Origin of the sequence: Streptomyces sp. OZ13, from assembly GCF_052068155.1 — a bacterium.
Lineage (GTDB): Bacteria > Actinomycetota > Actinomycetes > Streptomycetales > Streptomycetaceae > Streptomyces.
This window is the reverse complement of record NZ_JBQHCZ010000010.1, coordinates 227382-283968: the sequence shown is the minus strand read 5'-3', so window position 1 is coordinate 283968 and position 56587 is coordinate 227382. Positions and strand designations below refer to the sequence as shown.

55 protein-coding genes and 1 pseudogene (2 of these 56 only partly in view) are annotated in these 56587 nt (G+C 71.5%); 38 read left to right on the top strand and 18 right to left on the bottom strand.

The features are described 5' to 3' along the window. Together ACTMTU_RS23235 and ACTMTU_RS23230 are read right to left on the bottom strand one after the other, a co-directional pair. On the bottom strand, positions 1–217 hold the 5' portion of the coding sequence (locus ACTMTU_RS23235) for a response regulator (RefSeq protein ID WP_177151020.1). The gene continues 455 nt to the left of window position 1, outside the view; the window shows 217 of its 672 coding nt (coding positions 1–217); it begins with the start codon at positions 215–217; the stop codon falls past the left edge of the window. Positions 218–230: 13 nt separating this feature from the next. Next, positions 231–1064 (bottom strand): RecB family exonuclease, encoded by an 834-nt coding sequence (locus tag ACTMTU_RS23230; protein WP_441265425.1) that lies wholly within the window; start codon positions 1062–1064, stop codon positions 231–233. 447 nt (positions 1065–1511) lie between these two features. Here ACTMTU_RS23230 and ACTMTU_RS23225 point away from each other — a divergent pair, with 447 nt between their 5' ends. The 3 genes from ACTMTU_RS23225 to ACTMTU_RS23215 all read left to right on the top strand — a co-directional run bounded on the left by ACTMTU_RS23225 (position 1512) and on the right by ACTMTU_RS23215 (position 4440). Continuing rightward, positions 1512–2750, top strand: coding sequence for a site-2 protease family protein (locus tag ACTMTU_RS23225; RefSeq protein ID WP_441265408.1), 1239 nt, complete (start codon positions 1512–1514; stop codon positions 2748–2750). An 18-nt stretch (positions 2751–2768) separates the two neighbouring features. After that, on the top strand, positions 2769–3656 hold the full coding sequence (locus ACTMTU_RS23220) for a tRNA (adenine-N1)-methyltransferase (protein ID WP_005319518.1): 888 nt from the start codon (positions 2769–2771) through the stop codon (positions 3654–3656). Positions 3657–3858: 202 nt separating this feature from the next. Further along, positions 3859–4440: a hypothetical protein gene (locus ACTMTU_RS23215; protein WP_441265407.1), complete on the top strand. Its 582-nt coding sequence runs from the start codon at positions 3859–3861 to the stop codon at positions 4438–4440. 15 nt (positions 4441–4455) lie between these two features. On the opposite strand, the gene ACTMTU_RS23210 is transcribed toward ACTMTU_RS23215, so the two are convergent. After that, positions 4456–4767 (bottom strand): ferredoxin, encoded by a 312-nt coding sequence (locus ACTMTU_RS23210; RefSeq protein ID WP_441265406.1) that lies wholly within the window; start codon positions 4765–4767, stop codon positions 4456–4458. A gap of 264 nt (positions 4768–5031) precedes the next feature. On the opposite strand from ACTMTU_RS23210, the gene arc reads away from it, so the two are divergent. From arc to prcA, 5 genes are all read left to right on the top strand, one after another. Then, positions 5032–6798: a proteasome ATPase gene (gene arc / locus ACTMTU_RS23205; RefSeq protein WP_441265405.1), complete on the top strand. Its 1767-nt coding sequence runs from the start codon at positions 5032–5034 to the stop codon at positions 6796–6798. A 259-nt stretch (positions 6799–7057) separates the two neighbouring features. Continuing rightward, on the top strand, positions 7058–8569 hold the full coding sequence (dop, locus tag ACTMTU_RS23200) for a depupylase/deamidase Dop (protein WP_441265404.1): 1512 nt from the start codon (positions 7058–7060) through the stop codon (positions 8567–8569). 120 nt (positions 8570–8689) lie between these two features. After that, positions 8690–8908, top strand: a complete 219-nt coding sequence (locus tag ACTMTU_RS23195) for a ubiquitin-like protein Pup (protein ID WP_037777052.1) — start codon at positions 8690–8692, stop codon at positions 8906–8908. 146 nt (positions 8909–9054) lie between these two features. After that, positions 9055–9900, top strand: a complete 846-nt coding sequence (gene prcB / locus ACTMTU_RS23190) for a proteasome subunit beta (RefSeq protein ID WP_441265403.1) — start codon at positions 9055–9057, stop codon at positions 9898–9900. Positions 9901–9944: 44 nt separating this feature from the next. Beyond that, the gene (gene prcA, locus ACTMTU_RS23185; RefSeq protein WP_441265402.1) at positions 9945–10763 is read left to right on the top strand and encodes a proteasome subunit alpha; all 819 of its coding nucleotides are present in this window, start codon (positions 9945–9947) and stop codon (positions 10761–10763) included. 161 nt (positions 10764–10924) lie between these two features. Here prcA and ACTMTU_RS23180 read toward each other — a convergent pair whose 3' ends face one another. After that, entirely contained in the window at positions 10925–11971 is a 1047-nt protein-coding gene (locus tag ACTMTU_RS23180; RefSeq protein WP_441265401.1) for a LacI family DNA-binding transcriptional regulator, read from the bottom strand. A gap of 144 nt (positions 11972–12115) precedes the next feature. Here ACTMTU_RS23180 and ACTMTU_RS23175 point away from each other — a divergent pair, with 144 nt between their 5' ends. The 11 genes from ACTMTU_RS23175 (at position 12116) to ACTMTU_RS23125 (ending at position 23447) form a co-directional block, all read left to right on the top strand. Continuing rightward, a complete protein-coding gene (locus ACTMTU_RS23175; RefSeq protein WP_441265400.1) occupies positions 12116–13387 on the top strand; it encodes an MFS transporter in 1272 nt (423 codons plus the stop codon). A 9-nt stretch (positions 13388–13396) separates the two neighbouring features. Then, positions 13397–14758, top strand: a complete 1362-nt coding sequence (gene pafA / locus ACTMTU_RS23170) for a Pup--protein ligase (protein ID WP_005319528.1) — start codon at positions 13397–13399, stop codon at positions 14756–14758. A gap of 119 nt (positions 14759–14877) precedes the next feature. After that, the gene (locus ACTMTU_RS23165; protein WP_441265399.1) at positions 14878–15819 is read left to right on the top strand and encodes an FKBP-type peptidyl-prolyl cis-trans isomerase; all 942 of its coding nucleotides are present in this window, start codon (positions 14878–14880) and stop codon (positions 15817–15819) included. A gap of 65 nt (positions 15820–15884) precedes the next feature. After that, positions 15885–16259, top strand: coding sequence for an FKBP-type peptidyl-prolyl cis-trans isomerase (locus ACTMTU_RS23160; protein ID WP_100106326.1), 375 nt, complete (start codon positions 15885–15887; stop codon positions 16257–16259). 125 nt (positions 16260–16384) lie between these two features. Next, positions 16385–17344, top strand: coding sequence for a helix-turn-helix transcriptional regulator (locus tag ACTMTU_RS23155; RefSeq protein ID WP_307705508.1), 960 nt, complete (start codon positions 16385–16387; stop codon positions 17342–17344). A gap of 13 nt (positions 17345–17357) precedes the next feature. Further along, on the top strand, positions 17358–18398 hold the full coding sequence (locus tag ACTMTU_RS23150) for a helix-turn-helix transcriptional regulator (protein ID WP_441265398.1): 1041 nt from the start codon (positions 17358–17360) through the stop codon (positions 18396–18398). Next, positions 18398–18670, top strand: a complete 273-nt coding sequence (locus ACTMTU_RS23145; protein ID WP_364600450.1) for a hypothetical protein — start codon at positions 18398–18400, stop codon at positions 18668–18670. The genes ACTMTU_RS23150 and ACTMTU_RS23145 overlap by 1 nt, the downstream gene beginning before the upstream one ends. 44 nt (positions 18671–18714) lie before the next feature. Continuing rightward, positions 18715–18912: a hypothetical protein gene (locus ACTMTU_RS23140; RefSeq protein ID WP_441265397.1), complete on the top strand. Its 198-nt coding sequence runs from the start codon at positions 18715–18717 to the stop codon at positions 18910–18912. Positions 18913–19158: 246 nt separating this feature from the next. Continuing rightward, positions 19159–19452 carry a Sec-independent protein translocase subunit TatA gene (tatA, locus tag ACTMTU_RS23135; RefSeq protein ID WP_441265396.1) on the top strand — a complete coding sequence of 98 codons (294 nt, stop codon included), beginning with the start codon at positions 19159–19161 and terminating at the stop codon, positions 19450–19452. A 47-nt stretch (positions 19453–19499) separates the two neighbouring features. Further along, positions 19500–20456 (top strand): twin-arginine translocase subunit TatC, encoded by a 957-nt coding sequence (gene tatC, locus ACTMTU_RS23130; protein WP_441265395.1) that lies wholly within the window; start codon positions 19500–19502, stop codon positions 20454–20456. 162 nt (positions 20457–20618) lie between these two features. Next, entirely contained in the window at positions 20619–23447 is a 2829-nt protein-coding gene (locus tag ACTMTU_RS23125; RefSeq protein ID WP_441265424.1) for a DEAD/DEAH box helicase, read from the top strand. Between the two features lie 170 nt (positions 23448–23617). On the opposite strand, the gene ACTMTU_RS23120 is transcribed toward ACTMTU_RS23125, so the two are convergent. Next, positions 23618–24013: a nuclear transport factor 2 family protein gene (locus ACTMTU_RS23120; RefSeq protein ID WP_441265394.1), complete on the bottom strand. Its 396-nt coding sequence runs from the start codon at positions 24011–24013 to the stop codon at positions 23618–23620. A gap of 106 nt (positions 24014–24119) precedes the next feature. Next, positions 24120–24485 (bottom strand): annotated as a pseudogene (locus tag ACTMTU_RS23115) (ADP-ribosylglycohydrolase family protein); the annotation flags it as partial. 432 nt (positions 24486–24917) lie between these two features. Between ACTMTU_RS23115 and ACTMTU_RS23110 the strand changes: the two are divergent. Further along, positions 24918–26054 (top strand): class I SAM-dependent methyltransferase, encoded by a 1137-nt coding sequence (locus tag ACTMTU_RS23110; RefSeq protein WP_441265393.1) that lies wholly within the window; start codon positions 24918–24920, stop codon positions 26052–26054. Positions 26055–26263: 209 nt separating this feature from the next. Here the strand turns inward: ACTMTU_RS23110 and ACTMTU_RS23105 are convergent, their stop codons facing one another. The 4 genes from ACTMTU_RS23105 to ACTMTU_RS23090 form a co-directional block, all read right to left on the bottom strand. Beyond that, positions 26264–27013, bottom strand: a complete 750-nt coding sequence (locus tag ACTMTU_RS23105) for an anti-sigma factor (protein WP_441265392.1) — start codon at positions 27011–27013, stop codon at positions 26264–26266. Beyond that, complete coding sequence (locus ACTMTU_RS23100) at positions 27010–27594, bottom strand: sigma-70 family RNA polymerase sigma factor (protein WP_441265391.1); 585 nt, start codon at positions 27592–27594, stop codon at positions 27010–27012. The genes ACTMTU_RS23105 and ACTMTU_RS23100 overlap by 4 nt, the downstream gene beginning before the upstream one ends. A gap of 96 nt (positions 27595–27690) precedes the next feature. Next, the gene (locus ACTMTU_RS23095; protein WP_441265390.1) at positions 27691–28146 is read right to left on the bottom strand and encodes an ABA4-like family protein; all 456 of its coding nucleotides are present in this window, start codon (positions 28144–28146) and stop codon (positions 27691–27693) included. Beyond that, the gene (locus tag ACTMTU_RS23090) at positions 28143–29162 is read right to left on the bottom strand and encodes a hypothetical protein (RefSeq protein ID WP_441265389.1); all 1020 of its coding nucleotides are present in this window, start codon (positions 29160–29162) and stop codon (positions 28143–28145) included. Before ACTMTU_RS23090 ends, ACTMTU_RS23095 begins: the two co-directional genes overlap by 4 nt. A 107-nt stretch (positions 29163–29269) precedes the next feature. Between ACTMTU_RS23090 and ACTMTU_RS23085 the strand changes: the two genes are divergently transcribed. Next, complete coding sequence (locus ACTMTU_RS23085; protein WP_441265388.1) at positions 29270–29893, top strand: MerR family transcriptional regulator; 624 nt, start codon at positions 29270–29272, stop codon at positions 29891–29893. 478 nt (positions 29894–30371) lie between these two features. Here ACTMTU_RS23085 and ACTMTU_RS23080 read toward each other — a convergent pair whose 3' ends face one another. Continuing rightward, positions 30372–31223: a siderophore-interacting protein gene (locus ACTMTU_RS23080; RefSeq protein WP_441265387.1), complete on the bottom strand. Its 852-nt coding sequence runs from the start codon at positions 31221–31223 to the stop codon at positions 30372–30374. A 62-nt stretch (positions 31224–31285) separates the two neighbouring features. Then, positions 31286–32191, bottom strand: coding sequence for a 5'-3' exonuclease (locus ACTMTU_RS23075; protein WP_441265423.1), 906 nt, complete (start codon positions 32189–32191; stop codon positions 31286–31288). Positions 32192–32451: 260 nt separating this feature from the next. Here ACTMTU_RS23075 and ACTMTU_RS23070 point away from each other — a divergent pair, with 260 nt between their 5' ends. From ACTMTU_RS23070 to ACTMTU_RS23055, 4 genes are all read left to right on the top strand, one after another. Next, positions 32452–33609: a quaternary amine ABC transporter ATP-binding protein gene (locus ACTMTU_RS23070; RefSeq protein ID WP_441265386.1), complete on the top strand. Its 1158-nt coding sequence runs from the start codon at positions 32452–32454 to the stop codon at positions 33607–33609. After that, on the top strand, positions 33602–36226 hold the full coding sequence (locus tag ACTMTU_RS23065; RefSeq protein ID WP_441265385.1) for an ABC transporter permease/substrate binding protein: 2625 nt from the start codon (positions 33602–33604) through the stop codon (positions 36224–36226). Before ACTMTU_RS23070 ends, ACTMTU_RS23065 begins: the two co-directional genes overlap by 8 nt. Before the next feature lie 193 nt (positions 36227–36419). Continuing rightward, positions 36420–37013, top strand: a complete 594-nt coding sequence (locus ACTMTU_RS23060) for a helix-turn-helix domain-containing protein (protein ID WP_441265384.1) — start codon at positions 36420–36422, stop codon at positions 37011–37013. A 9-nt stretch (positions 37014–37022) separates the two neighbouring features. Then, positions 37023–37757 (top strand): helical backbone metal receptor, encoded by a 735-nt coding sequence (locus tag ACTMTU_RS23055; protein WP_441265383.1) that lies wholly within the window; start codon positions 37023–37025, stop codon positions 37755–37757. On the opposite strand, the gene ACTMTU_RS23050 is transcribed toward ACTMTU_RS23055, so the two are convergent. Next, entirely contained in the window at positions 37708–38838 is a 1131-nt protein-coding gene (locus ACTMTU_RS23050; protein ID WP_441265382.1) for a TDT family transporter, read from the bottom strand. The two genes, ACTMTU_RS23055 and ACTMTU_RS23050, sit on opposite strands and share 50 nt — an antisense overlap. A 70-nt stretch (positions 38839–38908) precedes the next feature. Here ACTMTU_RS23050 and ACTMTU_RS23045 point away from each other — a divergent pair, with 70 nt between their 5' ends. Next, a complete protein-coding gene (locus ACTMTU_RS23045; RefSeq protein WP_441265381.1) occupies positions 38909–39829 on the top strand; it encodes a LysR family transcriptional regulator in 921 nt (306 codons plus the stop codon). A gap of 182 nt (positions 39830–40011) precedes the next feature. Here ACTMTU_RS23045 and ACTMTU_RS23040 read toward each other — a convergent pair whose 3' ends face one another. From ACTMTU_RS23040 to ACTMTU_RS23030, 3 genes are all read right to left on the bottom strand, one after another. Further along, a complete protein-coding gene (locus ACTMTU_RS23040) occupies positions 40012–40704 on the bottom strand; it encodes a gamma-glutamyl-gamma-aminobutyrate hydrolase family protein (RefSeq protein WP_441265380.1) in 693 nt (230 codons plus the stop codon). A 7-nt stretch (positions 40705–40711) separates the two neighbouring features. Next, positions 40712–42178 (bottom strand): ethanolamine permease, encoded by a 1467-nt coding sequence (gene eat / locus ACTMTU_RS23035; RefSeq protein WP_441265379.1) that lies wholly within the window; start codon positions 42176–42178, stop codon positions 40712–40714. Positions 42179–42357: 179 nt separating this feature from the next. Then, entirely contained in the window at positions 42358–43098 is a 741-nt protein-coding gene (locus ACTMTU_RS23030) for a FadR/GntR family transcriptional regulator (protein ID WP_441265378.1), read from the bottom strand. A gap of 77 nt (positions 43099–43175) precedes the next feature. On the opposite strand from ACTMTU_RS23030, the gene ACTMTU_RS23025 reads away from it, so the two are divergent. From ACTMTU_RS23025 to ACTMTU_RS23010, 4 genes are read left to right on the top strand one after another with little or no spacing between them, the layout of a single operon-like run. After that, positions 43176–44540 carry a glutamine synthetase family protein gene (locus ACTMTU_RS23025; protein ID WP_441265377.1) on the top strand — a complete coding sequence of 455 codons (1365 nt, stop codon included), beginning with the start codon at positions 43176–43178 and terminating at the stop codon, positions 44538–44540. Positions 44541–44548: 8 nt separating this feature from the next. After that, a complete protein-coding gene (locus tag ACTMTU_RS23020; protein ID WP_441265376.1) occupies positions 44549–45916 on the top strand; it encodes an aldehyde dehydrogenase family protein in 1368 nt (455 codons plus the stop codon). A 6-nt stretch (positions 45917–45922) separates the two neighbouring features. After that, on the top strand, positions 45923–46705 hold the full coding sequence (locus ACTMTU_RS23015) for a 3-oxoacyl-ACP reductase (protein WP_441265375.1): 783 nt from the start codon (positions 45923–45925) through the stop codon (positions 46703–46705). A gap of 37 nt (positions 46706–46742) precedes the next feature. Then, positions 46743–47708 (top strand): DUF2510 domain-containing protein, encoded by a 966-nt coding sequence (locus tag ACTMTU_RS23010; protein ID WP_441265374.1) that lies wholly within the window; start codon positions 46743–46745, stop codon positions 47706–47708. 34 nt (positions 47709–47742) lie between these two features. Here ACTMTU_RS23010 and ACTMTU_RS23005 read toward each other — a convergent pair whose 3' ends face one another. After that, on the bottom strand, positions 47743–48945 hold the full coding sequence (locus ACTMTU_RS23005) for an amino acid deaminase/aldolase (protein WP_441265373.1): 1203 nt from the start codon (positions 48943–48945) through the stop codon (positions 47743–47745). Between the two features lie 932 nt (positions 48946–49877). Between ACTMTU_RS23005 and ACTMTU_RS23000 the strand changes: the two genes are divergently transcribed. The 3 genes from ACTMTU_RS23000 (at position 49878) to ACTMTU_RS22990 (ending at position 52920) form a co-directional block, all read left to right on the top strand. After that, positions 49878–50732, top strand: a complete 855-nt coding sequence (locus tag ACTMTU_RS23000; RefSeq protein WP_441265372.1) for a hypothetical protein — start codon at positions 49878–49880, stop codon at positions 50730–50732. Further along, entirely contained in the window at positions 50729–51895 is a 1167-nt protein-coding gene (mycP, locus tag ACTMTU_RS22995; protein WP_441265371.1) for a type VII secretion-associated serine protease mycosin, read from the top strand. Before ACTMTU_RS23000 ends, mycP begins: the two co-directional genes overlap by 4 nt. Before the next feature lie 287 nt (positions 51896–52182). After that, positions 52183–52920, top strand: a complete 738-nt coding sequence (locus ACTMTU_RS22990; protein ID WP_441265370.1) for an SseB family protein — start codon at positions 52183–52185, stop codon at positions 52918–52920. Between the two features lie 9 nt (positions 52921–52929). Here ACTMTU_RS22990 and ACTMTU_RS22985 read toward each other — a convergent pair whose 3' ends face one another. After that, positions 52930–53301 carry a DUF1844 domain-containing protein gene (locus ACTMTU_RS22985; RefSeq protein ID WP_189475166.1) on the bottom strand — a complete coding sequence of 124 codons (372 nt, stop codon included), beginning with the start codon at positions 53299–53301 and terminating at the stop codon, positions 52930–52932. 352 nt (positions 53302–53653) lie between these two features. On the opposite strand from ACTMTU_RS22985, the gene infC reads away from it, so the two are divergent. From infC to ACTMTU_RS22960, 5 genes are all read left to right on the top strand, one after another. Next, positions 53654–54304, top strand: a complete 651-nt coding sequence (gene infC / locus ACTMTU_RS22980; protein ID WP_005319591.1) for a translation initiation factor IF-3 — start codon at positions 53654–53656, stop codon at positions 54302–54304. 120 nt (positions 54305–54424) lie between these two features. Continuing rightward, a complete protein-coding gene (rpmI, locus tag ACTMTU_RS22975; RefSeq protein ID WP_005319593.1) occupies positions 54425–54619 on the top strand; it encodes a 50S ribosomal protein L35 in 195 nt (64 codons plus the stop codon). 99 nt (positions 54620–54718) lie between these two features. Then, positions 54719–55102, top strand: a complete 384-nt coding sequence (gene rplT / locus ACTMTU_RS22970; protein WP_018103794.1) for a 50S ribosomal protein L20 — start codon at positions 54719–54721, stop codon at positions 55100–55102. Between the two features lie 165 nt (positions 55103–55267). Then, positions 55268–56119, top strand: a complete 852-nt coding sequence (locus ACTMTU_RS22965; RefSeq protein ID WP_441265369.1) for a TrmH family RNA methyltransferase — start codon at positions 55268–55270, stop codon at positions 56117–56119. Between the two features lie 98 nt (positions 56120–56217). Beyond that, positions 56218–56587, top strand: partial view of an ATP-binding protein gene (locus tag ACTMTU_RS22960; protein WP_441265368.1) — the 5' end (the start) only. It continues 758 nt past the right edge of the window; only the first 370 of its 1128 coding nucleotides appear in the window; its start codon is at positions 56218–56220; the stop codon falls past the right edge of the window.

Sequence of the window (56587 nt, the reverse complement as noted above, 5' to 3'; positions counted from 1 at the left end):
GACCGGTGATCTGACGCGTCGCCTCCACACCGTCCATCCGGGGCATCCGGATGTCCATCAGCACGACGTCGGGCTGGAGCGCCCGCACCTGGTCGAGGGCCTGGAGGCCGTCCCCGGCCTCACCGACCACCGCGATGTCCTGCTCGGCCTCGAGGATCATCCGGAAACCGGTGCGCAACAGCGGTTGGTCGTCGACCAGTAGGACGCGGATAGCCACGGGTACTCCTTCTTTAGACCGGGCCCATTCTGCCCTGGCCATCCTCGGCCGACGCGCGCGGGGAAACGCTCAGCGGATAAACCGGGGGAGTGCCGCCGAATTCCGGACACACCGAACGGTGGTCGCACCAGCCGCACAGCTTCGTCGGCCGCGGCCGCCAGTCACCCGTCTCCGTGGCCAGCCGGATCGCCTCCCAGAGCGCCAGCAGTTTGCGCTCCGTCCGCTCGAGGTCGGCCATGACCGGGTCGTACGTCAACACGTCGCCGCTGCCCAGGTACACCAGCTGGAGCCGACGCGGCACGACCTGCTTCAGCCGCCAGATCACCAGCGCGTAGAACTTCATCTGGAACAGCGCGCCTTCGCTGTACTCGGGACGCGGGGCCTTGCCCGTCTTGTAGTCGACGATCCGCACGTCGCCGGTCGGCGCGATGTCCACCCGGTCGATCACGCCGCGCAGCCGCAGCCCCGACTCCAGCTCCGTCTCCACGAACATCTCCCGCTCGCGGGGCTCGAGCCGCGTCGGGTCCTCCAGCGTGAACCACCGCTCCACCAGCTGCTCCGCCTCACCGAGCCAGCGCGACAGCCGCTCGCCGCCGGGGTCCTCCGCGAACAGCTCGCCCAGCTCCGGACGCGTCTCGAGGAGCCGGCTCCACTGGGCGGGAACCATCGCCTTGGCGCGCGGCGCCGTCCGCTCGGCCGCCGGATCGTCGAAGAGCCGCTCCAGCACCGCGTGCACCAGCGTTCCCCGGGTAGCCGCTTCGCTGGGCTTCTCCGGCAGCCTGTCGATCACCCGGAACCGGTAGAGCAGGGGGCACTGCATGAAGTCGCTCGCACGCGAGGGTGACAGCGACGTGGGCGGCGCGCTCCGCGCCGGCTCCTCGACGGCCGGACCGCCGGTCGGCGAGCTCCGCGCCGGCTCCTCGACGGCCGGACCGCCGGCCGGCGAGCTCCGCGCCGGCTGCCCCGGGCCCTCGTTGTCGCCGGCGGCGGGTGCCGTGGCCGCGGCGGGCTCCCCGGCCGCGCCGGGCGCCGCGGTGGCCGTGCCGTCCACGAGGGCGGCAGGCGCCGGCTCGTCGACGACTTCCGGCCGGGCGGCCACGGCCGGCCGGGGGACCACCGGCGTGGCGGACCCGTCGGTGGCCGGCTCTGCGGGCTGCTGGCTCGTACTCATGACGCAGACCCTACGGCCCGCCACCGACAGCGAGCGGCATACCATCGACCACAGACCCCGAGCACGTCATGATTTCGAGCGACGACCATTCGCAACGACCCCATTTCGCCCCGAAGGGAACCCGTGAACGAGGACGACACGAGCGGTGAGCGCGAGCGGTCCGGGCCGGACAAGACGTCCGGCAAGGGCAGACCGCGGCGCCCCGCCGAGCCGGGCGGTGGCCTCCTCATGGGCCGCCCCTTCGGCGTGCCCGTCTACGTCGCCCCCAGCTGGTTCGTCGTCGCCGCCCTGATCACCTGGGTCTTCGGCGGACAGCTCGACCGCGTGCTGCCGGAGCTCGGCGGCGCACGCTACCTCGTCTCGCTGTTCTTCGCCGTGGCCTTCTACGCCTCGGTCCTCGTCCACGAACTGGCCCACACCGTCGCCGCGCTCCGGTTCAAGCTGCCGGTGCGCCGGATCCAGCTCCAGTTCTTCGGCGGCGTCTCCGAGATCGAGAAGGAGACCGAGACGCCGGGCCGTGAGTTCTGGCTCGCCTTCGTCGGACCGCTGCTCTCCCTCGCCCTGGCCGGGGTCTTCTACCTCGGCATGTACGCGGTGGAGCCCGGCACCGTCCCCGGCGTGCTCCTCGCCGGCCTGATGATCTCCAACCTCATCGTCGCGGCCTTCAACCTGCTGCCGGGTCTGCCCCTGGACGGCGGCCGGATGCTGCGCGCCGTCGTGTGGAAGATCACCGGCAGGCCCATGGCCGGCACCGTCGCCGCCGCGTGGGTCGGCCGGGCGCTCGCCGTCGCCGTCCTCATCGGCCTGCCGCTCCTCACCCACACCGGCGCCCTCGGGAACTCCACCGAGGACATCGGCGGGGCGGAGACCGTCACCGACGCCCTGCTGGCCGCCATCCTGGCCGCCATCATCTGGACCGGCGCCGGCAACAGCCTGCGGATGGCCCGCCTGCGGGAGCACCTGCCGGAACTTGCCGCCCGCGCACTGACCCGCCGCGCCGTCCCCGTCGAGGCGGCCACCCCGCTGTCGGAGGCACTGCGCCGGGCCAACGAGGGGGGCGCCCGCGCCCTGGTCGTCGTCGACGGCCACGGCGACCCGACCGCGCTGGTCCGCGAGGCCGCCATCGTCGGCGTCCCCGAGCACCGCAGGCCCTGGGTCGCCGTCGGCGGCCTGGCACAGGACCTCACCGAAGGCATGAAGATCCCCGCGGAACTCGCCGGAGAGGCCCTCCTCGACACCCTGCGGGCCACACCGGCCACCGAGTACCTCGTGGTCGAGGAGTCCGGCGAGATCTACGGCGTGCTGTCCGCCGCGGACGTCGAGCGGGCCTTCGTCGCCGCCATGGCACGGCCCGGTTCCTGAAACCCATACACTGGTCACATGTCCGAACCGACCGGTGCCGCCCGCCGTCGCGGGCCCTTCAAGGTCGGGGACCAGGTCCAGCTCACCGACCCCAAGGGACGCCACTACACGTTCACGCTCGAGGCCGGGAAGAACTTCCACACCCACAAGGGTTCCTTCCCCCACGACGAGCTGATCGGCGCTCCTGAGGGCAGTGTTGTCCGAACCACGGGAAACGTCGCCTACCTCGCGCTGCGCCCCCTGCTCCCCGACTATGTCCTGTCCATGCCCCGCGGTGCCGCCGTGGTCTACCCCAAGGACGCGGGGCAGATCCTGGCCTTCGCCGACATCTTCCCCGGCGCCCGCGTCGTGGAGGCCGGGGTCGGCTCCGGCTCGCTCAGCAGCTTCCTCCTGCGCGCCATCGGCGACCACGGCATGCTGCACTCCTACGAGCGCCGCGCGGACTTCGCCGAGATCGCCCAGGCGAACGTGGAGCGCTACTTCGGCGGCCCGCACCCGGCCTGGCAGCTCACCGTCGGCGACCTCCAGGACAACCTGACCGACGCCGACGTCGACCGGGTCATCCTCGACATGCTCGCCCCCTGGGAGTGCCTCGAGGCCGTCTCCAAGGCGCTCGTCCCCGGCGGCATCCTCTGCTGCTACGTGGCCACCACCACCCAGCTCGCGCGCACCGTCGAGTCCATCCGCGAGATCGGCTGCTTCGCAGAGCCGCAGCCGTGGGAGTCGATGATCCGCAACTGGCACGTCGAGGGCCTCGCCGTGCGCCCCGACCACCGGATGATCGGCCACACCGGCTTCCTGGTCACCGCCCGCCGTCTCGCCGACGGCGTCGAGCCCCCCATGCGCCGCCGCCGGCCCGCCAAGGGCGCCTACGGCGAGGACTACGAGGGCCCCAACAAGGGCTGATCGGCCGTCGCCGACCGCCTGTAACGCACTGACGCCGCCGTCGAGTTCCCGTGCCCCGCACCGAACTCGACGGCGGCTTCCTCATGTTGGCCGCCGCGCACCTTTACTCCAGTCTTACGGACCCCGCTGTTCCGGTCCTCTGTGACGTATGGCACGATGCTGGCCACCCCCACCGGCTGAGCCCCCTCAGGAGACCACTCGCGTGCAGAACTCCGTCGCCGTCCCGGACCTCGCGCACACCCACGCCCGCCCCGTGCACTGGCTGGCCACGGCGGCGGCGATGGCCGCGGTGGTGGCGGGTGCCGGGCTGCTCCAGCCCGACGCCGCGACGGCCTCCCAGCCCGGCGCCGGCCCCGGCACCACGACGGCCGCGGCCGCCGCTCCCGCACCGGACCCAGCGGCCGTACGGCTGCCCATCGAATGCGGCGGACTCCCGAGCGTGGTCACGAAGAAGGCGACGGGCGACCTCGACGGAGACGGCAGCCCCGAGACCGTGGTGGCCGCCCGCTGCGACGCCGGCTCCGGCACGCCGCCCAGCGGGCTCTATGTACTGGCGGGCGGCCGTGACGGCGGGCCACGGGTGGTCGCCACCCTGGTCGAGCCCGCGCGGAAGCAGAGCGTCGGCGAGCTCGCGGTACGTGACCGGACCATCACGGCGACCCTGCTCGGCTATTCGTCGGCCGCCGTGCCCAGCTGCTGCCCCGACGAGAAGGAACGGGTCAAGTGGCAGTGGCAGGGCGGCAAGTTCGTCCGCGGCACCCAGGCCGAGGCGCTCGGCGCCTGACCCGTATGTGATCCGTCACTCGGCGTCGGGTCCGTAGACTTCGACGTTGTCCGAAACCCGACGCACGTGGATGCAGTCGCCCGGGCACTCCTTCGCGGAGTCCACCACGTCGTTCAGCAGCGGCAGCGGCACCGGTGTTGTGGCTCCCGGGGCCTGGAGCAGCTCGTCGTCGGCCGACTTCACATACGCCAGGCCGTCGATGTCGAGCTCGAAGACCTCAGGGGCGTACTGCGCGCAGATACCGTCCCCGGTGCAGAGGTCCTGGTCGATCCAGACCTCGAGCGCGTCGGCGGCGCCGTCGGTGGGAACCTCGTGCTGCACGGTCATATCTCCTGCCGTTTCCTTCGTCGGGCGTGGCTCTGTGATGCAAGTCGTGCCGCTGTTGACGGGTGTTGAACGCTTCGACGATACAACCGCCCGCTTTCCGATGTTGCTGGGTGGGTATCCCCTGGGTATTCCCCTCGCAGGAGCAAGAGCGCAAGGGTGAAGATCGGACACACCCCTTCCGTCTTTGTGATCTAGGGGTTTCAATCACCACCCACACAGGTAGGGTCAGGAAGCGTCCAGCTCCCCTTGGAGGAGGTGAGGACCGTGGCAGCCCACGACGACGACATCAACCGCGGCATCCGGCCGGGGCGGGGGTCTGAAGACCCAGCCGGCCAGGTTGCCTATCTCGAGCAGGAAATCGCCGTCCTGCGCCGCAAGCTCGCCGACTCTCCGCGACACACGAGGATTCTCGAAGAGCGGATCGTCGAGCTGCAGACCAACCTGGCCGGCGTGTCCGCTCAGAACGAGCGGCTCGCCAACACACTCCGTGAGGCCCGCGACCAGATCGTGGCCCTCAAGGAGGAGGTCGACCGGCTCGCGCAGCCGCCGGCCGGCTTCGGTGTCTTCCTGCAGGCGATCGAGGACGGCACGTGCGACATCTTCACCGGGGGCCGCAAGCTCCGGGTGAACGTCAGCCCCAGCGTCGAGCTCGAGGAGCTCCGGCGCGGCCAGGAAGTCATGCTCAACGAAGCGCTCAATGTGGTCGAGGCCATGGAGTTCGAGCGCGCCGGGGACATCGTCACCCTCAAGGAGATCCTCGAGGACGGCGAGCGCGCCCTGGTGATCGGCCACACCGACGAGGAGCGGGTGGTGCGGCTCGCGGAGCCGCTGCTCGAGATGAACATCCGGCCCGGGGACGCCCTTCTGCTCGAACCCCGCTCGGGTTACGTCTACGAGGTGATCCCCAAGAGCGAGGTCGAGGAGCTCGTCCTCGAGGAAGTCCCCGACGTCGACTACGACAAGATCGGCGGACTCGGCGGCCAGATCGAGATGATCCGCGACGCCGTCGAGCTCCCGTATCTGCACCCCGATCTCTTCAAGGAGCACGAACTGCGGCCGCCGAAGGGCATCCTGCTCTACGGCCCGCCCGGCTGCGGCAAGACGCTGATCGCCAAGGCCGTCGCCAACTCCCTTGCCAAGAAGGTCGCCGAGGTGACCGGTCAGCCCGCGGGGAAGAGCTACTTCCTCAACATCAAGGGCCCCGAGCTCCTCAACAAGTACGTCGGTGAGACCGAGCGCCACATCCGCCTGGTCTTCCAGCGTGCTCGTGAGAAGGCGAGCGAGGGCACTCCCGTCATCGTCTTCTTCGACGAGATGGAGTCCCTCTTCCGCACGCGTGGATCCGGCGTCAGCTCGGACGTGGAGAACACCATCGTCCCGCAGCTCCTGGCCGAGATCGACGGTGTCGAGGGCCTGGAGAACGTGATCGTCATCGGCGCCTCCAACCGCGAGGACATGATCGACCCCGCGATCCTGCGGCCCGGCCGGCTCGACGTCAAGATCAAGATCGAGCGTCCGGACGCGGAGGCCGCCAAGGACATCTTCGCCAAGTACCTGACCCCCTCGCTCCCGCTGCACGCCGACGACCTCGGCGAGCACAACGGATCGAAGGAAGCCGCCGCACACGCCATGATCCAGTCGGTCGTGGAGCAGATGTACGCGGAGTCCGAGGAGAACCGCTTCCTCGAGGTCACGTACGCGAACGGCGACAAGGAAGTCCTTTACTTCAAGGACTTCAATTCCGGCGCGATGATCCAGAACATCGTCGACCGGGCCAAGAAGATGGCCATCAAGGCCTTCCTCGACCACAACCAGAAGGGCCTTCGCGTCTCCCACCTCCTCCAGGCATGCGTGGACGAGTTCAAGGAGAACGAGGACCTGCCCAACACCACCAACCCGGACGACTGGGCCCGCATCTCCGGAAAGAAGGGCGAGCGGATCGTCTTCATCCGCACCCTCGTCACCGGAAAGCAGGGCGCGGACACCGGCCGTTCCATCGATACGGTGGCGAACACCGGTCAGTACCTGTAAAAGGCACACCGGCTGCGGATGCCGGCGGTCCCCCGCCGAAGGCAGGGGGACGGGCATCCGCAGCCGGTTGCTTTCCGGACAGGTCGGACCACACCGGAGCAATGACGAAATTGATCTCCCCACCCACGCCCCGGCGTTCTAGGCTCGTCCGTACCGTCGGGTCACTCAGTGCGGGGACGGGCACCGCGCGCACCCCGGAGCACCCGCGGTACTTGAGCGCCGTTCCCGGAGGGGAACGACGCCGGGCAAGGAGGGCCGCATGACCGTACGGCGAGTAATGGGCATCGAGACGGAGTACGGGATCTCCGTCCCCGGCCACCCGAACGCCAATGCCATGCTCACCTCGTCCCAGATCGTCAACGCGTACGCGGCGGCGATGCACCGGGCGCGACGCGCCCGCTGGGACTTCGAGGAAGAGAATCCGCTGCGGGACGCCCGCGGCTTCGACCTCGCCCGCGAGGCCGCCGACTCCAGCCAGCTCACCGACGAGGACATCGGCCTGGCCAATGTGATCCTCACCAACGGCGCCAGGCTCTACGTGGACCATGCCCACCCCGAGTACAGCTCCCCCGAGATCACCAACCCCCTGGACGCCGTCCTGTGGGACAAGGCCGGGGAGCGGATCATGGCAGAGGCGGCCGCGCGGGCCGCGCAGCTACCGGGCGCCCAGCCGATCCACCTCTACAAGAACAACACCGACAACAAGGGCGCGTCCTACGGCACGCACGAGAACTACCTGATGAAGCGGGAGACCCCGTTCTCGGACATCGTGCGCCACCTGACGCCGTTCTTCGTCTCCCGGCAGGTCGTCACGGGCGCCGGCCGGGTGGGAATCGGCCAGGACGGCCACGAGCACGGGTTCCAGATCAGCCAGCGCGCCGACTATTTCGAGGTCGAGGTCGGGCTCGAGACGACCCTCAAGCGCCCCATCATCAACACCCGGGACGAACCCCACTCCGACGCCGAGAAGTACCGCCGCCTGCATGTGATCATCGGCGACGCGAATCTCTCGGAGATCTCGACGTACCTCAAGCTGGGCACCACGGCCCTGGTGCTGTCCATGATCGAGGACGGCTTCATCGCGGTGGACCTCGCGGTCGAGCAGCCGGTGCGCACGCTCCACCAGGTCTCCCACGACCCCGGCCTCAAGCAGCTCGTCACCCTCCGCAGCGGCCGCACACTCACCGCCGTACAACTTCAGATGGAGTACTTCGAGCTTGCTCGCAAGTACGTCGAAGAGCGCTACGGCGCGGACGCGGACGAGCAGACCAAGGACGTGCTGACCCGCTGGGAGGACACCCTCAACCGGCTCGAGAACGACCCGATGAGCCTGGCGGGCGAGCTCGACTGGATCGCCAAGCGCGAGCTCATGGAGGGCTACCGCAGGCGGGACGACCTGGACTGGGACGCCGCCAGGCTGCACCTCGTGGACCTGCAGTACGCGGACGTGCGGCCCGACAAGGGCCTGTACAACCGCCTGGCGGCCCGCGGCAGGATCAAGCGCCTGTTGGACGAGGGCGCGGTGGAACGGGCCATGACGCAGCCTCCTGAGGACACCAGGGCCTATTTCCGCGGCCGCTGCCTCGAGCAGTACGCGGACGACGTGGCTGCCGCCTCGTGGGACTCGGTCATCTTCGACCTCCCCGGTCGTGACTCCCTGCAACGGGTCCCCACGCTGGAGCCGCTGCGCGGCACCCGCAACCACGTGAAGGAGCTCCTGGACCGCTGCCGCAAGGCGGAGGACCTGCTCCGGGTCCTCGCCGGGGGCTGAAACGGCTTCCGTCCGGGAATCATGAAGGTGGGCCCCGGACGTTGGAGGAAGTGCGGGGCCGATGTCGGACCCCGCGAGTAGGGTCTGATCAAGAACGTCGAACCGAGCGGGGTGAGGTGCATGGCGACCAAGGACACCGGCGGCGGACAGCAGAAGGCGACGCGCTCCACTGAGGAGGTCGAGGAGCAGGCGCAGGAGGCGCAGGCTGCGGAAGACCTCAAGGAGCGCCAGGAGAAGCTCTCGGACGACGTCGACTCGGTTCTTGACGAGATCGACGATGTCCTCGAGGAGAACGCCGAGGACTTCGTTCGGTCATTTGTGCAAAAGGGCGGAGAGTAGCCCTGGTTGCCCGCCCTGGTGCCGCCGGTGAAAGCCGGGGGCACCAGGGCGGATGACTGGCGACAGCGCGGGTAATGTCCGTGCACAGTTCGAAAGATCGGCCCGCGCGGGATGCGGCGGGCCGCCGCCTATCCGGAAGGACACGCGTGGAAGCCAACCCTCGTAGCACCGGGCGTCTGCCGGCAGCCTTCCTGACGCCGGGTTCGTCGTCGTTCATGGACTTCCTGGGCGACCACTCGCCCGACCTGCTGCCCGGCAGGCGCACGCTGCCGCCCGTGCAGGGGGCCATCGAGGCGCCGCACGGGACGACGATCGTCGCCACGACGTTCCCCGGCGGCGTGGTCCTCGCCGGTGACCGGCGGGCCACGATGGGGAACATGATCGCCCAGCGCGACATCGAGAAGGTCTTCCCCGCCGACGAGTACTCGGCGGTGGGTATCGCGGGCACCGCCGGTCTCGCGGTGGAGATGGTCAAGCTGTTCCAGCTCGAGCTGGAACACTTCGAGAAGGTCGAGGGCGCCCAGCTCTCCCTCGAGGGCAAGGCCAACCGCCTCTCCACGATGATCCGCAGCAACCTCGGCATGGCCATGCAGGGTCTCGCCGTCGTCCCGCTGTTCGCCGGTTACGACATCGACCGCGAGAAGGGCCGCATCTTCTCGTACGACGTGACGGGCGGCCGCTCGGAGGAGCACGGTTTCGCGGCCACCGGTTCGGGCTCGATCTTCGCCCGGGGGGCGATGAAGAAGCTCTACCGCGAGGACCTCACCGAGCAGCAGGCCACCACGCTGGTGATCCAGGCGCTGTACGACGCGGCGGACGACGATTCCGCGACCGGCGGCCCGGACGTGGCCCGGCGCATCTACCCGATCGTCACCGTCATCACGGACGAAGGCTTCCGCCGGCTCACCGAGGCCGAGACCTCCGAGATCGCGCGTTCGATCCTCGAGGGCCGTCTCACCCAGCCCGACGGCCCCCGCGCCGCTCTCCTGTGACGGCCGCGATGTACCCGCTTTCGACAGAAAGGGACGGATAGCCGGTGTCGACGCCGTTCTATGTCTCACCTCAGCAGGCCATGGCCGACCGGGCGGAGTACGCCCGCAAGGGCATCGCCCGTGGCCGCAGCCTCGTCGTGCTGCAGTACGCCGACGGCATCGTCTTCGTCGGCGAGAACCCGTCCCGTGCCCTGCACAAGTTCAGCGAGATCTACGACCGCATCGGTTTCGCCGCGGCCGGCAAGTACAACGAGTACGAGAACCTGCGCATCGGCGGCGTCCGCTACGCGGACCTGCGCGGCTACACCTACGACCGCGACGACGTGACGGCCCGCGGCCTCGCGAACGTGTACGCGCAGACCCTGGGCACGATCTTCTCGAGCGCCGGGGAGAAGCCCTACGAGGTGGAGCTGGTGGTCGCCGAGGTGGGCGCCTCGCCCGAGGGCGACCAGATCTACCGGCTGCCGCACGACGGTTCGATCGTGGACGAGCACGGCTCGGTCGCGGTGGGCGGCAACGCGGAGCAGATCAGCACGTTCCTGGACCAGCGGCACCGGGACGGCATGTCGCTGGCGGAGGCGTTGAAGCTGGCCGTGCAGGCTCTTTCCAGCCAGTCGAACGGCAGTGACCGGGAGATCCCCGCGGATCGCCTCGAGGTCGCGGTGCTGGACCGGACGCGCCCGCAGCAGCGGAAGTTCAAGCGGATCGTGGGCAGGCAGCTGGCAAGGCTGCTCGAGGCCGACGGTGCCGCTTCCACCCCGACGGACGCGCCCTCCGACGAGGAGACGGACGAAGGAACCGGGGGCACGACCGGGGGCACCCCCGGGGGATCGACCGGAGGCACGACCGGGGCCGGGGAGTAACCCGCCGACGACGGCTCGCCCCGGACCGCCCGTGCGGTCCGGGGCGCAGTCATGTCCGGGCGACGGGGTACGCGAGCCGTCGCCTCATGCCCGTTTCCGCCCGAGGGCCCCGGCGAAGGCCCGGACACGCCCGTAACGCCCTCATGGGCATCCGGTGAACGTCAGGCCGGTGGGGGAGCGGAGGAGCCCCGTACGACCAGCTCGACGGGAAGGCTGCGCTCCTCGGGGCGCCGGCCGTCGAGGACCGCGAGCAGCGCGTCCATGCCCCGCTCGCCCACCTGCTCCGCCGGCAGGCGGACGGTGGTGAGCTCGGGCTCCACGGCGGTCGCGAGGGCGAGGTCGTCGAAGCCGGTGACGCTGACGTCCTCGGGAACCCTCAGGCCGAGCCGCCGGGCCGCCTTGCAGGCGCCCGCGGCCAGGATGTCGTCGTCGCAGACGACGGCCGTGGGGCTTGGCCCAGGGGCCGTGAGGGCCCGCACGGCGGCTTCTCTGGCGCTGTCGACGTCGAGCGGCGCGGGCACCGTGCGCACCTCCGTGCCGGCGACCCTGGCCGCCTCCTCGTGGAGAGCACGGGCGCGTACGTCGAAGGTCCAGGAGGCGACCGCGGAGGCGAGGTGGACGATCCGCCGGTGGCCGAGAGCGGTCAGGTGGCCGATCACCTGCCGCATGCCGTCGGCGATGTCGAGGTTGACGTGGGCGGCGGCGCCGGTGTCGGCGGGGTCGCTGTCGAGCATGACCAGCGGCAGGTCGGTGCCGCGGATCGCCGTGAGGGCCTGCGCGGCCATCGAGGACGCGATGACGCCGTCGAGGGCCGCGCGGGCGGACGCGAACGGGTCCTTGGCGGGCCCGACGCCCTCGGGGGACGGGTAGAGCACGACACCGAACCCGTGGCGGGCGGCGACGGCGGCGGCGCCCGTGTAGACGCGTGCGAAGAACTCGTTGGTGAGCGCCGGGACGACGAGGAGCGCGGTCCTGGTGCGGCCGAGGCGAAGGTTGCGGGCGGCGAGATTCGGCCGGTAACCGAGTTCCTGGGCGGCCTCCCGGACCACCGCAGCGGTCCGTTCCGAGACGCGGCCGCGCCACTTGTCGCCGAGCACGAGCGAGACGGTGGCCTGTGATACCCCGGCGGCGCGGGCGACGTCCCTGCTGGTGGGGCGGGCGGAGTCCGCGCCGGCCGGGGGACGGTCCTGCTGGGACCGGTGTGCCATCTGTTCGCCGCCCTCGGCCGCCCGTCGGAGATGTCGCGACGTCCGGGGCGGCGGCGCTGTGGACCCGCGGACTGTCGACATGGTACGTATGGACCCTGAAGTTATACGTAAAACCTCGACGGAAGCCGGGGGAGAGGGGACGGCATGGCCGCCGGGTACGCAGACATCCTCAAGGCCCCGCACGCGGCACGCCTGCTGACCGGCACGCTGGTCGGCCGGCTGCCCAACGCGACCGCGCACATCGCCATCGTGCTGTTCACCCGCGCGGAGGGCGGCAGCTACACGCTCGCGGGCGCGCTCGCCGCCGTCTACGGCCTCGCCACCGCCGTCGGCCAGCCGCTGCTGGGCCGGGCCGTCGACCTGTACGGGCAGCCACGGGTACAGCTGCCCGCCGCCGTCGTCTCCGCCCTCGGCATGTTCCTCCTCGCGGCGGCAGGCACCGGTTCGCTGTTCCTCGCCTACGCCGCCGTGAGTGTCGCGGGACTGTTCACCCCGCCGCTCGAGGGCGGGCTGCGGGCCCTGTGGCCGAGCGTGCTGGGCCGTGAGGACCGCGTGCACCGGGCGTACGCCATGGACGCGGTCGCTCAGGAGATCATGTTCACCGTGGGACCGCTGCTCGTGACGCTGCTCGTCTCGCTGTGGTCGCCCGGTGCCGCGCTGTTCGTCATCAACGTCATAGGGGTTGTCGGCGCGCTGTCGGTCGTGATGTCGAAGCCCTCCCGCGCCTGGCGTTCCGCGCCACGGGAGGCCCACTGGCTCGGCGCGCTCCGCTCGCCGGGCCTGCTCGCACTTCTCGGCGCGTTCTTCTTCGTCGGCCTGGCCCTCGGATCGATCACGGTCGCGGGCGTGGCCTACGCCGACGACCACGGGCGCGAGTCGGTGTACGGCTGGCTGATGGCCGCGCTGGGCCTCGGCGCCCTCGTCGGCGGCTCGGTGTACGGGGCGCGGCAGTGGGCAGGCGCCCCTGAGCGGCGGCTGCGGATCATCGTGGCCCTGCTGGCCGCCGGATACCTCCCGCTGATCCTCACGCCGGGTGTGGCCGCCATGACGGCCCTGTCGGCCGTCGCGGGCGTGTTCCTCGCGCCGGCGATCGCCTGCGCCTTCATCGTCGTCGACCGGCACGCGCCGCGCGGCACGGTCACCGAGGCGTTCTCCTGGCTCGTGACCACCTTCGGGGTGGGCGCGGCGGCCGGCACGGCGGTGGCGGGCCCCGCCGTCGAGATCGGCGGCACGGCGTGGAGTTTCGCGGTCGCCGGGGCCGGCGGGATCGCCGCGCTGCTGGTTCTGACGTCCACTCAGCGGGTACTCGCGGTTCCCGGCCGCACCGACGGCATCACGGGCTCCGGCACCCACTCATCGGAAAATGATCGAAACGGTGCCGCCCAACCCGGTTTCAGCTCAGGCCGTGAGGCGTAATGTTCAGACATGGACCGCCGCATTTTCGGGCTGGAGAACGAGTACGGCGTCACGTGCACGTTCAGGGGACAGCGCCGACTGTCACCTGACGAAGTGGCGCGCTACCTCTTCCGCCGTGTCGTGTCATGGGGCCGCAGCAGCAATGTCTTTCTGCGGAACGGAGCCCGCCTGTACCTCGACGTGGGTTCGCATCCGGAATACGCAACACCTGAATGCGACAACGTGACCGAGCTGGTCACGCATGACAAGGCCGGCGAGCGCATTCTCGAAGGCCTTCTCGTCGACGCCGAACGCCGCCTGCACGAGGAGGGAATCGCGGGCGACGTCTATCTCTTCAAGAACAACACCGACTCGGCGGGAAACTCCTACGGCTGCCACGAGAACTATCTCGTCGCGCGCCATGGCGAGTTCTCGCGGCTGGCCGACATCCTGATTCCGTTCCTCGTCACCAGGCAGTTGCTCTGCGGCGCGGGAAAGGTGCTGCAGACGCCCCGGGGAGCGGTCTTCTGCGTCAGCCAGCGGGCGGAGCACATCTGGGAGGGCGTCAGTTCCGCCACCACCCGCTCGCGCCCCATCATCAACACCCGTGACGAACCGCACGCGGACGCCGAGCGCTACCGCCGGCTCCATGTCATCGTCGGCGACTCCAACATGTCGGAGACGACGATGCTGCTGAAGGTCGGCGCGACGGACCTCGTCCTGCGCATGATCGAGGCGGGCACGGTCATGCGCGACCTCACGCTGGAGAACCCGATCCGGGCCATCCGCGAGGTCAGCCACGACATAACGGGCCAGCGCAAGGTGCGCCTGGCCAGCGGCCGGGAGGCCTCCGCGCTCGAGGTCCAGCGCGAGTACTACGAGAAGGCCGTCGACTTCGTCGACCGTCGCGGCATCCGCACCGGCACGGTCGAGCAGGTCCTGGAGCTCTGGGGCCGCACGCTGGACGCGATCGAGGAGGAGGACCTCGACCGGATCGGTACCGAGATCGACTGGGTCATGAAGTACAAGCTGCTGGAGCGGTACCGCGCCAAGCACAACATGTCCATGTCGCACCCGAGGGTCGCCCAGATAGACCTCGCCTACCACGACATCCACCGCAGGCGCGGCCTGTACTACCTCCTCGAGAAGAAGGGCCAGGCCGCCCGGATCTGTAACGACCTGAAGATCTTCGAGGGCAAGTCGGTGCCCCCGCAGACCACCAGGGCGCGGCTGCGCGGCGACTTCATCCGCCGGGCGCAGGAGCAGCGGCGGGACTTCACCGTCGACTGGGTGCACCTCAAGCTCAACGACCAGGCGCAGCGCACCGTGCTGTGCAAGGACCCCTTCCGTTCGGTCGACGACAGGGTGGAGAAGCTCATCGCCGGTATGTGATCCGACCCCGTCGCACGTGTGTCGGAACGTCACCCGGGCCCCGTACGTTTCTCGTGCGGGGCCCTCGGCACGCCCTAGAGTGTCCGCATCTACCGAGCCGTTAGAGATCTGAGGAACACGTGCGCCGACTTGCCGGCCTGCTCGTCGTACCCCTGCTGCTGTTGACGACAGCGGCATGCGGCGACGACAAGGGCTCCGATTCCGCTTCCACCTCGATGACGAACGGGCTGCCCACGATCACCGAGGGTGCGAAGTTCGGCGAGAAGCCGACCCTTGCCAAGGGCGAGGGCGAGCCTCCCAAGGACCTGAAGGTCAACGTCATCAGCGAGGGCAAGGGCCAGACCCTCAAGAAGGGCGACGTCGCCCAGGTCGACTACCTCGGCCAGGTGTGGGACGGCGAGGAGCCGTTCGACAACAGCTTCGACCGCGGCGAGCCGTTCACCGTGACGCTCGGCGGCGGCGGTGTCATCGAGGGCTGGCAGAAGGCGCTCGACGGCCAGAAGGTCGGCAGCCGTCTCGAGGTGGCGATCCCGCCGGAGCTCGGTTACGGCCCGCAGGAGCAGGGCAGCATCCCGGCCAACTCCACGCTGGTCTTCGTCATGGACATCGTCAAGGGCACCACGCTCCCGACCTCCGCCAAGGGCAGCGAGGTCGCCCAGGACAACATCGACCTGCCCAAGGTCGGCACGAACACAGACGGCGAGAAGCCGTCACTGACCGTGCCCAAGAAGGACGCGCCGTCCAAGCTTGTGTCGAACTACGTGATCGAGGGCACCGGTCCCGCGGTCAAGGCCACGGACACCCTGTCCGTGAAGTACCAGGGCGTCCTGTGGAAGGACGGCAAGGAGTTCGACAGCAGCTACGGCAGGGGCAACGCACCGGTGAGCTTCCCGCTCGCCCAGGTCATCCCCGGCTGGCAGAAGGGCCTCGAGGGCAAGAAGGTCGGCAGCCGCGTGCTGCTCGTCGTCCCGCCGGACATGGGCTACGGCGACCAGGAGCAGCAGGGCATCCCGGCCAAGTCCACCCTCGTCTTCACGGTCGACATCCTGGCCGTTCAGTAGGACGACCGGGACGTTCTGCAAGACTGTCCCGGTTGATCACACAGAGAAACGCAAGGAGCAAGACCGTGAGCATCGAGAAGCCCGAGATCGACTTCCCGGGCGGCGAGCCGCCGGCCGACCTGGAGATCAAGGACATCTGGGAGGGCGACGGCCCGGTGGCGAAGGCGGGCGACACCGTCTCCGTCCACTACGTGGGCGTGGCCTTCTCCACCGGTGAGGAGTTCGACGCCTCCTGGAACCGCGGCACCCCGCTGCAGTTCCAGCTGGGCGTCGGCCAGGTGATCTCCGGCTGGGACCAGGGCGTGCAGGGCATGAAGGTCGGCGGGCGCCGCCAGCTGACCATCCCGGCGCACCTCGCCTACGGTGACCGCGGCGCCGGCGGCGGCCGCATCGCCCCGGGCGAGACGCTGATCTTCGTCTGCGACCTCGTCGCCGTCTGAGGCCTCGCGGAGCGACGTCGCGAGGGCCCGTGCCTGCCGGCACGGGCCCTCGCTTTTGTCCGGACACCCCGGGGCGGTACGGTCGACGGGCGTAAGGGATTTCATAAAAGAGGTGAAGGGCGTCGATGGCGATTGCCAAGGCCGAGCGGCTGATGAATCTGGCGCTGTGTCTGCTGGGGACCCGGCGTCCCCTCAGCAAGCGCGAGCTGCGCGGGTCCATCGAGGCCTACCTCGAAGCAGGTTCCGACGACTCGTTCAACCGGATGTTCGAGCGCGACAAGGACGATCTGCGGGAACTCGGCCTGGTGATCGAGACGGTGGAGTCCCTCGACGGGGACATCGGCTATCTCGCGCGCCGGGACAGCAACCGGCTGCCGCCCATCACCCTGGACGCCGAGGAGGCCGCCGCCCTGGGCCTGGCCGCCAAGGTGTGGCAGCAGGCGCGGCTCGCCGGGGCCGCCAGCGGCGCCCTGCAGAAGCTGCGGGCCGCCGGCATGCCGGAGGCCGAGGACGCCTACGAACTCCACCACAGCGCCCTCGAACCGCGTATCCCCGTCCATGAGGCGGCCTTCGAACCGCTGATGCTGGCCTGCCGCGACCGCCGGCCGGTCCTCTTCGACTACCGCAAGGCCAATTCGGCCCGCCCCGAGCAGCGCCATGTGGAACCGTGGACGCTCGAGTGCTGGCGGGGCCACTGGTACCTGGCCGGCTTCGACCGCAGCCGTGGCGCCGAGCGGGTCTTCCGCCTCTCACGCATCACCGGCAAGGTGCGTACGTCACGCTCCGGAGCGTTCACCGCGCCGGTGCCCGACGTCGTCACCGTCCGCGAGACCGTCGAGAGCTGGGCCGGGGAGACGGCGACCCGGTCGGCGCGCATCAGGCTGCGTACCGACTGCGGCTACCCGCTCCGCTCGAGGGCGACCGAGGTGCGGGAACTCGGCGACGGGTGGGACGAGTTGGAGATCCCGTACGGACACGGTCTGGACGCCTGGCTCGTCGAGTTCGGCCCGGACGTCGTCGTGCTGGAGCCCGCGGACCTGCGGGCGGACGTGGTCGACCGGCTGCGCGCCGTGGCCAAGGGCTGAGGGGGCGCACGACATGGCGATCAATGCCATCGACCAGACCCGGCGGATGCTGTCGCTGGTGACGTATCTGCGCGAGCGCCCCGGCGCCCGTATCGCGGACGTCGCCCGCGCCTTCGGCATCACGGAGGACGAGCTGATCTCCGACCTCGACGTGCTGCCCATGTGCGGGACGAGCTTCCGCGGCGGTGACCTGCTCGACATCGACACCGACGGCGAGCGGATCTGGTGGCGCAACCCGGACGCGTCCGGCGAGTCCACCGCCGAGCCGCTGCGGCTCGCCGCCGACGAGGCGACCGCGCTGCTGGTCGCGGCCCGCGCCGTCGCCACCCTGCCCGGACTGCGGGAGGGCGACCGCGAGGCGCTGGTACGGGCCACTGCCAAGATCGAAGGCGCGGCCGGCGAGGCGGCGGGCGCCTCCTCCCGGCTCTCCGTGACCTTCGAATCGGAGGGCGGGGTCTTCGCCGAGGTGGACCGGGCGATCTCCGAGCGCCGGAGGCTCTGGCTGAAGTACTACTCGCCGGCGCGCGACGAGCTCACCGAGCGCGAGGTGGACCCGATCCGGCTCTTCGCCGTCGGCCACACCTATATGGAGGCCTGGTGCCGCCTCTCGGAGGCGCGCCGCACCTTCCGGCTCGACCGGGTCGCGGAGATCCGGCTGCTCGACGCCCCCGCCGCGCCGCCCGAGATCGAGCTGCGCGACCTCTCCGAGGGCCTGGTGCAGCCCTCCGCCGACGATCCCGAGGTCGTCGTCGAAGTGGCGCCCGGCGGACGCTGGGTCGCCGAGTACTACCCGCACGACCTGGCGGAGGAACTGCCCGACGGCGGTCTGCGCATCACGCTGCGTACGCCGTCGCCCGCCTCGCTGCGCCGGCTGGCGCTGCGGCTGGGCAGGGACGGCCGTATCGTGTCGCCGCAGGACCTCGCGGACAGCGCCCGCACGGCAGCGCGCGACGCGCTCGCCGCCTACGAGGCCGTGGAGCACAGCGAAGGGCACGGGGAGCACCCGGAGCACCCGGAGCACCAGGACCGCCAAGAACAGGGAGCCGGCGCCTGATGACCGTGACGCCCGGTGTTCCGGCGATGACCCCTGTCCCCGCCCGTGTCGGGCCGGTGCTCTTCCGGGCCGCGTGCCCCGACTGCCGGGCCCGGTTCGAGCTGTCCGCCGGCGCCCTGCGCCTGGCGATAGGCGGCAGCCGCCGCACCACGTTCTACTCCTTCACCTGCCCCGAATGCGGCTCCGCGGTCCGCAAGCCGGCCGGTGAACGCATCGTGGAACTGCTCACCGGCGGCGGGGTGCGGACCCTGCGCCTGCACTCCACCGTGTGACGTCCCGCTCGGAAACCGCTCCAGGAACGGTCTAGGCTCTGCGCATGTTCTGGCCCATGCTCGCCATCGCACTCGGCTTCCTCGGGATCGCCGTTCTCGGCGTCCTCGGTGTCCGGGTCTTCATCGAGGCCCGGCGTCTGGGCAGCGAGGTCGCCCGCACGACGGACCGGATCAACAGGGCCGCGGAGGACCTGGAGCGGGCCGCCACGTCCCTGGCCCGCTCGGGCGAGACCCTCCGCTGAGCCGACGCGACGCTCGAGCCCTGCCGGAGACCGCTGACGCCCCCTGCTGCGGCGCAGGCCCTGGCGGTACGCTGCTGGTGGCGGCACCGGTGATGAGGCGCCGACCGCTGACGGGAGTACGCACGGGGATTGCCATGCGTTTACCCGTGCGAGTTACGATCGCTGCCGGTCGCGGTTCGGACGCCTGTCCTACCGCGGTCAGCAGCCAGAGCCCCAAGCCGCCTCGGTGAGAAGGTAGACACAGTTATGTTCCGACAGATCGGGCCCACCGAGATCATCATCATCGCGCTCCTCATCCTGCTGCTGTTCGGCGCCAAGAAGCTTCCGGACATGGCGCGTTCGCTCGGCAAGTCGGCGCGGATCCTGAAGAGCGAGGCCAAGGCGATGAAGTCCGAGGGGCAGCCCGCGGCGACCCCCGCGGAGCCCAAGGACCCGGCCCAGGGCGACAGCCAGACCCCGCACCGCACCATCCAGGCGGCGCCCGGCGACGTCACCAGCGCCCGCCCCGTGAGCGAGCCCACCGACACCCCCCAGCGCTGACCCAAGGTCACGTCACCGTGGCCTGCCGCACGAGATGAGGACGTGGGTTGCTCAAGCCTGCCCGCTCGAAACAGAAGGAGAAGGACCCCGAGGGGCGCATGCCGCTCGCGGACCATCTTCGTGAGCTCCGCAACCGGCTCGCGAAGGCGATGCTGGCGATCGTCATCGCCTCGGTCGCCGCGGTGGCGTACAGCCAGGAGCTGATGGAGTTCCTCACCTCACCGGTGCCCGAGTGCGTCGGGGACGGCCCCCAGAAGGGCGGCGTCTGCGCGAGGGTCGTCTACACCGACCTCCTGTCGCCGTTCACCACGACCGTCAAGGTCGTGCTGATGGCGGGCATCATCGTCTCCTGCCCGGTCTGGCTCTACCAGATGTGGGCCTTCGTCGCGCCCGGCCTGCACAAGAACGAGAAGAAGTACAGCTACTACTTCGCCGCCGCGGCCGCGCCGCTGTTCGCCGGCGGCGCGTACTTCGCCTACCTCGTCATGCCGGTCAGCATGAAGGTCCTCCTCTCGATCACACCCGCTCCCGCCGAGAACCTGCTCAGCGTGGACAAGATCCTGGACTTCACGGTCCGGATGGTGCTGATCTTCGGTTTCTCGTTCGAGCTGCCCCTGCTCCTGATCATGCTGAACCTGACCGGGATGGTGACCGGCCGGCGGATGCTCGGCTGGTGGCGCGGCGCCGTCATGGGCATCTTCGTCTTCGGCGCGATCGCCACCCCCTCGACCGACCCGCTGGGCATGGTCGCCCTGTCCGGGCCGATCATCCTGCTCTACTTCCTCGCGGTCGGGTTCTCGATGCTCAACGACCGTCGCCGACGCCGTAACGACCCCGACGCGGAGCTCGACGACGACGAGGCGTCCGACATCGATCTCACGCCGGCCGCGCTCGGCGAGGTGGAGCCCGTCTCCGCCACGGCCCGCGCGCTGCCCGAGCAGGCCACCGGCGAGGCCGACGGCGGCCGCACGAACCGCCTGAACGGCTACGACGACATCACCTGAGGCGCCACCGCCATCAGGCCCGTCAGCGGGGCCCGCCGATCCGGCGGGCCCCGCTCGCGTATGCATCGCCGCAGGCCCGCGCGGGTACTCCAAGCGGTAGGTGCTCTCGTCCGATTAAAGATCCGCTCAGTGTCAGAGGTGGCGGGTAGGCTCGTGAACAAGATGACCGAGGACCTCTCTCCCGCAGAGCGCTATGCCGCCGCCCGCGTCCGCGCCGCCGAGGAGGCCACTGCGCTGGCCCCCTTCCGAGCGTTGTACGACTTCGACCTCGATCCCTTCCAGATCGAGGCATGCCAGGCCCTGGAGGCGGGCAAGGGCGTGCTCGTCGCCGCGCCCACCGGCTCGGGCAAGACGATCGTCGGCGAGTTCGCCGTCCACCTCGCCCTCGAGCAGGGCCGCAAGTGCTTCTACACCACGCCCATCAAGGCGCTCTCCAACCAGAAGTACACCGACCTGGTCAAGCGATACGGGGCCGAGAAGGTCGGGCTGCTGACCGGCGACAACAGCGTCAACTCCGGTGCTCCGGTGGTCGTCATGACCACCGAGGTGCTGCGCAACATGCTGTACGCGGGCTCCCAGTCGCTACTGGGCCTCGGCTACGTCGTCATGGACGAGGTGCACTACCTCTCCGACCGGTTCCGCGGCGCCGTCTGGGAGGAAGTGATCATCCACCTCCCCGAGTCGGTGACCCTTGTGTCACTCTCGGCGACCGTGTCGAACGCGGAGGAGTTCGGCGACTGGCTCGACACCGTCCGCGGCGACACCGAGGTCATCGTCTCCGAACACCGGCCCGTGCCCCTGTGGCAGCACGTCCTCGCGGGACGGCGGATGTACGACCTCTTCGAGGAGGAGACCGACCACGGCGGCCGCGGGGTCGCCCGCCGCGAGGTCAACCCCGACCTCGTACGGCTGGCCAGGATGGAGAACAGCCGCACCTACAACCCCCGCGACCGGCGCCGCGGGAAGATGGTGCGCGAGGCCGACCGGGAGCGCGAGCGGCGCCAGCGCAGCCGCATCTGGACCCCCGCCCGGCCCGAGGTCATCGACCGGCTCGACTCCGAGGGACTGCTCCCCGCCATCACGTTCATCTTCAGCCGGGCGGGCTGCGAAGCCGCCGTACAGCAGTGCCTGTACGCCGGTCTGCGGCTCAACGACGAGGACGCGCGCAGACAAGTGCGCGAGATCGTCGAGGACCGGACCGCCTCCATCCCCGGCGAGGACCTCCATGTCCTCGGCTACTACGAGTGGTTGGAGGGCCTGGAGCGGGGCATCGCCGCACACCACGCCGGCATGCTGCCGACCTTCAAGGAAGTCGTCGAGGAACTGTTCGTACGGGGCCTGGTGAAGGCCGTGTTCGCCACGGAGACTCTCGCCCTGGGCATCAACATGCCCGCCCGCTCCGTGGTGTTGGAGAAGCTCGTCAAGTGGAACGGCGAGCAGCACGCGGACATCACTCCCGGCGAGTACACCCAGTTGACCGGTCGTGCCGGGCGCCGCGGCATCGATGTCGAAGGCCACGCGGTGGTCCTGTGGCAGCGGGCGATGGACCCGGAGGCGCTGGCGGGGCTCGCCGGCACGCGGACGTACCCGCTGCGCTCCAGCTTCAAGCCGTCGTACAACATGGCCGTCAACCTCACCCAGCAGTTCGGCAGGCACCGCTCGCGGGAACTGCTGGAGACGTCGTTCGCGCAGTTCCAGGCGGACAAGTCCGTCGTCGGCATCTCCCGGCAGGTGCAGCGCAACGAGGAAGGCCTCGAGGGCTACCGCGCGGGCATGACCTGCCACCTGGGCGACTTCACCGAGTACGCACGGCTGCGCCGCGAGCTGAAGGACCGCGAGACCGAGCTGGCCAAGCAGGGCGCCGCGCAGCGCAGGGCCGCCGCCGCGACCTCGCTGGAGAAGCTCAAGCCGGGCGACGTCATCCATGTCCCGACGGGCAAGTTCGCCGGGCTGGCACTGGTCCTCGACCCGGGGCTGCCGGCCGGCCGCACCAACGGCCACCGCGGCCTCGAGCACCACGACGGGCCACGGCCGCTGGTCCTCACCTCCGAGCGGCAGGTCAAGCGGCTGGCGTCGATCGACTTCCCCGTGCCGGTCGAGGCGCTGGAGCGGATGCGGATCCCGAAGTCCTTCAACCCCCGTTCCCCGCAGTCGCGTCGGGACCTCGCCTCCGCGCTGCGCACCAAGGCCGGGCACATCGTGCCCGAGCGGCACGGCAAGAGGCGGTCCGCCGCCGCGGACGACCGTGAGATCTCCCGGCTGCGCGCCGAACTGCGCGCCCACCCCTGCCACGGCTGCGACGAACGCGAGGACCACGCCCGCTGGGCCGAGCGGTACTTCCGTCTCCAGCGCGACACCCGCCAGTTGGAGCGCCGTATCGAGGGCCGCACGAACACCATCGCGCGGACCTTCGACCGGATCGTGGCCCTCCTCACGGAGATGGACTACCTCCGCGGCGACGAGGTCACCGAGGACGGCAAGCGCCTGGCACGGCTCTACGGCGAGCTGGACCTGCTGGCCAGCGAATGCCTGCGCGAAGGCGTCTGGGAGGGGCTGAACCCGGCGGAACTGGCCGCCTGCGTCTCCGCGTTGGTGTACGAAGCACGGCAGTCGGACGACGCGGTGGCACCCAAGGTCCCGACAGGGAGGGCGAAGGTCGCCCTCGCCGAGATGGTCCGCATCTGGGGCAGGCTGGACGCCTTGGAGGAGGAGTTCAGGATCAACCAGGCGGAGGGCGTCGGACAGCGGGAACCGGACCTCGGCTTCGCCTGGGCCGCCCACCAGTGGGCCTCCGACAAGGGGCTCGACGAGGTGCTCGGCGAGGTCGGGATGCCGGCCGGCGACTTCGTGCGCTGGTGCAAGCAGGTCATCGACGTGCTCGGCCAGATCGCGGCGGCCGCGCCCCGGGAGAACAGCACCGTGTCGAAGAACGCCCGCAAGGCGGTCGACGCGCTGCTGCGCGGCGTGGTGGCGTACAGCTCGGTGGGCTGACGCCAGGTCTTGAGTGTGACCGGTCCCGGGGCGGGCCGACTGCTGCGGTCCTGACAGGGCAGTCCACCCGGCCGTCCACGTGCCGGGTCGGGCGGCCGCGCACGTGAACGGCCGGACCGCTGGACGGCCGCGGCCTCGGTCGTCAGCTCCAAGGGGCGCAGTCCGGGCCGTCAGCTCCAGAAGGCGTCCATCTCGTCGAGGTCCTCCGTGCATGCGTCGATGTCGGTGACCTTGCCGCCCACGACGGTGAAGAAGAGTCCTTCGCGGATCTCGATCCCCCGGTCACCGCGGTCGGCCCGGACGGTGTGGAAGGACATGACGTGTCCGCGCCCGTCTGCGAGCACCGCCTCGAGCTGGATCTGCATGGTTCCGTCGGTCTCCTCGCCCATACGCCGGAACAGGTCGAGGATCGCCTCGCGGCCCTTGTGGTGCCCGGAGAGCGGGTTGTGGCCCGGGACGTGGTACACGGCGTCTGCCGTCATCAGGTTGCCGAGAGTTTCCATGTCGCCGGAGACGAAGGCTGTGTAACCCTGGCGGACGAGGGCGCAGTCCGGATGCTCGGACATGGTGATCCACACCTTCCGTCACTGAATTTCCCTTTTCGTCCATCATCCGCCGGGTCCTGCGGGCTGTCCACGGACGGGCTCCCGGCCAGGGCGACGGCGAGGCCGCCCAGGCCGCCCGGTCGCCGTGAGTGAGGGCCGCGATACGGCGGGCAGCGTCCAGGGTCGCCCGGCGGTCCGCGCCCCCGATGTCCTTGGGTCCGCCCGCCGCCCAGCGTTGGAAGCGTCGGAAGAGGTCCGCCGGTTCCGGTCCGCCGTGCTCCAGGAGCGATTCGCCTACCAGCACGGTCATCTGCGTGTCGTCCGTGGCCTCGCCGCCGCCTCCGCGCATCTCGCCGACGCCGTCGGGGAAGTGCGCCCGGTACACGCCCGGTTCGCCGAACTCGAAGGGCGCGCCCAAGGCGTCACCGACAGCGGAGCCCACGACGGCGCCGATGGCGCGGCTCGTGCGGGCCGCAAGGTGTTCGTCCGTCATCCCGTCAGGCTGTGCGGCGGACAAGTCAGTCGGCACGAGCAGGAAGTCCGCAGCCGGCCGGCGAAAGATTCTGCCGGACACCAATCCATGGAATCCCGGGCCGCGAATAGGAGCTGAGGACGGCGCGAGGCCGGCCCGGTGGGGAGTGGGGACGACGGTGCGGCGCAGGCGCAGGGCCGTGACGGGCAACGGGGTGGCCGGACGGTCCACTTCTTCCCGTCCGGGCCGGCCTGCGGTGGCACGGCTACGGACCCCGTCCGCGCGGACCGCACGTTCGCCCCGTCACCGCCATCTCCCGCAGGAGGGTCTCCAGTGAGCGTGCCCGTCATTTCCGCGACCCCGCGAACGTCGTCCGTCGACCCGCGCCGCCGACCGGACGTCGCCCGCCTACCCAAGTCCTCCTGGCTGCGCGCGGCGGCAGCGGAAAGGCGCATGAGGCACACGATCGGCCGGCTGCCGCTGCGGATACGGCTCACGGGAACCGCGCAACCGGTCGGCCGCGGCGGACCGTTGATGGAGGTACGCGATCCGCACTCCTTCTTCCGCCGCATCGGCGCGAACGGGCTCGCCGGCTTCAAGGAGTCCTACACGGCGGGAGAGTGGGACGCGGGCGACCTCGTCGGTGTGCTGACCGTGCTCGTCGAGAACGCCGACGCGCTGTTCCCCGAGCCGCTGGAGCGGACGCGCGGCGCCCGGCGGACCGGGGAGCCCGGCTCGCGCCACCGCACCCCCAAGGCCGCGCGGGCCGACGCCGCCCACGAACTGCTCGCCCTCTTCCTCGACGAGACGCTGACCTACTCCTGCGCGCTCTTCCGGGGATTCCCCGCAGAGCACCAACTGCTCTCCGCCGCCCAGCATCGCAAGATCGACCGCCTCCTCGACCTGGCACACGTCGGCCCCGGCACACAGCTGCTGGAGATGGGCAGCGGCCGGGGCGAGCTCGCGATACGGGCCGCCGCCCGCGGCGCGCGCGTCCTGACGGTTACGCACTCCGCCGAACAGCAGGCACTCGCCACGCGGCGCGTACGGGAGGCGGGGGCGGGTGACCGGGTGACCGTCCTGCTGCGGGACTACCGCCGGGTGCTCGGCCGGTACGACGCCATCGTGGGTGTCGAGACGGTCGAGGCCGTGGGCGCCGGGTTCTGGCCGGAGTACCTCATGACGCTGGACCGGCTGCTCGCCCCCGGCGGGCGGGTCGCTCTCCAGGCCGTCACGATGCCGCAGGAGCAGGTGCCCGGTTCCCGTGCGGCAGGGAGCTGGGCGGAGAAGTACCTCTGTCCCGCGGGGCCGCTGCCTTCGGCCCGGGCGCTGGAGGAATTCACCGGCCGGTTCACCGGGATGAGCGTCACCGCGCGGGACGCGTTCGGCGCGCACTACGCGGAGACGCTGAGGCTGTGGCGCGAGCGGTTCACCGCCCGGGCCGCCGAGGCCGGTGCCCTCGGCTTCGACGAGCAATTCCGACGGTTGTGGCACTTCTGCCTGGCGCACGCGGAGGCAGGCTTCCGGTCCGGACTCCTCGACGTACAGCAGCTCCAGCTCACGAAGCCGGCGCAGGGGACGGCGGGGTAGGCGGGTTCACGGGGGCGGTCGGGGCCGCCGAGCCGGCGGGCCGGGTGGGCCTGGGCGGGCCGGGTCGGCTCGCCGGAGAACGCTTGCCCGACCGCCGCCGGCCGCCCATGGCCCACCCTCCCAGGCCGATGCGCCGGCGCGATGCCGGGTCTCACCGCCACCGGCCGCGGGGCCGGCCCGCCGGCTCTCGGGCCGGCGGCCGTCGCCGGTCAGACGGGGAGCGTCATCAGGGCCAGCGGGTCGGAGGTCGGATGCGGGGAACCGCCGGCCGGTTCGACGGTGATGCCGATGCCGGACGCGTCGTCCAGCGGCCCCTCCATCACCACGGCCCCCGTGGTGCCCGACACGTCCAAGAGGCCGGCGGACCTCATGGAACCGCCGTCGGCGAACCAGAGTTGGTACACCTTGCCCTCGGGCGGGTTCGGCAGCCCGGTGGCGAGGAACGCGGCCTTGTCACGGGTCCGTGAGGCGACCACCGTGCCGGTCGCCCCGTCCGAGAGCCTGCCGGAGACGACCCTGGCGTCCGGGGCGGTGAGCACCGAGGCCAGGTCCGCCGCCCGGCGTTCCGTACGCCGTTCCGCGTCACGGGCGTCCCGCGCCTCCGTGTACTGCCAGAGGGCCAAGGAGCCGAACGTGGTGGCCGCCGCGATGCTCGCGGCCAGCGCGAAGCGGGAGAGCGCTCGCCCACGCCGTGGGCCGCCGTGCCTGCTCTGGCGCGGGACTCGCGGCGGCGCCTGCCGCTCCGCCGCGATGTGGGCCATCACCCGCTGCTTGAGCACCGGCGGCGGTACGACGGCGACCGCGGAGGCCAGCTTGCCCGTGGTGGCGGCCAGTTCGCGCACCTCCTCCGAGCACGACGGGCAGCCCGGAAGGTGCCGTTCGAAGTCGGCGTGCTCCCCGGGCGGCAGGGCGTGAAGCACGTACGCGCCCGTCAGCAGGTGCAGATCACCGGTGTTCACGCGCTCACCCCCAGGCAGTCGCGCAGCCGGATGAGTCCGTCACGCAGGCGGGTCTTGACCGTGCCCAGTGGTACGGACAACAGCTCGGCGACCTCCCGGTACGTCAGTCCCCGGTAGTAGGCCAGGGTCACCGACTCGTGCTGAAGCTCCGTCAGGGTGCGCAGACAGCGCCGTACCTGCTCACGCTCGAGCCGGGCGTCCACCTGCTCGGTGACCTCGTCGTACGCGGGCGTACGCTCCAGCAGCGCCACCCGCCGCTCGCGGTCGGTCGCGGCCTGTGCCGACCGCACCCGGTCGACGGCCCGCCGGTGGGCGAGCGTGAGGATCCATGTCATGGCGGAGCCCCGGGACGGCTGGTAGCGGGCGGCCGAGCGCCAGATCTCGAGCAGTACTTCCTGAGCCACCTCCTCGGACTGGGCCGGGTCCCGCAGCACCGTGCGGACCAGGCCGAGGACGCTTCCGCCGACCGCGTCGTACACCTGCGAGAAGGCGTTCTGGTCGCCTCTGGCCACCAGGCCGAGCAGTTCCTGAAGATCCGGGCCCGCAGGGGCGGGCCCACCGATGTGTACGGCTGCTTTCACGCGGCGATCCTCCACGGTGCGGACGCGTCGAAGGGACATTCCACCGGGCATTCGTAGCCGGACGCCCGGCGGATCGGTGCGGTCCGCGGCATGGTGTCACGACCGCACGAGTGCCTCGCCGTCGGCCGGGCTGCGGTGCGCCGGGCGGGCGGCCCGCACGGCGAGGAAGATCAGCAGACCGATCGGTGAGAGCAGGATCGTGAGCACCAGCAGCGGCCCCATCACCAAGGGGTGGATGCCCAGCCGCCGTGCCTCGCGGTACATCCACTGGCCGAGCAGCAGGTCCCATGCGATGACCTGCGCCCAGACGGCGCCCGCGCCGTTCGCACGGGCGGTGAGGTCACGGAACACGTCGATGTCGGGACTGCTGACCGCGGCCCACAGTTCGGGGAACACCGGGATCGCCATGGAGAGATGAACGAGGAGCACGGGGACGACGGTCAGCGGTGAGGCCGCGACGCGGGCCGTGAGCCGTCGGTGCGGCGCGAAAATCATCAGCAGCCAGACGGGGGCGACGAGCCAGAAGGACAGTTCGAAGAGGAAACCGGTCATGCCGCGAACTCCTTGTGTGTGTCCGATCCGGTGGTCCTGCCGGTCCTGCTGGTCGTCCCGGCCGTCGGACCGTCGGGTGGGGCGGTCCGGCGCAGCGCCGCCCAGGTGCCGGCGGCCGCGGCGAGCAGGAGGACGGCCGCGGCCGTGAGCGTCACCCCGTCCGGGCGCACCAGGGCCTGCCCCCGCAGCGCCTGCCACGTCACCAGGGCGAAGACCCCGGTGTACGTCCCCGATGCCACGAGGACCAGCCGCAACCGGACGCGTTCGTCACGCAGCCGGGCGAAACGCGGAGCGAGTACGACCAGGGCGAGCAGGACGAAGGGCAGAACCTGGAGCGCGTGCAGGCCGACGAAGTGAGGCACCCTCAGGTCCCCGCCCGTCATCTCCCAGCCGGTCAGCGGCATCGAAGGGCCGCCGTCCGGCACTCCGACACCGTGCGCGCCGACGACCTCCGGGTTCCCCGTCTCCGCCTCTGCGCGCTGCTCGGGCGTCGGCCGCGCCATCCGGAACCCGATCAGGGCACCGGCCAGCGAGAGCACGGAGCCGAATCGGACGGCCCAGGCGGACGCCCGGTCGGCGGGTCCGGTGCGGAACAGCAGGACGGCGACGACCAGTGCCGCGGCCCACAGCACGACGACGGTCACGGCCATCGTGTCGAACAGCGCCTTGTCGAAGGGCGTTTCGTTGTTGAAGTGGCTGCGCCTGCCGCGCATCGCCTGACCCGTGATCAGCACCATCTCGATCGCGCCGGCAAAGGCGACGACGGTGCCTGCCCACCAGCCGGCGCGCCGGAAGCGCCGCAGCAACGACAGCATCCAGGCGAGTGAGAGTGCGTAGGCGAGGAACGAGGCCGAGAACTTGAAGGGCTTGAACCAGACCGGTGATCCGGCGACGAGCCGGTCGTCCACCGCTAAGCCCACGGCCGTCATCACGGTCAGCACGGCCATCGAGGCGGCGAAGACCATGAGCGGCCGGTGCCAGGAGAGCCAGGGTGGTGAGGACGCGGAAGAAGACATGGGTGTACCCCCGGAGAAATTATGGATAGTGGCGCTTACCGCTATCAGGTAGTGGAACTATCTATGATGGGGGCCGAGGATGGCAAGAGGCGAAGGGTGAACGCGCAGTGCGCATCGGTGAGTTGAGCCGCAGGACCGGGGTGCCGGTACCGACGATCAAGTACTACGTACGCGAAGGGCTGCTGTCGGCAGGGGAGTTGACCAGCCCGAACCAGGCAAGCTACTCCGACGCGCACGAACGCAGGCTCCGGCTGATCCGTGCGTTGCTGGAGGTGGGCGGGCTCTCCGTCGCCTTGATCAGGGACGTGCTCGGGGCCGTCGACGACCCGGACAGGTCCGTCCACAAGGTGCTCGGCGCGGCCACGGACGGACTCGTGCCGAGGTACGCGAACGGCGACGAGTCACCGGCCGCCCGGGAGAAGGTCCGCGAACTGATCGCGCGCCGCGGCTGGCGCGTGGACGCGGCCCACCCCGCGGCGGAGGCGCTGACCGAGGCGCTGGCGGCGCTGGAACGGGTGGGGCACGGCGCGTTCGCCGAAGTGCTCGACGACTACGCCTCCGCGGCGGAGACGGTGGCCCGCGCGGACCTCGCCCATGTGGGGCGGCACATCGGTCTGGACGACCTGGTGGAGGGGGTGGTGGTCGGCACGGTGATCGGTGACGCGATGCTGGCGGCGTTGCGGCGGCTGGCGCAGACGGACGGGTCGTCGCGGGCGTACGGGGAGGGGTGACGGCCGCGTGCCGCCTGCGGCGGGCTTGTCCCCTGCCGGCCCCTTCCCGCTGTATCGATGTGCGGCTCCGCCGCGTGGGGGCTCCGCCCGGACCCGTCACCGCTCCGCGCGGTGTTCGGGGGCTCTGCCCCCGTACCCCTGCGCCTCAATCGCCGGCGATGCTGAAGCTGCCCGGTGCGGCCGGGGGCCGCCGGCAGGGCTGGGTGCCGCGCAGTGAAGTCCAGCTAGCCTGGGGGCACCTCCGGCCGCCAGGCCGTAGGGGGAGTTTCAGGGCACCGCGCGAAGCGCGGTGCGCCGCCCGCAGGGCGGTACGGGGCCCGGGCTTGCCCCGGTTTCGGGAAGGGGCGGGGTGGGGAAATGCCCCGCGCAGCGGCCACGCCGCCCGCGCCGGGTCACGCTCCCGCGCAAGCGGCCACCCGCCCGCGCCGGGTCACGCTCCCGACCGCGCCCCGCGGACGCAGTCCGCCCCGCCCGAGCCTCAGGCGCCCCGTTCCTGTTCGCGTTCCACCTGCTCGTTCCACTCGCGCTTGACCGCGCGCCACGCCTCGTCCGTCTGGCCCAGGCGCCAGTAACCCGAGATCGACAGCTGCTCCTTCGGCACGCCCCGCTCGACCCGCAGCAGCCGGCGCAGTTCCTTCACGCAGGCTGCCTCGCCGTGGACGAACGCGCAGACCTTGCCCTCCGGGAAGTCCAGTGCCGTCACCGCCTCGACGAGTGCCTCGCCGACCGGGCGGTCGCCGCGGTGGAGCCAGGTGATGCCGACGCCGTCCGGGGTGGCGGTCTTCTGTTCGTCCGCGGGGCCGTCGACCTCGACGAAGGCGTGGACGACGGCGCCGGCGGGCATCTGCTCCAGCGACGCCGCGATCGCCGGCAGTGCGCTCTCGTCGCCTGCCAGCAGGTGCCAGTCCGCGTCCGGGGCGGGGGCGTAACCGCCGCCGGGGCCGAGGAGGCGCATCGTGTCGCCGGCGCGGGCGCGGGCGGCCCACGGGCCGGCCAGGCCCTCGTCGCCGTGGATGACGAAGTCGATCGTCAGCTCGCGGTGGGCGGCGTCCCAGGCGCGCACCGTGTACGTACGGTTGGCGGGCCACTGGTCGCGAGGGAATTCCGCGCGGATCCGGTCGAGATCGAACGGCTCCGGGTACGTGACGCCGTCGGCAGGGAAGATCAGCTTCACGTAGTGGTCGGTCCAGCCGCCGAGCTCGAACGCGGCCAGCCCTTCGCCCCCGAGCACCACCCGCACCATGTGTGGGGTGATCTGTTCCGTGCGCACCACCTGCGCCTCATGGACCTTCGGTGACGTGCGGGCCGGACGTTCCGCTCGGTCTGCCACGGCGTTACTCCCCTGGACGATCGGTGCTTAGGCTTACCTAAGTTAACACCTCGTCCGGTGACTCAGCGCTTCAGGGCGTTCAGCAGTCGCACGACCGCGCCGCCCAGTCCCCACTGCTCCGTCAGCCGGTCGAGGGCCACCGGGTCGCGGGGCGCGCTCGGCAGTGCGGCGTCGAACTCGGGCAGCGTCACGTCGGTGGCGACCTTGACGACCTTCGGGGCCACGGTGACGTAGGCCCTGGCCTCGTCCAGCCGCCGGCGCTGCGTCGGGGTGAGCTTGGAGCCGCGGTCGCCCACGGCCGCCATGATCCCGTCCAGGTCGCCGTACGTGTCGAGGAGCTTGGCCGCGGTCTTCTCGCCGATGCCCGGCACGCCGGGCAGTCCGTCGCTCGGGTCGCCCCTGAGCAGCGCCAGGTCCACGTAGCCGGGCCCGTCGACGCCGTACCGCTCGCGCAGCCAGGCCTCGTCCGTCGTCTGGAGCGTGCCGACGCCCTTGAGCGGATACAGCACCCGGCGTTCGCGCGCGTCGTCGACCAGCTGGAACAGGTCGCGGTCGCCGGTGACGATGTCGACCGGGCCGGTGGCCCGCGCGGTGAGCGTGCCGATGATGTCGTCCGCCTCGTAGCCGTCGGCGCCGACACGGGCGATGCCGACCGCGGCCAGAACGGCTTCGATCACCGGGACCTGGGGGGTGAGCGTGTCGGGGACCACTTCCTCGTCGGGGCCCTGGTCGTGCTCGGCCGCGACCCTGTGCGCCTTGTACGAGGAGATGAGGTCGACGCGCCACTGGGGCCGCCAGTCGTTGTCCCAGCAGGCGACCAGATCGTCCGGGCGGTGGTCCTGGACCAGCCGTGCGATGAAGTCGATGAGCCCGCGCACCGCGTTGACCGGTGTGCCGTCGGGGGCCCGGACCGAGTCGGGGACTCCGTGGTAGGCCCGGAAGTAGAGGGAAGCGGTGTCGAGGAGCATCAGGCGTCGGGTCACAGGGACGATGATGCCGCACCCCACCGACAGGGGGCCCGCAGCCCGATCCGGTGCACCGGGAGGTGACGGAAAAGTGAACTGGGTCACACTTCCGTTTGACTTCTGAACGCCGGGGGAGGCGCGGAGCCGGAGCGAACCCGGTTGTTCTTTCAACAATTGCACCGGGCAAGCGGGCAGACCCCGCCACGCTCCACGGCCTGCGCGCGGGGGTGGCGGGCCGTTCCCGTTCGACCCGTGAGGTGTATGTGTCCAGGCTGCAGGCCGAGCACTTGTACAAGGTGTTCGGCAGACGACCCGATGAAGCGGTGACCAGGCTCGAAGGCGGCGCAGACCGCGACGAGCTGCGCGCCGACGGAACGACCGCAGCGGTCATCGACGCCTCCTTCACCGTCGAGCCGGGCCAGATATTCGTCGTCATGGGGCTGTCCGGGTCCGGAAAGTCCACCCTGCTCCGCATGCTCAACGGGCTCCTGGAGCCGACCGCCGGACGCGTCCTCTTCGACGGCGAGGACCTGACGGCCCTGAGCCCCCGCGACCTGCGTACCGTGCGCTCCACCAGGATCAGCATGGTGTTCCAGCACTTCGCCCTCTTCCCGCACCGCAGCGTCCTCGAGAACGCCGGATACGGCCTCGAGGTGCAGGGCGTCCCCCGCGCCGAACGCGACAGGCGCGCCGCGGAGGCCCTCGAGCTGGCCGGCCTCGGCGGCTGGGAGAACTCCTGGCCCGACGAGCTCTCCGGCGGCATGCAGCAGCGCGTCGGCCTCGCCCGCGCGCTCGCCACCGACGCCGACCTGCTGCTGATGGACGAGTCCTTCAGCGCCCTCGACCCGCTGATCCGCCGCGACATGCAGGACCAGCTCCTCGAGCTCCAGAAGCGTCTGAAGAAGACCATCGTCTTCATCACCCACGACCTCAACGAGGCCATGCGGCTCGGCGACTCGATCGCGGTGATGCGCGACGGCAGGATCGTCCAGCTCGGCACCGCCGAGGACATCCTCGTCACCCCAGCCAACGACTACGTCGCCTCCTTCACCCAGGACGTCGACCGCTCCCGTGTGCTCACCGCGGGCGCGATCATGGCCGACCCGGAGACGGCGTACGGCACGAAGACGGACAGCGGCAAGGTCATGCGCAACGCCAAGGACGTGCTGGCCGCCGCGCCCGCCACGGTCACCGCCGGCACGCCGATCATCGAGCTGTTCACGCCCTGCTCGACCAGCGGTACGGCCGTCGCCGTCACCGACGACGAGGGCGAGCTCATCGGCGTCGTGCCGAGGGCCCGTCTCCTCGCCGTCCTCGGCGAGCCGATGACACCCACCGCGCCGCCGGCCGTGCCGGCGCAGCCCGCGCCCGACCTCGCGAAGTCCGCCGCCCCGGCGGGCAAGGCGGTGGCCAGTGCCTAGGATCCACCTCGGCGACTGGGTCGACAGCGGTGTCGACTGGCTCCAGCGCCATCTGTCCTGGCTGTTCGACGCGATCAGCTCGCTCGTCACCGGGATGTACGACGGCATCGACGCGGCGCTCTCGGCGCCCGCGCCGCTGCTCTTCGCCGGCATCCTCGCGGTCGTCGCCTGGTGGCTGCGCGGCCTCCTCGCCGGTGTCCTCGCCTTCGCGGGCTTCGCGCTGATCGACTCCATCGAACTGTGGGAAGACGCCATGTCGACCCTGTCGCTGGTGCTCGTCGCCACCCTCGTGACGCTGGTGATCGCCGTCCCGCTCGGCATCTGGGCCTCGCGGTCGAAGACGGTCAGCACGATCGTCCGGCCGGTGCTCGACTTCATGCAGACCATGCCCGCGATGGTCTACCTGATCCCCGGCATCATCTTCTTCGGCGTCGGCGTGGTCCCCGGCATCATCGCCACGATCATCTTCGCCCTGCCGCCCGGCGTGCGGATGACCGAGCTCGGCATCCGTCAGGTCGACGAGGAACTCGTCGAGGCCGCCGAGGCCTTCGGCACCACCCCGCGCAACACCCTGCTCCGGGTGCAGCTCCCGCTCGCCCTGCCGACGATCATGGCCGGCATCAACCAGGTCATCATGCTGGGCCTGTCCATGGTCGTCATCGCGGGCATGGTCGGCGGCGGCGGCCTCGGTGGCGCCGTCTACCGGGCCATCGGCAACGTCGACATCGGCCTGGGCTTCGAGGCCGGCGTGTCCATCGTCATCCTGGCCATGTACCTCGACCGGATGACCGGTGCGCTGGGCAGCCAGGTCTCGCCGCTGGGCCGCCGCGCGCTCGCCAAGGCACGCGCCATGGCCGGCGGGCTGAAGATCTGGGACCACCGCCCGCAGCCCGCCGTCGCGGTCGTCGGCATTGTCGTCCTCGCCCTGGTCGCCGGCGGTATGGGCATGTTCGGCGGGGTCAAGACGGACACCGCCGCCGGCGCATCGAAGATCGGCGACGGCAAGAAGGTCTCCATCGGCTACATCCCGTGGGACGAGGGCATCGCCTCCACCTTCCTCTGGAAGGAGCTGCTGGAGCAGCACGGCTTCGAGGTGGACACCAAGCAGCTGGAGGCCGGTTCGCTCTACACCGGTCTCGCCGGCGGCCAGATCGACTTCCAGACCGATGCCTGGCTGCCGGTCACGCACGCCTCCTACATGGACAAGTACGGCGACAAGCTCGAGGACATGGGCTCCTGGTACGGCCCCACCTCCCTGGAGCTGTCCGTGCCCTCGTACATGAAGGGCGTCGACTCGCTCGAGGACCTCAAGGGCCGGTCGTCGGAGTTCAAGGGCCGCATCGTCGGCATCGAGCCGAGCGCCGGGATGATGGGCATCCTCAAGGACAAGGTCCTGAAGGACTACGGCCTCGAGGGCGAGTACAAGGTCGTCGACGGCTCCACCCCCGGCATGCTGGCCGAGCTGAAGCGCGCCTACGACAAGAAGGAGCCCATCGTCACCACCCTGTGGTCGCCGCACTGGGCGTACAGCACCTACGACCTGAAGAAGCTGAAGGACCCGAAGGGCTCCTGGGGCAAGGGCGACGGCGTGCACACCCTCGCGCGCAAGGGCTTCTCCGCCGAGTACCCCGAGGTCGGCAAGTGGCTCAAGGACTTCAAGATGACCGAGGAGCAGCTCACCGGTCTCGAGGCGAAGATCCAGGAGACGGGCAAGGGCAAGGAGCAGGAAGCCGTCCGCGCCTGGCTCGGGGACAACCCGGGTCTGGCCGACACGTGGGCCCCCGCCGGCAAGACCGGCAAGGCCGCGAAGGGCGGCAAGGACGAGCGTGACCGCGCCCTGAACGTCGCCTGGTTCCCGTGGGAGGAGGACATCGCCGCCACGTACCTGTGGAAGGCGGTCCTCGAGGAGCGCGGCTACACGATGAACCTCAAGCAGTTCGAGGTCGGCCCGATGTACACGGCTCTGTCCCGCGGCCAGATCGACGTGCAGTTCGACGGCTGGCTGCCGACCACGCAGAAGAAGTACTGGGACAAGTACGGCGACGAACTCACCGACCTCGGCTCCTGGTACGGGCCGACCTCGCTGGAAATCGCCGTCCCCTCGTACGTCGACGGCGTCGACTCCCTCGACGACCTCAAGGGGCGCGGCGGCGACTTCGAGGGCCGGATCGTCGGCATCGAGCCGGGCACCGAGACCATGAGCATCCTCAAGAACAAGGTCCTGCCGGACTACGGCCTGGCGGACGAGTTCGAGGTCGTCGACAGCTCCACCCCGGGCATGCTCGCCGAGCTGAAGCGGGCGTACGCCAAGAAGGAGCCGATCGCGGTCATGCTGTGGACCCCGCACTGGGCCTACAGCGAGTACGACCTCACCAAGCTCGCGGACCCGAAGAAGTCCTTCGGCGAGGGCGACGAGATCCACACCGTCGCCTCCAAGGACTTCCCGAAGCAGTACCCGCAGCTCACGAAGTGGTTCAAGGACTTCAAGCTCAGCGAGAAGCAGCTCGCCGGCCTGGAGAACGAGATCCAGAAGCAGGGCACGGGGCACGAGGAGGAAGCCGTGAAGGCCTGGATGGAGAAGAATCCGGGCATCGCGGACGAGATCGCACCGCAGTAGCCGTCCGGCCACTTCCGCCCGGACGCTCCACCGAAGGGGTGGGTCCCGCCGAACCGGCGGGACCCACCCCTTTCCGGTACCTGTTTCACCCGGTTCCGGCCCGCTCCCGGCCCTTTGCTCGTGCGCTTGTCGAGTACGGGTGGACGGATGGTGCGTATGGTGAGACAGGACCCAGGGGAGGGGAGCCCGGCCCATGGACGCGAAGGACGCGAAGGACATGAAGGAGAGGGAAGAACCTCTCCGGGTGGGTGCTGCCGTGCGCAAACGACGGCGGGCCCTCGGTCTCACGCTGGCCGCCGTCGCCGCCCGCAGCGGCCTCTCCGTGCCCTTCCTCAGCCAGATCGAGAACGAGCGGGCCCACCCGAGCATGCGCTCGCTCCAGCGGGTCTCCGACGCCCTCGACACCTCGGCGGAACGGCTGCTCGCGGCCTCCGACGCCGCCCGCACGGTGGACGTCGTACGCGCCGGCGACGACGCCAGGACCTCGGGGCCGTCCGACGGCGTCCGGGCGCTGGTGCGTGGGCAGCACCAGCTCCACGCCCTGGAATTCAGCGGCGAGAAAGAGACGGGCCGGGAGTTCGAGCACCGCAACGACGAGCTGCTGTACGTCGCGGACGGGGCGGTGGAGGTCGAGGCCGAGGGCCGGGCCTACCGGCTCGGCCCCGGCGACGGGCTGTTCCTCTCCGGCGGTGTCCGCCACCGCTGGCGCGCCACCACACCGGACACCCGCATCCTCGTCGTCTCCGTCTCCGACCACATCGCCACGACCACCGACCCGCGTCGCTGAGGCGGACCGGTGCGCGTCGTCTCCCTGGTGCCCTCGCTGACCGAGGCCGTCGCGGCCACCGCGCCCGGGCTCCTCGTGGGAGTCACCGACTGGTGCACCCATCCGCCCGGCCTCGACGCGGCCCGCGTCGGCGGCACCAAGAACCCGGATGTGCCCGCGGTGCTGCGGCTGCGGCCCGATCTCGTGATCGCCAACGAGGAGGAGAACCGGGAACCCGACCTGGCCGCCCTGCGCGAGGCGGGCGTCGACGTGCTGGTGACCGAGGTACGCGACCTCGACCAGGCCTTCTCGGAGCTCGAACGGGTCCTGGTCACCGGCTGCTCCCTCGACCGGCCGCGCTGGCTGGACGAGGCGCGCCGGGCATGGGCGGCGGTGGAACCGCTGCCGGAACTGCGCGCCGTCGTGCCGGTCTGGCGCCGTCCGTGGATGGTGCTCGGCCGCGACACCTTCGCCGGGGACCTGCTCGCCAGGCTCGGCGTCGTGAACGTGTACGCACAGCACCCCGAGCGCTACCCGCGCATCCCGCTCCAGGAGCTGACGGCAAGCGGCGCGCAGGCCGTCGTACTGCCCGACGAGCCGTACCGCTTCACCGCCGACGACGGCCCGGAGGCCTTTCCCGGCCTGCCCGCCGCGCTCGTCGACGGGCGGTACCTGACCTGGTACGGGCCCTCCCTCCGCCGTGCGCCCGCGGAGCTCAGCGCGGCGCTCGCAGCAGCTCGCCGCGCAGCAGACCGCGCAGGGTGAGTGTCCCGGCGACCGCCCAGGCCACCACCAGGCACCCGTAGAGCGCCGTCGCGGACCACTGGTACGCCACCAGGCCCGTACGGTCCGCGAGGCTCTGCGCGCCGGTCACACACGTGCCCACCGGGAACGTGAAGGCCCACCAGCCCAGCGTGAACGGCATACCGCGCCGGGCCGCCCGCACCACCATCGCCGCCGCGAGGGCCAGCCACAGCAGAGCGAAGCCCATGACGGGCACGCCGTACACGACGGCGAACACACCCATGCCCGTCGCGTACGGCGCGTCGAGCACCCCGGGAGCGGCGCCGGCCAGCTTGTTCACGGCGGTGGTCGACTGGCCGAGCGGACCGAGCACCAGAAACAGTGCCGGGGTCGCCGCGAGCGGCAGCGGGCCGTGGTGAACGAGCCGGGCGAAGACCATCGGCAGGATCAGCAGCGTCGCCAGCAGACTCAGCCCGAACATCGCGTAGCAGGCGAGCAGCGCGGCCTCCTGCCACTGGCCCGGCGGCAGGTACGGCACCAGGAGCGGACCCGACGCCGCGGACACCATCGGCGCGACGACGGGCAGCAGCCACACGGGCGAGGCGCTGCCGGCCTCGACCCTGTGCCGCGCGACCATCAGATACGGCACCGCGACGGCGCCCACGAGCCCGACGAGCGTCCCCGCCCCGAACAGCACGAACGCGGCGGCCACAGCGGGTCCTTCACCCAGCACGTCCCCGCCGACCGTGAGCGTGCCCGTGCCGACGGCGAGCAGCGCCATCGACAGACAGCCGTAGAACGGGGCCACGGCGGGATCCATGAGATGGGCACGCGCCTGGTCCCGGTGGCGGATCCAGTGCCCCGTACGCGCCGCCACGACCGCGGCGAGCAGCACCGCCGACAGCGCCCAGACGCCGGTGAGCACCGTCCGCAGTCCCGGGACGTCCAAGGGCAGCGCGGCACCGGCGCTCGCGACGACAGCCGTTCCCATGACAGCCGCGTACCAGTTGGGACCGAGATGCCGCAGGGCCGGGGGCCGGGGCGCGACGGTGATCCGGACCGGTTCCGGCGGGCGGGGGAGGGACTGTACGGCGGTGACCATGACGCCACGTTCGCCGACGCCCGCCGCCCCCACCAGGGACCTTCTTCCTATCGCCTCATAAGCTGGTCTTATGAGCGAAGAGCAACGTGTGCCGCTGGCGCACCGGGTGCCCGACCTGGGGGCGCTGGAACTGCTGCTCGCCGTCGCCCGCCACGGAAGCCTCGGACGCGCGGCCCGCGATGTCGGCATCACCCAGCCCGCGGCGAGCAGCCGCATCCGCTCCATGGAACGCCAGCTGGGCGTCGCCCTCGTCGAGCGCTCCCCGCGCGGCTCCCGGCTGACCGAGGCGGGAGCCCTCGTCACCGACTGGGCCCGGCGGATCGTGGAGGCGGCGGAGGCGTTCGACGCCGGCGCCCAGGCGCTGCGGGGTCGCCGGGACTCCCGGCTGCGGGTCGCCGCGAGCATGACAATCGCCGAGTATCTGCTGCCCGGCTGGCTCATCGCGCTGCGCGCACAGCGCCCGGACACGGCGGTCTCGCTGATCGCGGGGAACTCCTCGGCCGTCGCGGCACGGCTGCTCTCCGGGGAGGCCGACCTCGGCTTCGTCGAGGGCCTCGCCGTACCGGAGGGCCTCGACGGCACGGTCATCGGCCACGACCGGCTGTTCGTGGTCGTGGCGCCCGGGCACGCGTGGGCCCGGCGGCGCAGGGCCCCGCTGACCCCCGAGGAACTGGCCAGAACACCGCTCGTCCTGCGCGAACGGGGCTCCGGCACACGGCAGGTGCTCGACTCGGCGCTCTCCCGCCACGGCGGTCTCTCGGCACCGCTGATGGAACTGGCCTCCACGACCGCGGTGAAGGCCGCGGCCGTCAGCGGGGCGGGCCCGGCGGTCCTCAGCGAGCTGGCGGTGACGGAGGAACTGTCCTCGCGCCGCCTGACGCGGGTGCCGGTGGAGGGGGTGGCGCTCGAACGCGACCTGCGTGCGGTGTGGCCGCATGCGCAGCGGCCGGTGGGGCCGGCGCGGGAGTTGCTGGGGCTGACACGGGGCTGACGGCGGCGGGGCCGCTGCGCGGGGCGTGTTCCCCTACCCGCCCCTTCCCGCTGTATCGATGTGCGGCTCCGCCGCGTGGGGGCTCCGCCCGGACCCGTCACCGCGCTGCGCGCGGTGTATTCGGGGGCCCTGCCCCCGGACCCCCGCGCCTCAATCGCCGGCGGGGCTGGAGTTGCCAGGCGTCACCGCGCCGCCGTCACCAGCGCCGTCATCACCCGGGTGTCCGACCCCATCTCCGGATGCCACTGCACCCCCAGCACCCAGCCGCCGCCCTCCGCCGGTTCGATCGCCTCCACCGTGCCGTCGTCCTCCGCGTACGCACTCGGCACGAGGCCCTCGCCGAGGCGGTCCACCGACTGGTGGTGGTAGGTCGGGACGAGCGTCGCCTCGGGGGCGATCGAGCCGTACAGCGTTCCCGGCACCGGCTTCACGGGGTGCTCACCGAAGACCCCGACCGACGTCACGTGCCCCTCCAGGTGCTGCACCAGAGTCCCGCCGAGCGCGACGTTCAGCAGCTGCATGCCGCGGCAGATGCCCAGCAGCGGTGTGCCGGACGCCAGCGCCGCGCGGATCAGCGCCAGTTCCCACGCGTCGCGTTCGGGCGCCGGAGGGCCGGTGCGGGGATCGCGCGGTGCGCCGTAGCGCTCGGGGTCGACATCTGGGCCGCCGGCGATGACCAGTCCGTCGACACGGGCCACCGCGGCCTCGGCGAACGCCGGGTCGTCCGGCGGGAGCATCGCGGCGATGCCGCCCGCCGACTGCACGAGACGCGGGTAGCCGGTGGGCAGCAGCGCGGCCGGCAGTTCCCAGACGCCCCACCGGGCGGACGTCTCCCAGTAGGTGCTGATGCCGATCAGTGGCTTGGACACATGCATCAGGTTGTCACTTCCGTTCCAGTTCGGCCTCCGCGGCCGCCAGCGCCGCGAACTCCTCCTCCGGGGCCCGTGCCACCAGATGGTGGCGGCTGTAGAAGGCGAAGTAGGCGAGCGCCACGGCGTACACACCGAGTGCCATGAACGCGGCGTCCTTGTCCACCAGGAAGGTCGCGACCAGCGCGGACAGCGCGAGCACGAAGGCGACGGAGGAGGTGACGACGCCGCCCGGTGTCCGGTACGGGCGCGGCAGTTCCGGTTCCCGGCGGCGCAGCACGATGTGCGAGAGCGCCATCAGCGCGTAGCTGATCGTCGCGCCGAAGACGGCGATGTTCAGCATCCGCGCGCCGTTGCCGGTGCCCGCCGCCAGGGCGAAGCCGATCGCGCCGGGGATCAGCAGGCCGAGGTAGGGGGACTTGCGGCGGCTGGTCAGTGACAGGAAGCGGGGCAGGTAGCCGGCCCGGGAGAGGGCGAAGAGCTGCCGGGAGCCCGCGTAGATCAGCGAGAAGAACGAGGCCACGAGTCCGGCGAGGCCCGCGTAGTTGACGAAACGGCTCAGCGCGGTCGGGTCGCCGTCGCCCTGGAGGGCGACCACCAGCGGGTTGCCGGCCTCCTGGATGGCGGCCGAGCCGCGGGCGCCGCTCGCCGCGAAGAAGGTCAGCAGCGCGAGCAGCACCAGGATGCCCATGGAGATCGCCAGCGCCCTGGGCATGGACCGCACGGGGTCCTTCGCCTCCTCCGCCGCCAGCGGCACGCCCTCCACGCCGAGGAAGAACCACATGCCGAACGGGAAGGCGGCCCAGATGCCGAGCAGGCCGAACGGCAGCCAGGAGCTCGCGCCGAACGCCTTTGTGTCGACGGGGATGTCGTCGAGTCCGCCGGCGCTGAACTCGGTGAACGCTCCCACCGCGAAGATCAGCAGCGCCGCGACGGCGATGGCGGTCACGACGAGGCTGAAGCGCAGGGCCTCGCCGACGCCCCAGAGGTGGATTCCGATGAAGATCGCGAAGCAGGCCAGGTAGACCGGCCAGCCCGACTCCAGTCCGAACAGGCCCAGCGATTCGACGTAGTCGCCGATGAAGATGGAGATCGCGGCGGGGGCAAGGATGTACTCGATGAGGATCGCGGTGCCGGTGAGGAAACCGCCCCAGGTCCCGAGCGCGCGCCGGGCGAAGCCGTAGCCGCCGCCCGCGGTGGGCAGGATCGCGGAGAGTTCCGCGAGGGCGAACACGAGACAGGCGTACATCGCGCCCATCAGGAGGGTGGCGACGGCGAGGCCGCCGAAACCGCCCTTCGAGAGTCCGATGTTCCAGCCGGAGAAGTCACCGGAGACGACATACGCGACGCCGAGTCCGGTCAGCAGCAGCCATCCGGCGCTGCCTCTGCGCAGGGTGCGCCGGTTCAGATAGGCGTCCGACTCCGGGTCGGATCCGGGTGGGGCGGCGGACGGGGGGCGCGATGTGGTGCCTTCAGCCATGGTCGCTCCTGGCTCAGGTCAAAGGTTTGTGCGGACACCTTTGCGGCACTCCGGCGGCAGCGCAAGCCCTGTGCGTAAACCCGGCGTTACGGATCCGCCCGCCGCCTCCTCGCGCGTGGTCGTGCGCCCGACCGTGCCGCCCGTCCGGCTTCCCGCCCCTTCGCCCCCCGGCCCGGCGCTCACGCCAGGAAGCCCCGCAGCAGCGCCGCCGTCCCCTCGCAGTGCTCGCGCATCACCTCGCGCGCCCCGTCCGGGTCGCCGTCGAGCACGGCCTCGACCAGTGCCGTGTGCTGGTGCTGCGAGTGCTCCAGGTTCCTCACGAGCAGCGGGATGCAGTCCAGCAGGTCGTTCAGGGTGGCCCGGACCGCCGCGTACTGCGCGGTGAGCGAGGCCGAACCGGACAGCTCGGCCAGGGTCAGGTGGAGCAGCGTGTCCTGCCTGCGGTATTCGGTGAGCGGCGCGTCGTGCGTCGCCGTCAAGGCCCTGCGCAGCCGCAGCGCGCCGTCGTCGGTGAGGCCGTGGGCCGCGCACAGACCGGCCGCCCCCACCTCCAGCACCTCGCGGAAACGCAGGGTGTCCTCCACGTCCACGCCCGCGACCCGGCGGCGCAGTTCCTCCTCGCCGTGGCTGTCGGGGCGGTGCAGCACGAACGTTCCGCCGTAGCGGCCGCGGCGGCTCTCCACCAGCCCCTGGTCGGTGAGCACCTTGAGCACCTCGCGCAGGGTGACCCGGCTGATGCCCATGCGCTCCGCCAGTTCCCGTTCGGCCGGCAGCCGCTCCCCGCCCGGCACCAGTCCGAGGCGCAGCAGCTGAAGGATCTGCTCGAGTGCCTCCTCGAAGCCGTTGCCCGCCCGCACGGGGCGCAGCACCGGTGTCAGCCGGTCCGTCGGCGTGGCCGCGGCCCCACCTGTCTTCGCCACCTCGCGTTTCCCCTTCCCAAGCAATGGTCTTCAGTAATACCTTATGGCTCCCGGCTGACCCAAGGAGGCACCGTCCCGTGGCAGACCGCAAACCCCCGCTCGCCCTCGACGAGCTGCGAGCACTCGTCGCGAGCGGCGAGATCGACACTGTCGTCCTGGCCTTCCCCGACATGCAGGGACGACTGCAGGGCAAACGGTTCGCCGCCCCCTTCTTCCTCGACGAGGTCGTCGAGCACGGCACCGAGGGCTGCAACTACCTCCTCGCCGTCGACACCGACATGAACACGGTCGACGGATACGAGATGTCGTCCTGGGAACGCGGCTACGGCGACTTCGCCATGCACCCGGATCTCACCACGCTGCGCAGGATCCCCTGGCACGAGGGCACCGCACTCGTCATCGCCGACCTGGCGTGGGACGAGGGCCGACCCGTCGTCGCCGCCCCCCGCCAGATCCTCCGGGCCCAGCTCGAGCGCCTCGCCGAGCACGGACTCACCGCCCACGTCGGCACGGAGCTCGAGTTCATCGTCTTCAAGGACACCTATGAACAGGCCTGGGACAGCGGCTACCACGGCCTCACCCCGGCCAACCAGTACAACATCGACTACTCGGTCCTCGGCACCGGCCGCATCGAGCCCCTGCTGCGCCGCATCCGCAACGAGATGACCGGCGCCGGGCTCACCGTCGAGTCGGCCAAGGGCGAGTGCAACCCGGGCCAGCACGAGATCGTCTTCAAGTACGACGAGGCCCTCGTCACCTGCGACCAGCACGCCGTCTACAAGACCGGCGCGAAGGAGATCGCCGCCCAGGAAGGCGTCTCCCTCACCTTCATGGCGAAGTACAACGAGCGCGAGGGCAACTCCTGCCACATCCATCTGTCCCTGCGGGACACCGACGGCCGGGGCGTCATGGCCGGGGACGGCCCCGACGGCATGTCGCCGCTCATGCGGCACTTCCTCGCCGGCCAGCTCGCCGCACTGCGCGACTTCTCCCTGCTGTACGCGCCGACCGTCAACTCCTACAAGCGCTTCCGCCCCGGCTCCTTCGCCCCGACCGCCGTCGCCTGGGGGCACGACAACCGCACCTGCGCCCTCCGCGTCGTCGGCCACGGTCCCTCGACACGCTTCGAGAACAGGCTGCCCGGCGGGGACGTCAACCCGTATCTCGCCGTCGCCGGTCTTGTCGCCGCCGGCCTGCACGGCATCGAGCAGCGGCTGGAACTCCCCGACGCGTGCACGGGCAACGCCTACTCCGGCGACTACGAACACGTCCCCACCACCCTGCGCGACGCCGCCGAGCTCTGGGAGAACAGCCCCGTCGCCAAGGCCGCCTTCGGTGACGCCGTCGTCGCCCACTACCGGAACATGGCGCGCGTCGAACTCGAGGCCTTCGACTCCGCGGTGACCGACTGGGAGCTCCGCCGCTCCTTCGAACGCATGTGAGGCACCCCTTGGCTGACACGCACCACGACGTACTCGACCCGGCCACCGGACACGTCGTGCGGACCGTTCCCGCGACGACCGTCGCGGAGGTCGACGCCGCCGTCGCCCGCGCGGCGAGGGCCCAGGAGCAGTGGGCGGCCGCCGCGCCCGCCGACCGGGCCCGGCTGCTGCGCCGCTTCGCCGCCGTCGTCGACGACCACCTCGAGGAACTGGCCCGGCTCGAGGTCCTCCAGGCGGGCCACACCATCGGCAACGCCCGGTGGGAAGCGGGCAACGTCCGGGACCTGCTCGACTACGCCGCCGGGGGAGTGGAGCGCCTGAACGGCCGGCAGATCCCCGTCCCCGGCGGCATGAACTTCACCATCCTCGAACCGCTCGGCGTCGTCGGCGTGATCGCGCCGTGGAACTTCCCCATGCCGATCGCCGCCTGGGGCACGGCCCCCGCACTCGCCGCGGGCAACGCCGTCCTGCTCAAGCCGGCCGAGACCACCCCCCTGACCGCCCTGCGCCTCGCCGAACTCGCCCTGCTGGCCGGCCTGCCCGAGCACCTCTTCCAGGTGCTGCCCGGCGCCGGTGACGTGACCGGCGACGCGCTCGTCGAGCACCCCGGCGTCGCGAAGATCGTCTTCACCGGCTCCACCAGGGTCGGCAAGAGCATCATGGCCAAGTGCGCGGACCGCGTGAAGCGGGTGACCCTCGAACTCGGCGGCAAGAGCCCCAACATCGTCTTCGCCGACGCCGACCTGGACGCCGCCGCGGCCGCCACCCCCATGTCCTTCCTCGACAACAGCGGACAGGACTGTTGCGCCCGCACCCGGATCCTCGTGCAGGCATCGGTGTACGACCGCTTCCTGGAACTGCTCGCCCCCGCGATCGAATCGGTCGTCGTCGGCGATCCGTCCGACGAGAAGACTCAGATGGGCCCGCTGATCTCGCGCACCCAGCTGGAACGGGTACGCGGCTACGTCCCCGACGGCGCCAAGGCGATCCGGGGCACCGCCCCCGACGGACCGGGCTTCTGGTTCCCGCCGACGGTCCTCACCGACATCGCCCCGGACGCGCCCGCCGCCTGCGAAGAGATCTTCGGACCGGTCGCCGCCGTGATCCCCTTCGAGGACGAGGAGGACGCCGTACGGCTCGCCAACGCCACCGAATACGGCCTCTCCGGCTCCCTCTGGACCCGCGACGTGGCCCGCGCCCTGCGCGTCTCCCGCGCCGTCCGCGCCGGCAACCTCTCCGTCAACTCCCACTCCAGCGTCCGCTACTGGACCCCGTTCGGCGGCTACAAGCAGTCCGGGCTCGGCCGTGAACTCGGCCCCGACGCGCTCACCGCTTTCACCGAGACCAAGAACGTCTTCATCAGCACGGAGGCCTGAGACACCATGACCGAGACCCCGCTCTGCCGCCGCCTCGAAGGCCGCACCGCAGTGATCACCGGCGCCGGCAGCGGCATCGGCCTCGCGGCCGCGCGCCGGCTCGCCTCCGAGGGCGCCAAGGTCGTCTGCGGCGACATCGACGAAACCGCGGGCAAGGCCGCGGCGGACGAGGTCGGCGGCACCTTCGTACGCGTCGACGTCACCGACGCCGAACAGGTCGAGGCGCTGTTCAAGGCCGCGTACGACACCTACGGCAGCGTCGACATCGCCTTCAACAACGCCGGCATCTCGCCCCCCGACGACGACTCGATCCTCACCACCGGCATCGACGCGTGGCGGCGTGTCCAGGATGTCAACCTCACCTCCGTCTACCTGTGCTGCAAGGCGGCCATCCCCTACATGCAGCGACAGGGCAGGGGCTCGATCATCAACACCGCTTCCTTCGTGGCGATCATGGGGGCCGCCACCTCCCAGATCTCCTACACCGCATCCAAGGGCGGCGTGCTCGCCATGTCACGGGAACTGGGCGTGCAGTTCGCCCGCGAGGGCATTCGGGTCAACGCCCTGTGCCCGGGGCCGGTCAACACCCCACTGCTCCAGGAGCTGTTCGCCAAGGACCCGGAGCGGGCCGCACGGCGCCTGGTGCACATCCCGGCCGGCCGTTTCGCGGAGGCCGACGAGATCGCCGCCGCCGTCGCCTTCCTCGCCAGCGACGACTCGTCGTTCGTCAACGCCACGGACTTCCTGGTCGACGGCGGGATCTCCGGGGCGTACGTGACCCCTCTGTAGCCGGGCCCCCCGCCGCCCATAAGGTGGCGGGATGAGCATGACGACCCCTCCCGGCTGGTACCCGGACCCCAACGCGCCGCACACCGAACGCTGGTGGGACGGCACGGCCTGGACCGCGCACTCCCGCGCGGCCCAGGCCGCGGGCGGCGTGCCGGGACATCCGCCGCAGGGAACGGGCGGGACGTTCGGACCCCCGCAGCCGCACACCGTCCCGATCCGGCCCGCCGGCCCCGGCCCGGACGGCAGCGGCAACAAGCGGCTCATGGCGCTCGCCGCCGCCGGGGTCGTGCTCGTCGCGGCGGTCGCGACCGGGGCCGTACTCCTCGGCGACGACGGCGGGTCCACCCCGAAGACCGCACCGACCAGCAGCCCGACGCCCGCCCCGGTGACGGCCGACCCGAAGAACAGCGCCACCGCGTCGCCCCCCGCGACCGAGGACGCCACGGTGCTCGAGGACCAGCTCAACGGCATCACCCTCGCCATCCCGGACGGCTGGGTGCGGGCCACCAGCTCCCTCGAGGAGGGCGCCACGATCTACACGGACGAGACCTACGACTGCCCCGGAGGAGGGTCCTCCCTCTGCCGCCACGGCCGGGTCTCCTCCCTCGCCGCGAACACGGCCGCCGCCACGGCGGAGGCCGTGGCCAAGGAGGACATCTCCCGGTACGCGGAAAAGGTGTACGGCGAGGACACCCTCGGCAACCGTCCCCACGGCGGCATCGAGTCCCACAAGGTCCTCAAGTCGCAGAACTTCGCCGTCGCGGGGAAGGCCGGCTATCTGGTGCGCTGGCAGGTTGTCACCGGCGCCGGTCCCGGCGGCTACGTGCAGACGATCGCCTTCCCCTCACCCGCCGGCACCGGGGCGCTGATGGTCGTCCGCTTCGCCTTCGACGCGGCCCCGTCCGCACCCGGACTCGACGTGATGGACGAAGTGGCCGCGAGCATCCGCCCCGTCGGCGAGACCACGGGCGGCGGCGTCGGCAGCAGCATCGGCCCCGGCTGACGGTCCACCGCCGCGGCAGGGCCGCGCACCGGCCTCAGAGGAAGGTGCGGCCCTCGCCCCGGTACGTCGGCGCGGTGCCCGTCACACGGTCGCCCTCGACGAGGTGCAGAGTGTCGAAACGCTCGCACAGCTCACCGGCCTTGGCATGCCGGAACCACACCTTGTCGCCGATCAGCAGATCGTCGGCGGGCGGACCCAGCAGCGGCGTCTGGACCTCGCCCGCCCCCTCCTGGGGGTCGTAGCGCAGCCCCTCGGGCAGCCACGGCACGGGCAGCCGGTCCCGGCCCGCGGCACCGGAGGCGGGATAGCCGCCGCCGAGCACCGTGACTGCTCCCACACCGGGCCGGCGCACCACCGGCTGCGCGAACAGCGCGGCGGGCCGGGCAGTGAACGACGTGTAGTTGTCGAACAGGCGCGGCGCGTACAGGCCGGAACCGGCCGCGATCTCCGTGACCGCGTCCTCGGCCGCCGTGTGCTGCACACTGCCGGTGCCGCCGCCGTTGACGAACTCCAGACCGGGCTCCACCGCCCGCACCGCCCGCACCACGGCCGCCCGGCGGGCCGCCAACTCCCTACGGGCCGCCCGCTGCATCAGCCGCACGGCACGCGAACGCACCGGCGAACCGGCGACCGCGTCGCCCACACCGGCGACATGGCCCTCGTATGCCATCAGCCCCACCAGGCGGAAACCCGCGCGGCGCGCGATCGACCTCGCCATCTCAGCGAGCCGGGCGGGCTCACGCAGCGGCGAACGCCGCGCGCCGACCCTCACCCTGCCGCCCAACAGGTGGAGCGCCGTGTCCAGTTCGAGGCAGAGCCGGATCTCCTCCGTGCCACCGGCGCGCGAGGCGTCGATGAGCTCCAGCTGCTCGGGGTCGTCGACCATCACCGTCACGGCGGCGGCGAGCTTGGGATCAGCGGCGAGCTCGGCGAAACCGGCCCGGTCCGCGGAGGGATAGGCGAGCAGCACGTCGTCGAAGCCGGCCCGCGCCAGCCAGATCGATTCGTCCAGCGTGAACGACATGATCCCGGCGAACCCGTCCATGGCCAGCACCCGTTCGAGCAACGCCCGGCAGCGCACCGACTTGCTGGCGACGCGCACGGGCTTTCCTCCGGCCCTGCGCACCAGATCGCCGGCGTTGGCGTCGAAGGCCTCGAGATCGACGATCGCGACGGGTGCGTCGAGGTGGGCGGTGGCCTTGTCGTAACGGGCCCGGTCTGCGGAACGGGGAGTCATGGCCCGAGCTTGCCAGACAGAAATACCCCGGGGTAGGGGATGTTTTGGGCAGATCCCCACGGACCGCAAGCAGGCGGCCGACGCCGTCGATCGTGCCCGTTAGAGTGACGGCACGAGGTGACGCAGCGCCTGCCCGGAAGGGTGATCAGTCGGCGGTACGTGATTGAGCAACGGGGGGTGGAATGAGCACGGAGGCGCAGCGCCCTTCCGGCCCGCAGCCCCCGCCCCGCTCCCGCATCTCGGACGCCTTGCTGCCCCCGGACGACGATGCCTCCGGCCCGTCCCGCTCCGGCCGGCCCTCGACGCCTCCGGCCGCGCCGCCGACGCCGCCCGCGCCGGGCTCTCACACAACTCCGCCTCCGCCCGCTCCTGGCTCTGCCACGACGGCTCCGGATACGTCCGCTCCTGGCTCTGCCACGGCGCGTCCCGGTACGCCCGACACGGCGGCTCCCCGCACTCCTGCCGCCCGGTCGGGCGCCGCGGCACCCCCGGCCCGGACCGGGGCCGGCGTGCCGTCGGCGCGCCCGGGTACCGGCGCAGTCCCCGATCGCCCCGTCTCCCCTCCGCCGCCCGCCGGTTCCACGCAGGCCGCGCCGCCGCGCGCCGCCGCGCCGGGACCTGCGGCCCCTGCCCGGCCGGTTTCCCCGCCGCGTCCCCCCGCCGTGCCGCCGTCCCGCCCCGCCACGGGCGTGGAGCGTCCGGCCGCCGTGCCGCCGTCCCGTCCTGCCGCCGGCCCGGACCGGCCTTCCGCGCCACACACGGCCCCGCCGGGAGCGGTGCCGCCGCCCCGGCCCGGCCGGGCGGACGGACCCGCCGACGGGTCGATCCCCGAGGTCGAGACCACCACGCGGCTCCGGCCCGTCACCGACGGGCCCCGCCCGCCGGCCCCGGCCCGCCCCGCGCGGCCGCCGCGGCCGGTCGGCAGCGTCGACATGACCCCGCGGCCCGACGCGCCGCGCCCTCCCGCCCGGCTGTGGATCCCGCCGGAGACGCCGGCCGAGATGACGACCCGGCTGCGTCCCGTACGCACCCGGCACCCCGCACGGACCGTCGGGGCCGTCGCCGCAGTCGTGCTCGGCCTCGGGCTGATCGGCGGAGCCGTCACCGGCACCTGGCTGACCGGCGACTCGAGCGCCGACACGGCCGAGGAGAACGTCTACGCCGAGGTGCGTACCGCCTGGCACAGCGTCCCCGTGGACACCCTCTTCCCGCGGAAGCTCGACGGCGACGGAGCCGGGCCCGGCGGCGCGGACCGCGTCTGGACCCGGATCGCCGTCGCACCCGACAGCGACTGCGCCACCGCGCTCGACCCGCTGCTCACCAAGGCGCTGGAGCCCGTCGGCTGCGCCCGCGTACTGCGCGCCACGTACACCGACGCGACGGCCAGCAGCGTCACCACCGTCGGCCTGGTCTTCACCGAGGCGGACGAGAAGGGGATGCTCGCCCTGCACAACCGGTTCACGACCGAGTCGCTCGGCGAGCGCACCGACCTGATGCCCCGCACGTTCCCGGCCAAGGGCACCGTCTCCGCCGGATTCGGCGACGAGCAGCGCGCCAGCTGGACGGTTGAGGTCGTGACTGAGGCCCCGGTCGTCGTCTACGCCGTCTCCGGCTTCGCCGACGGCCGTGCCGTGGCCGACCCCCAGCCTGCCGACGAGGCCCAGGCCGAGGGCGCCACGAACGCGCCCGCCCAGGCCGGGCTCGGCCACGAGGCCACCGGGATCGCGGAACGCATCGAGAAGGGCCTGCGCGGCGCCGTGGGCAAGCGCACGGAGGAGCCGCGATGAGACGCCACCGCCTACGCATCGTCGCCGCCCTCGCCGCCGCCTCCTTCGTCGTACTGCCGGCGACGCCCGCGCACGCCGACGGCATCCGGACCCAGCAGTGGAGCCTCGACGCCATGAACACCGAGGAGGCTTGGCGGACCACCAAGGGCGAGGGCATCACCGTCGCCGTGCTCGACACCGGTGTGGACGACCAGCATCCCGACCTGGCCGGCTCCGTCCTGCCGGGCAAGGACTTCATCGGCTTCGGCGCCGAACGCGGCGACAGCACCTGGGCCCGGCACGGCACCGCGATGGCCGGCATCGTCGCCGCCCACGGCCACGGCCCGGGACAGGAGTCGGGCGTCCTCGGCATCGCCCCCGAGGCGAAGATCCTGCCGGTCCGCGTGATCCTCGAGGGCAAGGACAAGGCCCGCGACAGGGCGCGCAAGACCCGCGGCACGGCCCTGGCCCAGGGCATCCGCTGGGCCGCCGACCAGGGAGCCGACGTCATCAACCTCTCGCTCGGCGACGACAGCGAGTCCGCACACCCCGAGGCGGGCGAGGACGCGGCCGTCCAGTACGCGCTCTCCAAGGGCTCGGTCGTCGTGGCCTCCGCCGGCAACGGCGGCGAGAAGGGCGACCGCATCTCCTACCCCGCCGCCTACCCGGGCGTCATCGCGGTGACCGCCGTCGACCGCTGGGGCACCCACGCGTCGTTCTCCACCCGCCGCTGGTACGCCACCGTCAGCGCGCCGGGCGTGAACATCGTCATCGCCGACCCCGACCGCCGCTACTACGAGGGCTGGGGGACCAGCGCGGCTGCGGCCTTCGTGTCCGGTGCGGTCGCCCTGGTGCGCTCGGCGCACCCGGACCTCACACCCCCGCAGATCAAGAAGCTCCTCATCGACACCGCGCGCGACGCCCCCAAGGGCGGCCGTGACGACTCCAAGGGCTACGGCATGGTCGACCCCGCCGCGGCGATCAGCGAGGGAGCCCGGCTGCGCCCCGGCGACCCGAAGGCGGCCACGGCGGGCTACCGCGAGGAGTTCTTCGGCCCGGGCCCCGAGCCCGAGGGCGCGGCCGGCGGCCCTGGCGGCTGGCTCGCCCTGGCCGCCGGCGGCGCCGGCGCGCTGCTCCTGGCCATGGCCGTGGTCCTCTGGCGCGGCGGTCGCACACGCCCCTGACCGACGGCCGCCGCCACTCGTGACCTCGGTGGCCCGTGACGCGGCGCGGCCGTACCGCCAGTCACCGGGCGCCGGCGCACCGCCGCTCGTGACGGGTGGCCATACACGCCCCCGTGACGCGGCGGGCGGCTTCACCACCGGCCCTGGCCCCGTGCCCGCAAACGCCCCGTGACGCGGCACCCGCACACGCCACCCCTGGCCCGGCGCGGGCCGTACCGCCACCCGCGGGCCTGTGGCCACCGCCGCCCCCGCCCCGGCAGCCGCCGGCAGGGCGTTAGGCTCGGTGCGTGGCGCTCAAGAACATTCCCGACCCCGGTTTCTCCGACGACGACGGCACCGCCGACCCGGCCCTGGAGGCGGCGCTCGCCGCCTGGTCCGTGGACCGCGGTGCCGAGCAGCCGGTGCTGGAGGCGCTCCGGGGCGCCCGGCTCCTGGTCCCGATCGTCGCCGTGCTCGGTGAGGTCGAGGAGGACCCGCGGACCGGTCTGCGCCGTGAGAAGACCAGCGACATGGCCGTGCCGACGCTCACGGCCGGCTCCCGGCGGGCGCTGCCCGCGTTCACGTCGATCGCCTCGCTCGCCCGGTGGGACCCGAAGGCCCGTCCCGTCGCCGTGCCGCTGCACCAGGCGCTCCGGGCGGCGGCCCACGAGAAGGCGGACACCGTCGTGCTCGACCTGGCCGGGCCGGTCCCGTACCAGCTCACCGGTCCCGCCCTGCTCGCCCTCGCGGAAGGCCGCACCAGCACCGACCCGCTCGCCGACCCGGCGGTCACCGGGGCGGTGCGCACGGTGATCGCCGCCGAACCGGCGGTGCTGCGGGCCCACCTCGGTCCCGGCCGGGACTCGGACGGCACGCTCGCCCTGGTGCTGGCCGCGGACGCCGAGCCGGCGGAGGCGGGCGGCCGCGTCGCGCGGGCGCTCGCGGCGGACGACGTACTGAGGGCCCGCCTGGTGCGGGGCCTCGACCTGGCGCTGCTGCCGGCCGGGGCCACCCCTCCGGGCGAGCCCTTCTACGTAAAGGAATAGGCCGGCCGGTCAGCCGTAGACGGGGCCGGTGTACTTCTCGCCGGGGCCCTGGCCCGGCTCGTCCGGCACCAGCGACGCCTCACGGAAGGCGAGCTGCAGGGACTTCAGACCGTCCCGCAGCGGCGCCGCGTGGAACGAGCTGATCTCCGTGGTGCTCGCATCGAGCAGTCCGGCGAGGGCGTGCACCAGCTTGCGTGCCTCGTCCAGGTCCTTGTGGTCCTCGGCGTCGTCGGTCAGGCCGAGCTTGACGGCCGCCGCGCTCATCAGGTTCACCGCGACCGTGACGATCACCTCGACGGCCGGGACCTCGGCGATGTCGCGCGCCATGGCGTCGAAGTCGGGTGATTCGGGTGTTTCGTTCGGGGAGGTCGCGTCACTCATGACGCACACGATATGCCCCGTCCCTCGCGACCCGGCCCCGGCCACCGGTTAGCCCCGCCCCCCGGGAGCTGCTAACCTTGTGTGACGACCGGCTGGACACCTCCGTGTCCGGCCCACAAGTGGAGGCTCCGATCTCCCACCTGGCTGTCCCTCGGGACGGCGGGTCACCGGTCAGGCGGCCACCATCGTTCCGTACGGACGATGGAGTCGCCCGATGTGCGCCCCGCGGTACACCGCGGCGGTGCTCCGGTATTCAAGGAGCTGCCGCCTGTGTCCCGTCCGGGGCATTTTTGACGTTCCGGGGCGGTTGGTCTGACGAAACAGACGTTACGCGGCTGTCTGCCAGACATCCGTGTGGTGCTACTTAGGAGGATCCATCAGCGCCGAGCCCCGCATCAACGACCGGATTCGCGTTCCCGAGGTGCGACTTGTCGGTCCCAGCGGCGAGCAGGTCGGGATTGTTCCGCTTGCCAAGGCCCTTGAGCTTGCTCAGGAGTACGACCTCGACCTCGTCGAGGTGGCGGCGAATGCCCGTCCGCCCGTCTGCAAGCTCATGGACTACGGGAAGTTCAAGTACGAGTCGGCCATGAAGGCCCGTGAGGCGCGCAAGAACCAGGCGCACACGGTCATCAAGGAAATGAAGCTCCGGCCGAAGATCGATCCGCACGACTACGACACCAAAAAGGGTCACGTCGTCCGGTTCCTCAAGCAGGGCGACAAGGTCAAGATCACGATCATGTTCCGTGGTCGTGAGCAGTCCCGCCCCGAACTTGGCTTCCGTCTGCTGCAGCGCCTCGCCGCGGACGTAGAGGATCTCGGCTTCATCGAGTCGAACCCGAAGCAGGACGGCCGGAACATGATCATGGTTCTCGGCCCCCACAAGAAGAAGACCGAGGCGATGGCCGAGGCGCGTGAGGCCCAGGCCGCACGCAAGGCGGAGCGCCAGGGCTCGCCGGAGGGCGAGGGCGTCGACGCCCCGACCGACACACCTTCCGAGGCGTGACCGAGGGGCTGCCCCCGTGGCAGCCCCGGGTCCGGCCCGGAAACCACAACCAAGATCTGACGCTCCCGTAGTCCGGTGCCCGCACCGGGGGAGCGCCACTGACGAGGAGATAACGGCGCGATGCCGAAGAACAAGACGCACAGCGGTGCCAAGAAGCGCTTCAAGATCACCGGCTCCGGCAAGGTGCTCCGTGAGCGCGCCGGCAAGCGCCACCTGCTCGAGCACAAGCCGTCCAAGCTGACGCGCCGCCTGACCGGCAACGCCGAGATGGCCCCGGGCGACTCGAAGACCATCAAGAAGCTTCTCGGCAAGTGACGTTCGTGTCCCTTCGCCGGGGACACGCGCCGAGACCGGGACCAATTCGTTTCCGGGCCGTGTGAGCACAACCACGGCCCCGCTACAAGGAGTTAACAAGTGGCACGCGTCAAGCGGGCAGTCAACGCCCACAAGAAGCGCCGGGCGATCCTCGAGCAGGCCAGCGGTTACCGCGGTCAGCGTTCGCGCCTGTACCGCAAGGCCAAGGAGCAGGTCACCCACTCCCTGGTCTACAACTACAACGACCGCAAGAAGCGCAAGGGCGACTTCCGTCAGCTGTGGATCCAGCGCATCAACGCCGCTGCACGCCAGAACGGCATGACGTACAACCGCCTCATCCAGGGTCTGAAGGCCGCCAACATCGAGGTGGACCGCAAGATCCTGGCCGAGCTCGCCGTGAACGACGCCAACGCGTTCGCCGCGCTCGTCGAGGTTGCGCAGAAGGCCCTGCCGAGCGACGTCAACGCCCCCAAGGCCGCCTGACACCCGCATCGAGCCGACCGGACCCGCAGGCCTCGGCCTGCGGGTCCGGTGCGTTTGCCCGCCCCCGTCGCCCCGGCCCTCCCGGGCGCGGTGGAGCGCCGTGCCGAACCTCTTCGACCTTTCGACTTTCGTACGCAGCCCCGTGAGAGAGAGCCGCCGAGCCGCATGCCGACCCCCGAGCTGATCTCCCCCCGCTCCCCGCGCGTCACCGCCGCGCGGCGGCTCGCCAAGCGCAACTTCCGGGGCAAGGACCGTCTGTTCATCGCCGAGGGACCGCAGGCCGTACGGGAGGCGGTCGCCCACCGCGGACCCGACGGCGCGGCGACGCTGGTCGAGCTGTTCACCACCGTCGAGGCCGCCGAGCGCTACGCCGACATCGTCGACGCCGCCCACGCCGCGGGAGCCCGCGTCCACCACGCCGCGGACACCGTGCTCGCCGAGGTGTCGCAGACCGTCACGCCGCAAGGACTCGTCGGCGTCTGCCGGTTCCTCGACTCGCCGTTCGAGGACATCCTGGCCGCCCGGCCCAAGCTCGTCGCCGTGCTCGCGCACGTACGCGACCCCGGGAACGCCGGAACGGTGCTGCGCTGCGCCGACGCGGCCGGGGCGGACGCGGTGATCCTCACCGACGCGTCCGTCGACCTGTACAACCCCAAGTCGGTGCGGGCGTCGGTCGGCTCCCACTTCCACCTGCCGGTCGCCGTCGGCGTACCCGTCGAGCAGGCCGTCCAAGGGCTGCGCGACGCCGGCGTACGCGTCCTCGCTGCGGACGGCGCCGGCGAGCAGGACCTCGACGACGAACTCGACGCCGGCACCATGGGCGGCCCCACCGCATGGATCTTCGGCAACGAGGCCTGGGGCCTGCCGGAGGAGACCCGGGCCCTCGCCGACGCCGTCGTCCGCGTCCCGATCCACGGAAAGGCCGAGAGCCTGAACCTGGCGACCGCCGCCGCCGTATGTCTCTACGCGTCGGCGCGCGCCCAGCGCGCCGGGGCCAAGGGTGCCCCGGCAAGCTGACGGACCACTCGCTCAGGGGGTCGGCGACGTCACTTTCAGCTAGTAGGGTGACGCACTCGGGGGCCCACTGCGCCGGCGGAGAGGTGGGGTACGGGGACATGACGGTCGGGACCAGCAGGCCGACACAGCCACAGGAGTTCCACCTGGGCCCCTCCGGCTGCCCCGAGGCCCCCGGGATCGACCCCGACGACCTCCCGGACGGCCTCGTCGTGGCCGACGAGACGGGCCGGGTCGTCTGCTTCAACCGGGCCGCCGTCCGCATCACCGCCGTGGCCAGGGCCGACGCGATCGGACGGCCACTGGAGCGGGTGCTGCCGCTCGAGGACCTCAAGGGACGCCGCTGGTGGACCCTCACCGACCCCTACGGCGGACTCGCCACCCGCGTCGGCCAGCCGGAGCGGAACCTGCTGCTGCCCGGCGGCCGCGAGGTCCTCGTCTCCGCCCGCTACGTGCGCGACGTCCCCACCG

Coding starts and splice junctions, on each gene's coding strand:
- pafA (WP_005319528.1), top strand. CDS start 13,397: ATGGACCGCCGCATTTTCGGGCTGGAGAACGAGTACGGCGTCACGTGC.
- ACTMTU_RS23210 (WP_441265406.1), bottom strand. CDS start 4,767: ATGACCGTGCAGCACGAGGTTCCCACCGACGGCGCCGCCGACGCGCTC.
- ACTMTU_RS23175 (WP_441265400.1), top strand. CDS start 12,116: ATGGCCGCCGGGTACGCAGACATCCTCAAGGCCCCGCACGCGGCACGC.
- ACTMTU_RS23095 (WP_441265390.1), bottom strand. CDS start 28,146: ATGACCGGTTTCCTCTTCGAACTGTCCTTCTGGCTCGTCGCCCCCGTC.
- ACTMTU_RS23010 (WP_441265374.1), top strand. CDS start 46,743: ATGACGACCCCTCCCGGCTGGTACCCGGACCCCAACGCGCCGCACACC.
- dop (WP_441265404.1), top strand. CDS start 7,058: ATGACCGTACGGCGAGTAATGGGCATCGAGACGGAGTACGGGATCTCC.
- eat (WP_441265379.1), bottom strand. CDS start 42,178: ATGGCTGAAGGCACCACATCGCGCCCCCCGTCCGCCGCCCCACCCGGA.
- ACTMTU_RS23120 (WP_441265394.1), bottom strand. CDS start 24,013: ATGTCCGAGCATCCGGACTGCGCCCTCGTCCGCCAGGGTTACACAGCC.
- ACTMTU_RS23195 (WP_037777052.1), top strand. CDS start 8,690: ATGGCGACCAAGGACACCGGCGGCGGACAGCAGAAGGCGACGCGCTCC.
- ACTMTU_RS22965 (WP_441265369.1), top strand. CDS start 55,268: ATGCCGACCCCCGAGCTGATCTCCCCCCGCTCCCCGCGCGTCACCGCC.
- ACTMTU_RS23110 (WP_441265393.1), top strand. CDS start 24,918: ATGAGGCACACGATCGGCCGGCTGCCGCTGCGGATACGGCTCACGGGA.
- ACTMTU_RS23060 (WP_441265384.1), top strand. CDS start 36,420: ATGGACGCGAAGGACGCGAAGGACATGAAGGAGAGGGAAGAACCTCTC.
- ACTMTU_RS23150 (WP_441265398.1), top strand. CDS start 17,358: ATGGCGATCAATGCCATCGACCAGACCCGGCGGATGCTGTCGCTGGTG.
- tatA (WP_441265396.1), top strand. CDS start 19,159: ATGTTCCGACAGATCGGGCCCACCGAGATCATCATCATCGCGCTCCTC.
- ACTMTU_RS23220 (WP_005319518.1), top strand. CDS start 2,769: ATGTCCGAACCGACCGGTGCCGCCCGCCGTCGCGGGCCCTTCAAGGTC.
- ACTMTU_RS23145 (WP_364600450.1), top strand. CDS start 18,398: ATGACCGTGACGCCCGGTGTTCCGGCGATGACCCCTGTCCCCGCCCGT.
- ACTMTU_RS23140 (WP_441265397.1), top strand. CDS start 18,715: ATGTTCTGGCCCATGCTCGCCATCGCACTCGGCTTCCTCGGGATCGCC.
- ACTMTU_RS23180 (WP_441265401.1), bottom strand. CDS start 11,971: ATGGCACACCGGTCCCAGCAGGACCGTCCCCCGGCCGGCGCGGACTCC.
- ACTMTU_RS23090 (WP_441265389.1), bottom strand. CDS start 29,162: ATGTCTTCTTCCGCGTCCTCACCACCCTGGCTCTCCTGGCACCGGCCG.
- ACTMTU_RS23005 (WP_441265373.1), bottom strand. CDS start 48,945: ATGACTCCCCGTTCCGCAGACCGGGCCCGTTACGACAAGGCCACCGCC.
- ACTMTU_RS23000 (WP_441265372.1), top strand. CDS start 49,878: ATGACCCCGCGGCCCGACGCGCCGCGCCCTCCCGCCCGGCTGTGGATC.
- mycP (WP_441265371.1), top strand. CDS start 50,729: ATGAGACGCCACCGCCTACGCATCGTCGCCGCCCTCGCCGCCGCCTCC.
- ACTMTU_RS23015 (WP_441265375.1), top strand. CDS start 45,923: ATGACCGAGACCCCGCTCTGCCGCCGCCTCGAAGGCCGCACCGCAGTG.
- ACTMTU_RS23040 (WP_441265380.1), bottom strand. CDS start 40,704: ATGCATGTGTCCAAGCCACTGATCGGCATCAGCACCTACTGGGAGACG.
- ACTMTU_RS22985 (WP_189475166.1), bottom strand. CDS start 53,301: ATGAGTGACGCGACCTCCCCGAACGAAACACCCGAATCACCCGACTTC.
- ACTMTU_RS23155 (WP_307705508.1), top strand. CDS start 16,385: ATGGCGATTGCCAAGGCCGAGCGGCTGATGAATCTGGCGCTGTGTCTG.
- ACTMTU_RS23045 (WP_441265381.1), top strand. CDS start 38,909: ATGAGCGAAGAGCAACGTGTGCCGCTGGCGCACCGGGTGCCCGACCTG.
- ACTMTU_RS23125 (WP_441265424.1), top strand. CDS start 20,619: ATGACCGAGGACCTCTCTCCCGCAGAGCGCTATGCCGCCGCCCGCGTC.
- ACTMTU_RS23050 (WP_441265382.1), bottom strand. CDS start 38,838: ATGGTCACCGCCGTACAGTCCCTCCCCCGCCCGCCGGAACCGGTCCGG.
- ACTMTU_RS23075 (WP_441265423.1), bottom strand. CDS start 32,191: ATGCTCCTCGACACCGCTTCCCTCTACTTCCGGGCCTACCACGGAGTC.
- rpmI (WP_005319593.1), top strand. CDS start 54,425: ATGCCGAAGAACAAGACGCACAGCGGTGCCAAGAAGCGCTTCAAGATC.